The organism is Haloarcula rubra (assembly GCF_019599465.1).
In the GTDB taxonomy this organism is placed as follows: domain Archaea; phylum Halobacteriota; class Halobacteria; order Halobacteriales; family Haloarculaceae; genus Haloarcula; species Haloarcula rubra.
The window spans coordinates 271,184-324,826 of the sequence record NZ_RKLR01000001.1 but is presented as its reverse complement, the minus strand read 5'-3'; the positions used below and the strand labels follow the sequence as shown (position 1 = coordinate 324,826).

Here is a 53,643-nt window from a genome sequence, read left to right as displayed (position 1 = left end):
TGCTGTCGGCGCGACGCGACGCGGCCGACTTCCCCCTCGTAGACGTCCGTCAAACTGGTCATAGGACCGTCTAGGACGGCGTTCCTCAAAACTACCCGTCAGACGAGCGCATGACGTGCGCGCGAGCGACGCGCGGAGAGCGCGCCAGCGGACCGCTCACATTCCGAAAACACTAATCGGGCCGGCGGGAACAGTTCGGGTATGAGCGACGACGACAGCGAGGAAGAGGCGCCGGCCGTCGAACTCGGTTCGGGGCCCGACGTCGAGGGGGCACCGCTGGCCCGCGTCACGGCACGGCTCACGTGGGGTATCGAACACAGTACGGTCGTCGACCGAGAGGGCGACACCACCATCAGGACCCCCGACGGGCCGCAGGAACTGGCCGAGGTCATGGACGACGTCGACGAACCGTACTTCGCCGACCGCCACGAGTTCGAGGCCGCGGTGCGAGAGGTCGTCGGCACCGGTCCGGTCCCGACCGAGTGACTACGCCGACTCGTCGTCGGCGCGCTGGTCTTCTGGCGGCGTCTCGTCCGCGTCTACCGTCGGGTCCGCCGGCGTCCCGACCACGTCCTTCCGGTCGTCCCACTGGTCGCGGGTGAGATACAGGGCGATACCGAGGACGACGAGGACGGGCACCACCATCGCCAGTAGCAAGAGGAAGACGACGACCAGCCCACCCACCCCCGGTCCTTGCAGTAGCGGATACATGGCTGGAGGTAACACGGGTGGGCTCAAACCGCTTTTGCGACGCTATCGCATGTTCTCCAGCGACCGAACGGTGTCGGAGATGAGCCACGCCGTCTCGACGTCGGGCGACTCTATGCTGAGCGCGCAGAACGAGTCACGGCCGTCGTCGACGGTGATGTGGTAGGCCTGACTCGTCAACTCCTGTGACGGGGCGGTGTCTGCGGGCTGAGGGGACACATCCCCATTCACGGATTCGGACGGTTAAACCAGTCGATTCTGGCCGTAGCGGGCGTGAGACGCCGACTCACTGTCTCCTACTCGACACGCTCTGTCCCGTCGCCGTCGGTCACCTCGGCGCGACCGCGTCGCTTTCCGAACAGGTACGCGCCGACGACGAGGGCCAGGGGGAGTCCCAGAAACGGGACCATCATCAGGAGGAGGACGACCAATTCGACTCCGCCGGGGAGGCCCGGAAACAGTAGGAGTGGAGGGCTCATACCGGGCTGTAACACCAGCGCGAATGTAATGGTTGTCGCTTCTACGGACCTTAGAAGTCCGAGAGCTGTGACTGGAGACCGGCGACGAGTTCGGACTTCCGCCGGAGCGCTCCGACGCTGACCGGCAGTTGGTCGCTCACGGCCGAGAGCGTCTCGCTGAACGACTGGCCGACGCCGGGTTCGCCGTCGAAGGCGTTCCGGACCCCCTCCCGGACCTGCCAGACGCCGACGGGTGCCCAGTAGTCGTCGGTAATCTCTCGCAGGACGAGACACTTCGCCTGTCGGCCGCGTTCCTGCAGGTGTTCGAGGGCGCCGAGGCGGGCGGCGTAGTACGCGCCGGCCGTCTCCTCTACGTACCCAGTCCGGCCCTCGTACCCCTCGTACGCGCTGGACATGTAGTAGCCCGTGTCGGGTCGGGGGTTCCAGACGCTCTCGGGCGCTTTCATCTCCACGAGTTCGAACTCCCAGCGACCCGGTGCCAGCAGGACCCAGTAGCGGTTGCCCATGTACTCGTTGTACCACACCTCGGGCTTGTCGATGGTGTCGCTGTTGCGCGTCGTCCCACGGAGGTACTGGCCGACGGTGTCGTCGACGGCGGTGATAGACCACCTGGTCGGGACGAGCGACCGCTCGCTGGCCTGTCCCAGCGCCCCGGCCGAGAGGATGGTGTTGATGTCGTAGACGTCGAAGCCGCGCCGGTAGAGGTACGTCATCGCTCCTTCGGCCTGCCAGTCGTCGTCCGAGAGGGTCTTCTCGACCGGCTTGGGGACGTGGGGGTTCTCCGCGAGGTCGGCGCCGGTCGCGTGGGCCCGCGGGCCGGTCGGCGTCCCCACGTCGTCGAACTGCACGTCCAGTTCCGGCGTCCCGTTGAGTCCCACCTCGACGTCCACCGGGTGGTCCGCGATGGCCACCTCGCGCTGGACGCCGACGAACCCGTTCCACACGTCGTAGGCACCGCCGGCGTCGCTCCCGCGGCGACCACCCGTACTCACGGCGTCGACGGCGGTCGGTCGGGTCGAGTTGAGCATCCCCGTCCGCCGCTGGAGGACGTCCTCGATGCCGAGGCCGGCGTCGTACCACTCGCTGCTCGTGGCGAAGCCCTCGGCGGCGGCGTCCCGGTCGACGGGTGAGAGGAGGCCCGTCGAGACGTTCGGGTAGCCCGACCGACCGACGAATATCTCGGGGGCAGTCGAGCCGAACAGGGCGTCGCCCTGCACCGTCTCCTCGAACTGCCGCTCGACGTCTTCGAGATGGTCGGTGATGGCGTAGGACTTCTCCTCGGCGAGGCGGCGCTTCTCCGCGGCCTCGTCGCGTTCGAACCCCTCGATGAAATCGTCGAGCTGCATCTACCTCCGGTTCGCCCCTGTCAGGCATGAACCTGTCCCCGACGAACGTACGTGAACAAGTATTACGTACCTGGACTGAGTAACAACAGGTGATATAAATCATGGTGAACGCAACGAAGTGGGTCGGGCTGGCCGGAACCGTCGTGAGTATCGTCGTCATATTCCTGCCGTCGGTGTTCTCGGTGCCGCACACGCAGGCACTGACGAACCTGCTCGTCGGCGAGATAGCGGCGCTGGCCGTGGGCCACTCCGCCTACCGGGCGGCCTCCGGTAAACAGGCCGCGCCGCTGGCAGCGGTGGCGGGCGTCGTCTGTGGGCTGGTTCTGACGGTGTCTCCGATACTCTTCTACGCCGTCGACCCGTTCCTGACCGTGATGCTCGTCCTCGGCCTCGTCGTCACTGCCGGCGGCGCGGCGGCCATCGTCGACCGCTACCTCGGCGGCGAAGAGGGCCGGCAGACCGGTGCCCAGCGCATCGCGAAGCGCGCTGGCAACTGACTCGGTCGCGCTCGACCGGGCAGACCACAACGGTTTTTGCGGTTCCCGGGTCCTTCTCGAACGATGCCGGTCATAGAGTGTGACGAGAGTGTCGCCCGAGCGCAGTTAGCCGACGCTGGCGTCAGTGTCGAGGCGGGAAACACCGACCACGAGCGGTGGCGGGCGGAGTACGGCGGCGCGACGGCCGTCGCCTACGAGGGCAAGGTCGTCGTGCAGGGCGACGACACCGCGAAACTGGAGGCGCTCCTGCGCGGCGAGGACGGCGGGCGCGTCCACGCCTACTTCGACGGCGCGTGCCGCGGCAACCCCGGTCCGGCGTCGGTCGGGTACGTACTGGTCGACGACAGCGGTATCGTCGCCGAGGGCGGCGAGACCATCGGCCGCGCGACCAACAATCAGGCCGAGTACGCCGCGCTCGTCAAGGTCCTCGAGGTCGCCGCCGACTTCGGGTTCGACGAGGTGCACGTCCGCGGGGACTCGGAACTCATCGTCAAGCAGGTCCGCGGCGAGTGGAACACGAACGACCCGGACCTCCGGGAGAAACGCGTCCGGGTCCGCGAACTGCTCACGCAGTTCGACGAGTGGGACATCGAGCACGTTCCGCGAGAGATAAACGACCGCGCGGACCAACTAGCCAACGACGCACTCGATGACTGACCTGCCAAGCGAGACGGTCGACGAGGTGGAACGACTCACCAAACTCGCCCGCGACGCGGTCGACGAGGAGGAAGCGGCGGCCTACCGGGTCGAGCGCGCGTCGCTCCTCGACGAACACGGGTACACCTCGCGGATTCGGGAGGAAGACACCGGCGAGGTACTCGTCTGTCACCCCGCCGACTGGGTCGAGGACGGCGTCATCCGTCCGGACCGGGTCGAGGAGACCGACCGCGGCGTCGAAGTCAGGCTCTCGGGGCCCGAGACCCCCGACGAGTGGGACACGGTCGACGAGGCCAACCGGGCAGTCGCCGAGGCGGTTCGCGCCGACCACGGGGATGCCCATGGCGCCACCGCCGACGCGCTCGCCGACTTCATGGGGAACCACTACGCGAAGCCGATAGCGGACGCGACGCCCGACGAACTGCGGGAGTTCCGCGAGGAGTACTTCCCGCGGAACGTCTGGCCGACCGACGAACAGCGGGCGCTCCTCGAGGAGTCTGTCCGTCTGGCCGTCGAAAAAGCGGGTGGTCGGCTACCGGAGCGCTAAGCCGTCTATTCCTGCGCGTCGACGAGGTCGCGGAGTTCGTCGGCGCGGCCCTCTCCGGTGACGAACTTCGAGAACTCCCAGCCGAGCTGGTCGAGGACGGCGTCCTTGCCGTCGTCGGTCAGCGAGTACTGGTTGGTCCGCTTGTCGAGTTCGCTCTTCTCGACCAGCCCCATCTCGACGAGGTCGTCGAGGTTGGGGTACAGACGGCCGTGGTTGACTTCGTCGCTGTAGTACTCCTCGAGTTCGCGCTTGATAGCGAGACCGTACCGTGGTTCCTCTGCGAGGATGACGAGGATGTTCTGTTGGAACGCGGTCAAGTCCTTTGCGACGCCGGGGCTGCCCTTGATGGATTGTGCCTCTGACATGGTTAGCTAAATGTCATCAAGCTATTTAACACTTGTTAACTCCGACGTACGAACGATTACGACCGGACGACGGGACCCCATATTTCACGTAGCAACAACTATCGAAAACGCGGTATGTGTAGCGGCTTTCCGGTCGAGACGTGTTCGTCCGTTGGTGCGTAGGGTGTGTCTGAACCGGATACTGTCGTCCGTTGGATAATCCTGCAAGAGTACTGGATAAATACTTTGCGTCTTCTGACGTGGACCGCCTGCGCCGCTGCGATGGAGGCCCGACCGCTCCACTGGCCTCCGGAGCTCGCACTCCGGGCGGATTACGAAAGTAACTTTTGCCGCCGTCGCGCAGTCGCGGGTGATGACGAACCTCTGGGAAGACCTCGAAACCGGACCGAACCCGCCCGAAGAGATCTACGCCGTCGTCGAGTGCCTCAAAGGCGAGCGTAACAAGTACGAGTACGACAAGGACGTCCCCGGCGTCGTCCTCGACCGTGTGCTCCACTCGAACGTCCACTACCCCTCTGACTACGGTTTCATCCCGCAGTCGTACTACGACGACGAGGACCCCTTCGACGTCCTCGTCCTCGTCGAGGACCAGACGTTCCCCGGCTGCATCATCGAGGCCCGTCCCGTCGCCCTGATGAAGATGGACGACGACGGCGAACAGGACGACAAGGTCATCGCCGTCCCCACCGAGGACCCGCGCTACGACCACATCGAAGACTTAGAGGACATCCCCCAGCAGCAACTCGACGAGATAGACGAGTTCTTCGCGACCTACAAGAACTTAGAGGAGGGCAAGGAAGTCGAGACGCTGGGTTGGGAGGACAAACAGGCCGCGATGGACGCTATCGAGCACGCTCAGGACCTCTACGACGAGCACTTCAACTGAACCACGCTCGACGGCTGCTTCTCGCCGTTCGTGTTCCCGCCCACACCAGTGGCTGTCCTCTCGAATGCCCGCGAGACACGCGACGTATGCCCGCAGATAATATCGGCAGTCGTTGCCGATTATGTATGAGCATGGGTAATCTTTTCAGGGTGGCGACCGGTGTTACAGACACGATGGCAACCGACCAATCCGAGACGACGCCCGCCGACCCCACAGGCGGAACGGCGCGAGAAGACCCGACGCCCCCGGGAATCGCCCACCTGACAGTCGTCCCGGAGAACGCGGAGCGGTAGCCGGTTCCACGGCGGCCACGAACGTTTTGCCGGTGTCCGTGACACAGACACGAAAAGAAGCTTCTTGTCCCCGACCGGTCTAACGACGGGCATGGGTCTATTCGACCGTCTGAAAGGTGACGACGCCCCCCGCGTCGCCTTCTTCGGCATCGACGGCGTGCCGTACAGTCTCATCGACGAGCATCCGGACGTGTTTCCGAACCTCACCGAACTCAAGACGGAGGGCAGCGGCGGCCCCATCGACAGCATCGTGCCGCCCGAGTCGAGCGCTTGCTGGCCGGCCCTGACGACGGGTGTCAACCCCGGCGAGACTGGCGTCTACGGCTTTCAGGACCGCGAAGTCGGCTCTTACGACACGTACGTCCCCATGGGTCGGGACGTACAGGCGACGCGCCTGTGGGACCGGGTCACCGACGAGGGGCGCGACGCCACCGTACTGAACGTCCCGGTGACGTTCCCGCCCCAGCGTAACGTCCAGCGGATGGTCTCGGGCTTCCTCTCGCCCGGCGTCGACAAGGCCGCCTACCCCGACGAACTCCGTGACCGACTCGAAGAGACGAACTACCGCATCGACGTCAACGCCAAACTGGGCCACGACGAGGACAAGACCGAGTTCGTCGAGGACGCCCACGAGACGCTAGAGAAGCGCTACGAGACGTTCTCCCACTACGTCCAGCAGGACGACTGGGACCTCTTCTTCGGCGTGTTCATGACCACGGACCGGGTGAACCACTTCCTGTTCAAACACTACGAACAGGACGGGGAGTACCAGCAGGAGTTCTTCGACTTCTACAAGCAGGTCGACGAGTACCTCGGAAAGCTTCGCGACCAACTCGCCGACGACGTGACGATGGTCGTCGCCTCCGACCACGGATTCACCACGCTGGAGTACGAGGTCCACTTCAACGAGTGGCTCGAACAGGAGGGCTGGCTGGAGTACGAGGACGAGGACCACTCCGAACTCGGCGACATCAGCGAGGACGCCGAAGCCTACTCGCTCATCCCCGGCCGGTTCTACATCAACTTAGACGGCCGCGAACCGAACGGCGGCGTCCCCGAAGAGGAGTACGAGTCGGTCCGGGCCGACCTCAAGGAGAGACTCGAAGCCCTCGAAGGGCCGAACGGCAAGAAGGTCGCCGACCGCGTGGTCACTCGCGAGGACGCGTTCCGCGGCGACCACGACGACATCGCACCGGACCTCGTCGTCGTCCCGAACCACGGCTTCGACCTGAAAGCCGGGTTCAAAGGGAGCGAGGAAGTGTTCGACGTCGGCCCGCGCAACGGGATGCACTCGTTCGACAACGCGACGCTCCTCGTGGACGACGCCGACGCGCGCATCGACGACGCCGACCTCTACGACATCGCGCCGACGATTCTGGACCTGCTCGAACACGACTACGACCGGACCGAGTTCGACGGCAGCAGTCTGGTCTGAGCCGCTCTCAGTTCGCGGGCTGGACACGCCTCTAATCGGGACTGGCCCACTGGAGAAACCGCACCTAGAGGAGGCTGTCTAGGTCCTCGTTGTCGAACTCGTCGGGGTCGACGCTCCCGCCCTGTGACTTCGCGGCCTCGTTGGCCTTCTGCATGAACTCGTCGACGCGCCCAGAGCGCTCGACGCCCGAGAGGAGGACCAGTGCGGCTATCTTGTCGGATCCGAGCGGGAAGTCCCCGCCGCGGACTTCCATACTGCCGGTCTGGTCTTCGACCCAGCGGCGGGCGCGTTCGACGCCCTTCCGGGAGAGCCGTTCCGGGTCGCCGGCGACGACCAGCAGGGCAGACTCGGCTTCGACGGCGTTCGGGAGGCTCATGCTCGTCAGGAGGGCGTTGCGGGTGACGCTCGTGATGGTGTTGACGTTCTCGCTGGGGTCCTCGCTGGCCTGTGCGCTGGCGTAGCCGATGGAGGAGATGCCGCCGCCCCGGAGCGTGTTGATTATCTCGGAGGAGTCGACGACGCTCTCGCCGACGCCCTCGACGGCCTCACCGGAGGCGAGCAAGAGGCCGACGCGCTGGGAGATGGCGTCGTTGATGCGCTCGTAGCCCTCGGCGACGCTGTCGCCGCTCCCGCGCCACGCGTCGTTGTCGACGAGGAGCAGCGAGTCGGCCTCGCGGGCGGCCGTCTTCAGGGAGCGACCGGCGTTGGCCTGATAGAGGCCGCCTTCGTCCTTGCCGGGGAGGATGCCGAGGACGTAGACCGGTATCTCGTAGATGCGTTTGAGTTCGCGAGCCAGCATCGGCGCGCCCCCGGAGCCAGTCCCGCCGCCGAGGCCGGCGACGACGACGACGGCCTCCGCCTCGGTGGTGATGCGGCCGTCGAGGTTGTCGAGCACCTCCGTCGCGTTCTCCTGCATTATCTGGGCGCCCAGTTCGTTGTCGCCACCGACCCCGTGGCCCTTCACCCGGTCCTGGCCGATGAGGGCCGTGTCGATGTCGAGGTTCTGGAGGTCCGGTCGCGCCGTGTTCACCGCGAGTGCGCCGCGGACGGCGTCGAACCCCATCTCGTAGTCGAACTCTGCGAGGGACTGTGTGACCTTCCCACCGGCCTGTCCCACACCAATCAGGACGACTTTCATGTGCAACGTCTCTGTCGGGTAACTAATCAACGTTGCCCCGGGAGCGCACGCGTCCCGGCCACACCGGTGGCTCGGGGACGCCCGGTGACGGGCCGCCGGCGTGCTCACTCGATACTGAGCGTGTAGATTCGCTTTCGCGCGTCCGCGAAGGAGAACCGGGAGTCGACGACGCCGACTTCTTCGAGACGGTTCAGCGCGTACCGGACGGTTCGGGGCGGCAGCAACGTCTCCTCGGCGAGTTGGCTCTGCGTGAGCGTCTCGTTGTACTCCAGTACCTTCGCGACGAGTTTCGCGCTCGGTGGGAGGTCTCTGACGGCCTCCCATCCGTCTGCTTCGCCGTCCTCGTCCTCGACGTGTTGGACGTCGGATGCACTCATGTGCTCTCCCCTATCGCATACAGGGTAATAATATTTCTCCTTCTGTCTCATGCGTACGAGAAATCTTCCGGCAACATTGTCGACCGCGTTCGGCGCTCACGCCCGAAAGTTTACCTCCGGACCCCTCCGCATTGCGCGTGTGGACGAAGTCGAGGTCAGTACGGTCGTGTACGCACCCCCCGAGGAGATGTACGAGTTCCTGCTGGACTTCCCGGGGTACGCGCGCTACTCGGAGTACATCGACCGGGTCACGCAGGACGGTGACGGGACGCCCGGGACCAACTACGACCTCGTGTTCTCGTGGTGGAAACTCACCTACACCGCGCGGTCGGAGGTGACCGGCGTCGACGAACCCGAACGCATCGACTGGCGCATCGTCAAGGACATCGACGCCGACGGGTACTGGCAGGTGGAGGAAGTGCCGGCGCCCGACGGCGTCGACGTCGCCTCGCGGGTCGTCCTCCACATCGAGTTCGACCCCGACTCGGCGTCGTCGAACGCCGTCGACCTGCCGCGACTCGTCTCGCTGGACTGGGTCGTCGAGAAAGTCAAGCCCCTGATTCGCAAGGAAGCGACGCGTATCGTCGAGCGAGTCGTGGCGGACATCGAGGGACAGCACCGCGACGTCGACCTGGAGATTCACACCGGACCGGACTCGGTCTGAGTCGGTCCGATACGCGGTCGCTCACTCCACGTCGGGCGTCTCGTAGTCGCCGCCGTACCGCATGAAGAAGTACGCGAGGCCGAGCGTCGCGACCATCACGAACGACGTGGCGACGCCGAGCGTCTTCGCGCTTCCCGGGACTTCGGGAGAGCCACCGTCCCCGCCGCCCCCGCCGCCCCCGCCGCCCGACGTCGGGTAGTCGGTGCCGACGACGACGGCGCCTTTCATGCCCAGCCCCTCGTGGGGGACACAGACGTATTTGAAGATGCCGTCGTTCTCGAAGGTGTGTTCGTAGTTGACCCCGGAGGAAGCGACCGCTGACCCCGAGTCGAGGGGACCGTCACCGTCGGACTTGACGTTGTGGCCGCCGCCGTTGCCGGTCCACTCGAACTTGACCGTCGCGCCGTTGTCGACGTGGACCGCGGGCGGGTCGAAGGCGAAGGCGCCGCCGTTGCCCTCGGCACCGACGGTGACGGTCACCTCGTCCTGTCCGGTGGCGTCGACCGTCTCCCCGTCGAAGTTGCCGACGTTGCTGAACCAACTACCGTAGTCCGGCGGGCCGGCACTGCCGCCGCCACCGCCGCCACCGCCGTCGCTCGTGTTGTTTCCGCCGCTCTCCTGTGCAGCAGCGGTCCCCGCGGCAGCGGAGGCCGCGGTGGCCCCTGCGGCGGTCCGCATGAACGCCCGGCGAGACACGTCCGCACTACCGTCTGTCATACTCGGGCTTTGGGTGGTCCCCGTCGTGAATATGTCGGTTTCCAATCGGTCCCCGTGGCCGCTTTCCCAACCCCTTTCGGGCGCAGGCACTTGGGACCGGTACATGACTCCACAGAACTCGACACTCGATAGCGTCCCGCGAGCGAGCGGTATGCCGATGCTCGGCCTCGGAACGTGGCAGAACGACGACCCGGAGGAGTGTGCGACGAGCGTCCAGACGGCGCTGGAGGCGGGCTATCGCCACGTCGACACCGCACAGGCGTACGGCAACGAGGACGCCGTAGGCGACGGCATCGCCGCGGCGGACGTCGCCCGCGAAGACGTGTTCCTCGCGACGAAGGTCTGGACGTCGAACCTCGCGTACGACGACGTCCTCGACAGCGTCGCCGACAGCCTCGACGACCTCGGCGTCGACGCCGTGGACCTGCTGTACGTTCACTGGCCGAGCGGCGAGTACGACGCCGAGGAGACGCTGGCGGCGTTCGACGAACTGTACGAGCAGGGTGCGATTCGAAACGTCGGCGTCTCGAACTTCGAACCCCACCACGTCGAGGAAGCGATGGAGGTTCTCGACGCGCCGGTGTTCGCCAATCAGGTCGAGATGCACCCGTTCCTCCCGCAGGAGGAACTCCGCGCCCACGCGGCCGAGCACGACTACGAACTCGTCGCCTACTCGCCGCTGGCCCGCGGCGAAGTGTTCGAGAGCGACGTGCTCACGGGCATCGCCGACGACCACGGCGTCAGCGCGGCGCAGGTCAGCCTCGCGTGGCTCCGCGAGAAGGGTGTCACGGCCATCCCGAAGGCGACCGGCCGCGACCACATCGTCGACAACCTGTCGAGCACCACCCTCGACCTCTCGGACGAGGAGGTGGCCCGCATCGACGACGTCGAGCGGACCGACCGCCGCATCGACCCGGACTTCGGTCCGGACGCCTGGGACTGACGCGAATTCGCCCGTCACCCTGTCGCTGCGCTGTCAGGACGGCCGTCTCGGCCTGAAACCTTTAACGGTGGGAGGGGTAAACTGGCGCGTATGGCTACCGGGAGCGACGGGGTCGTCAGTGGGATACGCGTCGACCTCAGGCGGTTACACGAGACGTGGATGGAGATAGTCTACCCGCGCCAGCGCAACGCGGGCGACACCGTACTGGGCACGTGGACGCCGGACTCGCAGTTCGGCATGCTGTTGTACCGACTCTGGTCGGCCGTCGGCGTCCCGGTCATCGGCCTCGTCTACCCCCTCGTGTTGCTCGGCGCGTTCGTCCGGTTCCAGACCCGTCGTATCGACGGGACGGCGACGCGACTGGGCCTCCTCGGGGTCGTCCTCCTCTCGGTTCTGGTGTGGGGTGGCCTCACCGCACTCGCGCGCTTCGAACTGGACCTCGTCGCCGGCGGCGTCCTCGCAATCGGTCTCGCGGGCGCCGTCGCCACCGTCTCGGCGGCGCTGGCCGTCGGTACCCGCGCCCTCGGCGGTCGCGGGACGACCGTCACACTGGCCTACCCGTTCGCGATGACCGCCATCTTCCTCCCACCGGTCGTGGCGGCGCTGTTCTCGAAGACGCTCGCCGCCGTCGTCCTCCCCAACAGCACCGCGCTCGCACAGTGGCTGTTGGACAACCTGCTGGCCCCCGTCGGACTCGCCGACCTGTTCTCCCGGACGTTCGACCTCGAAGGCGCGGCCTACGTGGTGATGTGGGTCGCCATCTCGTTCCCCGTCGGATGGGTGCTGGGACTGCTGGTGACGCTCGCGGACTTCGCTCGCCCGACCGAGTAGCCACGAGATCAGCCACAGGCGCCGCTCTGGCCTACGGACCAGCCAGCCTTTCCACGAGTCTGCCGCCGGAGACAGGTATCGGCCACCGTGTCGAGTCACGGGACAGGCCAGTTACCGACGGTCGTCAGAATCGCCTGGCGTCCGAGCCGACGGACCCCTCGCTTCAGGGGCTGTCGGTGAGCGGGCCGGCGTTTTACGCACCGGCGCGGAACTCGCCGTGCTTCATCCCGAAGAGGAACGCGACGACCGAGAAGACGATCATCGAGGGGAGGACCATCATGAACACTGTCGAGGGAGTCATCACGGTCGTGAGCATGACCGCCGCGACGGCGACAATAACGACCAGGGGGCCCACGGAGCGCGCGAAGTCGAATTCCATACCTGTCGTTACAGGCGAACGGACAAAACCGTTAAGAAATCGGAGTCACCGGGTACCAGACTGACAGGGAGTGGCCTGGAACCGAACGGACCGGGGCCTCACGGAGAGCCACGTGGTTCGGCCTTTCGCCACGGTTTCGGCGGCGAATACCGTTTCTCACAACGAGATATCGCTCGGTAGAATCGCTCGTCCTTCCGGCACGTCGACGCCCTCCGGAGCGACGGCCACGTCGCCCTCGCCGCCCAGCAACACCGTCGCGCCCGCTCGCATCGGCGCGAGCAGGCCGGCGACGATTGCGCCCGCGGTGGTGACCGGCGCCCGCAGCGCCACCTCGGTGTCGCCATCGAGGTCGTAGTCCGCGACGACTCGCTCGCTCGCCGCCAGTAGGTCGCCGTGCGTGTAGGTCTCGGTGCCGGCCAGCGCGGGGTCGTCGGGCGCGACGTCGCCCGGCGGTTGGAGGGGGTTCTCGCTCCACAGTTCGCGCTCGAACTGGGCGACGGTGGGGTCGTCGCTCGGCCCGCCGTAGGCCAGCGCTTTCGTCCCCGGACCGAGTTCGTAGCGGTCCAGCCACGCCGCCGGGGCGACGAGTGCCGTCGCGTCCACGGCGCTCGGGGGGTCCACGTCGACGATAGCGCCGTCGAGCGTCGCCGCGAGGACGGCCAGCAGCGGGTCCGGGGCGTCGCCGAGATAGCCCGGTTCGTCGCCGTCGACGGGGTCCTTCGGGCCGGCGACGACGGCCACGCGGGTCCCGTGCCGGACGCCGTAGTGGCGCATCAGGTTCCCACCCTTCCAGACGTTCGTACAGAAGTCCCGATAGCTGTACGGCGCCGTTCGCTCCGGTGCGGTAAACAGGGGGCCCTCACGGCCGCGCCCGTCTGCGACGAGGTCACCGAGTACCTGCATGCCCGACCGTTGGGCGTCACCGGACAAAAGCCAGACGGAACGCGCGCTCCGGCCCGGTTCGTCGAGCCGTCGGTTACAGCGAGTTCTTCAGTTTCTCGAAGAAGCCTTCCTCGACGTCGACCTCCTCGCCGCCGGCCTCGGCGAACTGTTCGAGGGCCTCGCGTTGCTCGTCGTTGAGGCTGTCGGGCGTGACGACCTGCACCTGCACGTAGAGGTCGCCGTTCCCCCGGCGCCGGAGGCGAGGCATCCCTTTGCCCTCCAACCGGAACACCTCGCCGCTCTGGGTACCGGAGGGGATGTCCATCTCGACGTCGCCGTCCAGCGTCGGCACGCTGACCGTGTCGCCGAAGACGGCCTGCGGGAAGGAGATGGGGTGCTGGTGCGAGAGATCGTCGCCCTCGCGCTCGAAGTCCGGGTGGTCCCGGACCGACAACTGGATGAGCAGGTCGCCGTTGGGGCCGCCGCGTTCGCCCGGCGCGCCCTCGCGTTCCATCCGGAGGCTCTGGCCGTCTTCGACGCCCGGCGGAATCTCCACTTCCAGCGACGCCTCGTTCTGGACGGTGCCGTTCCCGCCGCAGGTCGAACAGGTCTCGTCGTACAGCGTCCCCTCGCCCTCACAGCGGCGACAGGTGGCGGTCTGCTGGACCCGTCCCATCGGGGTCTGCTGGACCCGCGTGGTCTGGCCCTGCCCGTTGCACTCGGGACATGTCTGTGAGTCGGCCCCCGGTGGGTGCCCCTCGCCGTCGCAGTCGTCACAGGTCTCCGGGCGCGTGACGGTCAACTGCTTGGTCGCTCCGGTGTAGGCCTCTTCGAGGTCTATCTCCAGCCGCGTCTGGAGGTCCTGGCCCTGTCGCGGGCGGTTGCCCCCACCCCGGCGACCGCCGCCGCCGAAGAACTGGTCGAAGATGTCCTGCATGTCGAACCCACCGGCGCCACCGCCGAACGGGTCGCCACCCATCCCACCACGGCCGCCGGCACCGCCGCGCTTCTCGGCCTGTTCGAAGCGCTCGTGCCCCATCTGGTCGTACATCTGGCGCTTCTCCTCGTCGGTGAGCACCTCTTTGGCCTTCTTCGCCTTCTTGAACTTCTCCTCTGCGTTCGGGTCGTCGCTCACGTCCGGGTGGAACTCTCGGGCTTTCTCGCGATACGCCTCCTGTATCTCGTCTTCGGAGGCGTCCCGCGAGACGCCCAGTATCTCGTAGAAATCCTGACTCATTCGTTGTGCGTGGATACTGGATTCAGCCACTTCAACGGAACGGGTCTGGTACCGGTCGGTGCCCTGACGAACGTGGCCGCTACCGACGCGTGACCGGGGCGCTTATCTCCGTGCCGCTGGACGGATGCACCAATGAGGGGGACTCCCCGGTCGGACTCGCGCGGAGTCGTGACCGTCGAACGCGTCGCAGTCTGGCTACTGGCGGCGCTGGCCGTCGCGGGGCTGGCGGCGCTCGTCGTCGGCCCCGGTGCCGACCTGCAGACGGCGACGCCCGCCGTCGACGTGCAGGGCACCTACGACGCCGAGGCCGGGTCGGTCACGGTGTCACACGAGGGCGGCGACCGACTGACGACTACCAGCACGACCAGACTCGCCGTCGTCGTCACGGACGCCGACCGCAACGCGACGACGGCGCTCACGTGGGCGGACGAGGGGAGCGAGTTCCCCGTCACCTCGGGTGACGCCTTCACCGTCGACGACCCGCGCGTCGACAGCGACGGCGACGGCGACTACCTCGACGGCGACGGGTCGGTCGGCTTCTACCTCGACTCGGGCGACACCGTCGCCGTCGTCTGGACGGGACGACTCGTCGGCGCCCCGAACGAACGGACGGCGACGCTGGGGACGGTCACGGTCGGTGACGAGTCTACGTAACTGTCGAGAACCCAACTCGAAATCGTTTCAGCGAATCTTTACACTCGTCTGTGCCGACCGTTCACACATGGCTACCGAGGACGCCTACCGCGAACTGTTCCCCCTCGACCACCTCGCCGAGACCTCGCCACAGTTGGCGCAGGTCGGCGGCCGCTCCATCGCCCTCTTCCACCACGAGGACACCGTCTACGCCGTCGACAACCGCTGCCCCCACATGGGGTTCCCACTCTCGAAGGGGACCGTCGACGACGGCCTGTTGACCTGCCACTGGCACCACGCGCGCTTCGAGTTGGCCCGCGGCGACACGCTGGACCCGTGGGCCGACGACGTCCAGACGTTCCCCGTCGAGATACGCGACGGCGTCGTCTACGTCAACCCCGACCCCGAACCGGACGTGCCGCCCGAGACCCACTGGCGGAACCGACTGGCCGACGCGATGCAGGAGAACATCGACCTCGTCGCGGCCAAGGCCGTCGTCAACCTCGACGACCTCGGCGAGGGGTTCGCGACGCCGCTCGAGACCGCCGTCGACTTCGGGACGACCTACCGCTCGATGGGGTGGGGCCGCGGCCTCACCACGCTCGGTGCGATGGCGAACCTCTACGACGACGTGGCCCACGCCGAGAAACTGCGGGCGATGTACGTCGGCGTCACCGAAGTCGCCGACGACTGCTCGGGCGAACCGCCGCGCTTCGACCAGTACGAACTCAGCAACGACGCCCTCTCGAAGACCCGCCTGAAGTCGTGGTTCCGCGAGACCTGCGAGGTCCGTGACAGCGACGGTGCCGAGCGCTGTCTCCGAACCGCGGCCGCCGTCCTCCCACCCGACGAGGTGGTCGAGATTCTGCTGGCCGCGGCGACGGACCACCTCTACATGAACGCCAGCCACACGCTCGACTTCGTGAACAAGGCCGTCGAGACGCTCGACCACGTCGGGTGGGGGAACGCCGAGGACGTCCTCGCCTCGCTCGTCGACCAGTTCACCGACGCCACCCGGAGCGAGGAACTCTCCCAGTGGCGCCAGCCGGTCGACGTGGCGGCCCTGTGTTTCGACGCCCACGACGCCCTCCCGGACCTCGTAGCCGCGGGCAAGGGCCGCGAGTGGGACCGACCCGACGACTTCGTCGAGACGTTGCTCGCCGACGACCCCGAGACCGTCCTCGACGCGCTTCGGAACGCCATCCGCGAGGGCGCGACGGCCGAACAGGTGACCCGCGCCGTCGCGCTGGCGGCCACCCGCCGCGTCGCGCAGTTCGCCACCAGCAACGAGTTCAGCGACTGGAACACGGTCCACCACACCTTCAGCTACGCCAACGCCGCCCACGCGCTGGCCGCTCGCACCGACGCCGTCGAGGCCTACAAGCCCTGCTTCGACGGCGCGATGGCCGTCTATCTGGACCGGTTCCTGAACACGCCCGCCGCGCCGATACCGGACCCCGGCGAGTCGGCCCGCGACCCCGAGACGATTCGCGAGGCGTTGCTGGCGACGTTCGACGAACAGGGGCGCGTGAACGACGCGGGCGAACTGGTCGCCGAACACTTCGACGCGGGTGGCGACGTCGACGCCCTGAAACAGACGCTCGGCGAGGGACTGCTCCGCGAGGACGCCGGCTTCCACGAACTCCAGAACGTCGAGGCCGCGTTCCGGCAGACCGCGTTCGCCGAGACGGACGCGGAGCGACGGCTCCCGCTCGTCGCCACCGCCCGGTATCTCGCGGCTCACTTCCCGACGCGACGCGAACGAGAACAGACGTTCACCATCGCCCACCGTCTGTTCCGCGGCGAGTCGATTCACGGGGAGGCGTAGCAGACCACGAGCGGTGTGGCGTCGGCAAAGCGGGCGTCGCGTTACTCGTCGTCTCCACGACCGCTCCGCGGTCGCTTCCCGGGGAAAAACCTCGCTCCGGTCGCTTTTCGAACTCCGTCGCGAAAACTCAGACGAACCGAAGCGAACGACTCGCGTTACTCGTCTTCGTCGTCTTCGTCCACGTCCTCGAAGTCGGCGTCGACGTACTCCTCGCCCTGTCCGGCCGCACCGCCAGCACCGGCGCCCGCCGCACCACCGGGTCCGGCACCGCCCATGCCGCCCGGACCGGCGCCCGCGGCGCCACCGGCACCGCCGGCGGCCTGCTGGGCCTGTCCTTCGTACATCTGCTTGCCGATCTCCTGCAGGGCCTCGGAGAGTTCTTCGGTCACCTGCTCGTAGTCCTCTTTGGTGGCGTCCTCGTCGTCGAGGACCTCCTCGACGTCCTCGATTTTGTCCTCGATGTCCGAGGTGATGTCCTCGTCGAGGTCCTCCTCGTTCTCCTCGAGGAGGGTCTCGGCACGGCGGATGGACGCCTCGGCCTCGTTGCGGGCCTCGATGCGCTCGCGGCGCTCCTGGTCCTCTTCGGCGTGCTGTTCGGCCTCCTCCTGCATCTCCTCTATCTGCTCGTCGGAGAGGCCAGCGCCGCCTTCGATGGTGATGTCTTCCTTGTTACCGGAGCCCTTGTCCTCGGCTTCGACGTTGACGATACCGTTCTCGTCGATGTTGAACGACACCTCGATCTGGGGCGTCCCGGCGGGGGCCGGCGGGATGCCCGAGAGCGCGAACGCGCCGAGCAGTTCGTTCTCCTCGGCTATCTCACGCTCGCCCTGGAAGACGCGAATCTGGACTTGCGTCTGATTGGCCTGGGCCGTGGTGAATATCTTCGATTCTTCCGTGGGAATCGTGGTGTTCTTGTCGATGAGGCGCTCGAACAGGCCGCCCTTGACCTCGACACCCAGCGAGAGCGGCGTCACGTCGAGCAGGACGATGTCGTCGACGTCGCCCGAGAGGACGCCGCCCTGAATCGCCGCGCCCAGCGCGACGGCCTCGTCGGGGTTGACGTTCTTCTTCGGTTCCTGGCCGGTCATCTCCGCGACCTGCTCTTGGACCTGCGGCATCCGGGTCGAGCCACCGACGAGGATGACCTCGTCGATGTCGGACTTGTCGTAGCCGGCGTCCGAGAGCGCCTGCTCCGTCGGGCCGACGGTGCGCTCGATGAGGTCTTCGGTCAGGGACTCGAACTTCGCGCGGGTGAGCTTCTGTTCGAGGTCGAGGGGACCGTCGTCGGTGGTCGCGATGAAGGGGAGGTTGATGCGGGTCTCCTTGCGCGAGGAGAGTTCGACCTTGGCTTCCTCGGCGGCCTCGGTGAGGCGCTGGAGGGCCTGTCGGTCGTCGCGCAGGTCGATGCCGTGTTCGGCCTCGAACTCGTCGGCCAGATAGTCGATGATGGCGTGGTCCCAGTCGTCGCCACCGAGGTCGTTGTCCCCGTTGGTCGCGACGACTTCGTAGACGCCGCCGCCGAGGTCGAGGATGGAGACGTCGAAGGTGCCCCCGCCGAGGTCGTAGACGAGGACGGTCTGGTCGGACTCGTCGTCCAGCCCGTAGGCCATCGCGGCGGCCGTCGGTTCGTTGACGATGCGCTCGACCTCGAAGCCGGCGATTTCGCCGGCGTCTTTCGTCGCCTGTCGCTGGCGGTCGTTGAAGTACGCCGGGACGGTGATGACGGCCTTCTCCACCTCGTCGCCGAGGTACTCCTCGGCGTCGTGCTTTATCTTCTGGAGGATCATCGCCGAGACCTGCTCGGGCGTGTACTCCTCGCCGTCGAGGGTCACCGAGTAGTCGTCCTCGCCCATGTGCCGCTTGATGGACTGGACCGTCTCGTCGGGGTTCTTTATCGCCTGATTCTTCGCCGGCTTGCCGACGAGGCGCTCCCCGTCGTCGAACGCGACGACGGAGGGTGTCGTCCGCTCGCCTTCGCCGTTGACGATGATTTCGGGGTCGCCACCTTCCATGACCGCGAACGCGCTGTTCGTGGTCCCGAGGTCGATACCCAGAATCTTGTTGCTCGCCATCTTACCCGCTGATAGCGGACTCGGCCGGTTAAAAGTTGCTAGATGGGCTGACTCGCGAACCGCGACGAGTGGCCGCCTCCCGGCGGTTTTCGACGCTCGTGACGGCGACGACCGGAGAATATATCAAGTACCGCAATCCGACCGTTCGCCGTCGTCGGGAGCGCCCACTCTCGACCGGGCCGCTCGCTCTTCGAGGGGTGCTCACTGCCCTCGCGCCCCTCGCTACTGCTCTGCGGGTCGTCTCACTCACCACGTCGCTTCAGGGTCGACTCCCGCACTATCGTTCGGTCGTCGCGCCTCGTTACTCCTCGCTGACGGTGACCTGGGCCTCTCGGAGCACCTTCTCGGCCATCTCGTAGCCGGGGCGGTGCACGTCGGCGATGGAGCCACCCGCCTCCTCGCTCTCGACGCGGGCCAGCACCTGATGCTGCGTCGGGTCGACGTCCTCACCGGGTTCGGGGTCGATGACCTCGACGTTCTCCGCCGCGAGGACGTCGTCCAGTTGGCGCAGCGTCGATTCGACGCCGCTCCGAATCTCGGCGTCCTCGTCCTGTTGCAGGGCGCGTTCGAGGTTGTCCCGGACGTCGAGGAGTCGGGTCACGAGGTCCTCGGTCGCGCGCTGTTTCTCCTCCTCGCGGCGCTTGTCCATCCGTTTCTTGTAGTTCTGGAACTCCGCCTGCTTGCGCTTGAGTTTGTCCGCCAGTTCCTCGGCCTCCGCTTCGAGGTCTTCGACCTGCCCTTCCAGACTCTCGGCGCGGGTCCGGAGCGCCGCGAGTTCGCGGGCGACGTCCTCGGGGTCCGACTCGGCGACGCGGTCGACCAGTTCCTCGTCGACCGGTTCGTCCGCCCCGGTCACGTCGTCGAGGTCGATGTCGTCGGCGTCGACGTCGTCGGGGGCCGCTTCCACCTCGACGTCCTCCGGAGCCTCCTCGCTCGACGGCGTCTCCTCCTCGGCGGCGTCCTGCTCGGTCATACGCGATAGGAGTCGTCACACGAATAAAAGGATTCAGAAACGTCACGGACCCATCGCGAACGCGTCGTCGTCGTACCGGAACTGCGTCCGGTAGTCGTCCCACTCGTCCAGTTCCTGCAACCGGTACCTCGCGAACGGCGGGTTCCGGACGAGTTCGAGTTCGACGAGTCGCTGCCGCACCGGTTCGTAGAGGTCGGCCCACGCGAGGGTCTCGAGGCGTTCTTCCGGTGCACGCTCGCCCGACGTGAAGGTCAGGCCGTCGTCCGTGCGCTCGATGTGGCCGTACTGGTACCGGGTCCAGACCGTGTACTCCTCGAACGGAATGCTGTCGGTCGGCGGCGGTGAGCGGCGGTACTGGGCCTTGAACCGCTGGTGGTCCTCCCCGCCACCCCAGAACAGCCCTCTGGTGAGCATCTTGATGCGGCGCTCGGTGTCGACGCCGCAGTTGTAGACGACGCGGGCGTTCGTGAACTGACGGCTCCGGAACGTCTCGGCGACGTCCTCGGCGTAGTATCGGTCCTCCTCGTACTGATACGGGAGCGGGGTCCGTGCCGCCCGCTGGAGCACGGTCCCTATCTCCTCGCCCCGGCGGAGGTCGTCGTGCGGTCCGCTGCCGCGCCACGTCCTCGGGTCGGTCTCGTCGGGGTCGACCCACCGGTCCATAGTGAGGGTTGGCCTCGCAGGTGTATAGGTGTTGGTTCGGTTAGGGGTCGCTCACAGGATGAGCGAGACCACCATGAGCACGAGGAAGATGACGACCAGTAGCTTCGCGATGCTCATGCTCAGACCGGCGATGCCGCGGAACCCGGCCAGTCCAGCCACGACCGCGAGGACCAGAAAGACGAGCGCGTACTCTAGGAACTCGCCACTGAACTGGAGCGGTATCGTGGCGACAGAACGAGCCATACCGAGCGTACGGACCCGGCCGAACATTGTTACTGGGCTGATAATGGTCGGTAATCGCGCCGTTAATCGGGACGCCGGCGGTATGCTGGCAATAGCTAACCCCCGACGGCCACCGAACGGCGTATGGACGCCACCGACCGACCGGAGACGCTTCGTGAGACGGGGCGCCGGGTCGTCGCCGTCGGTCGGGCGATGGACTTCGGTCTGACGGCGGCCGCGCTCGCGTACTACGGCTTGGTCGCGTTGGTCCCCGCCACCGTCCTCGCGACGACCGTCGTGACCGCCGTCTGGGGCGAGACGGTCGCGGACGCACTCGTCACCGCGGCGGGCGAGACGCTCTCTCCGTCGGGCACGCGGGTACTCAGAGAGGCCGTCACGGGTGCGGCGGGTCGGTGGCAAGCCTCGCTCGGGAGCGCCGTCGTCCTCGTCTGGGGCGTCCTCCGGCTGTTCCGGGGACTCGACGCCGCACTCGCCCGGGTGTACCAGACGGAGTCCTCGGTCGGCGGCCGGTTCTCCAGCGGCGTCCTCGCGATGCTGGGCGTCGGCGGCGCCGTCGCCGCTATCCTCGGCGCTCGCCTCCTCGCCGACGTCACGGGCGCGACGGTGACCGGCCCGGCAGTAACGCTGGTCCGGGTCGTCGTCGTCGCCGTCCTCCTCTGGCCGCTGTACTACACGCTCCCCGACGCTGACCTCGCCGTGACAGAGGTGCTCCCCGGGACCGTCCTCGCCGCTGGCGGATGGGAACTGCTCCGCATCGCCTTCGACCTCTACCTCGCCGTGGGGTCGCGCACGGTCTCGGGCCTGCTCGGTGCCGTCGTGCTGTTCGTGACGTGGCTGTTCTTCGGGAGCGCCGTCGTCCTCGCCGGCGGGGTGCTCAACGCCGTCCTCGCTGGGCGTCGGTGACGCCGCGAAACCGTTATCGGCGGGCCCGTCGAACCGCCGTCCGTGCTGGAGTTGACCTTCGAGTCGGGCACCGTCCGACTCGACGGGGACCCGCCGCCGGACCTCCCGGCCGTCGAGCGAGACGACCGCTCGAAGAGCGCCCGCGCCCCGGCCCACCGCTACGCCGAGGTCCGGGCCGCGCTGGACGCCCGCGGGGTCGACTACGCCGACCACGTCCTCGACACCGCCCCGCTCTCGCTCTCGACGACGTACGACCTGCGCGAGTACCAGCGAGCGGCGCTGTCGGCGTGGCGCGAGGCCGGGGACCGTGGCTGTCTCGAACTCCCGACCGGGAGCGGGAAGACGGTCGTCGGCATCGCCGCGATGGTGGCGCTCGACACCCCGACGCTCGTCGTCGTCCCGACCATCGACCTCCTCGAGCAGTGGCAACGCGAACTCGAACGGGAGTTCGACCGGCCTATCGGCCGTCTGGGCGGCGGCGAACAGCGGGTCGAGTCGGTCACCGTCGCCACGTACGACTCGGCGTACCTCCGGGCCGACGAACTGGGCGACCGGTTCGGTCTCGTCGTCTTCGACGAGGTCCACCACCTCGGCGGAGAGGGGTACCGCGACATCGCCCGACTGCTGGCCGCGCCCGCCCGGATGGGCCTCACGGCGACGTTCGAGCGCCCCGACGGTGCCCACGAGGTCGTCGAGACGCTCGTCGGCCCCCTCGTCTACGACCTCTCGGTCGACGACCTCGCCGGCGACCACCTCGCCGACTACGACATCAAGCGCGTCGAGGTCGAACTCACCGACGACGAACGGGAGCGCTACGAGGCCGAACAGGGGACGTTCACGGACTACCTGAACCGGTCGAACATCCAACTGCGCTCGGGGAGCGACTATCAGGAACTGGTCAAGCGGTCGGGCACCGACCCCGCCGCCCGCGAGGCCTTGCTGGCGAAGCAGCGCGCCCGCGAGGTGATGATGAACGCCCAGCGGAAGGTCGACCGACTGGCCGACATCCTCGACCGGCACCGGGGTGACCGTGTCATCGTCTTCACCGCCTACACGGACCTCGTCTACCGTCTCTCCGAACGGTTCCTCCTGCCGGCCATCACCCACGAGACGGGGGCGAGCGAGCGCCGCGAGATTCTGGAACGGTTCCGCGACGGCACCTACTCCCGCGTCGTGACCGCGAACGTCTTGGACGAGGGCGTCGACGTCCCCGACGCCAACGTCGCCGTCGTCCTCTCGGGGAGCGGGAGCGAACGGGAGTTCACCCAACGACTCGGCCGGATTCTCCGCCCGAAAGACGACGGCGGACGGGCGCTCCTCTACGAACTCGTCACCGAGGCGACGGCCGAGGAGCGCGTGGCCCGCCGGCGCCGGTAGGGCGCGCGCTCGGGGTCGGTTCGTCGGTAAGTCGACCCACGGCCACATAGGTGGCGCATAAATAACGGGGGACGGTGAGTTGGGTGAGACGGATGCAGTCGCTGTTCTCTCTCGGTTCGACGGTCGCGCGGGGGCGCGAGCGGTGCGGTTGATACAGATACGGGTCGAAGACGAGGACCTCGCGACGGTACAGGAGGTCCTCGACGACCGCGAGATAAGCTACGTCCAGACGGACGAGGAGAGCGCCGGCGGTGGGGCGTCGCTCGTCCAGTTCCCGCTCCCACCGGAGGCCGTCGACGAGGTGTTCGAGGAACTGGAAGCGGCGGGGTTGGACCCCGACCGGTACGCCGTCGTCGCCACCGCGGAGACGGCCAGACCGGACCAGTCCGTCGCCGCGGAGGACCACGAGGACCGCATCTCCCACGACGAACTCCGGGGCCGAGCGGTCGGGATGAACCCCGGCGTCGTGACCTACTACGGGATGACCGTCCTGAGCGCAGTGGTCGCGACGGCGGGCCTCCTGCTGGACTCGCCGGCCATCGTCGTCGGGTCGATGGTCATCGCGCCGCAGGTCGGGTCGGCGCTCATCGCCGCCGTCGGGACGACCTTAGACGACCGACCGCTGGTGAGAGAGGGGTTCCGCGACCAGATACTCGGCCTGCTGCTGGCCGTCGTGAGCGCGGCCGCGTTCGGGTTCCTCGTGCGGAACGTCGGGTTCGTCCCCGGCCAGTTGCGCGTGACGACGGTCCAGCAGATATCCCAGCGCATCTCTCCGGGCTTTCTCTCGCTGGCCGTCGGGTTGTGTGCCGGCGCGGCCGGCGCGGTCGGTCTGGCGACGGCGCTCCCGGTCTCGCTCGTCGGCGTGATGATCGCGGCCGCTCTCATCCCGGCCGCGGCCGCCGTCGGCGTCGGCATCGCGTGGGGCCTGCCGGCTGTGGCGCTCGGCGCGGGAATCCTCCTGCTGGTGAACGCCGCGTCCATCAACCTCACCGGCTTTCTCGTCCTCTGGGGCCTCGGTTTCCGCCCCCGTGACTGGCCCGACGGCCGCCCGTCGCTGGGCACGGCGCGCAGGTACGCCCCGACGGCGATGGCGCTCCTCGTGTTGCTGGCGACGTTCGCCGGCGCGAGCACGGTGACGGTGCGACAGATGCAGGTCGAGACGTCGGTCAACGACGCCGTCGAGGAGGTACTGGCCGAGGAAGCGTACGGGGACCTCCGCTTGCTGTCGGTCCGCACCCGATTCGGAGGGGTCTCCATCTACCGACTCGACCGAGAAGTGTCCGTTGAGGTGAGTCGGCCCGACGACGAGGCGTACCCGTCGCTAGCCGACAGACTGGAGTCGGCGGTCACGGCCGCTATCGACGACGAGACGACAGTCGAGGTGACGTTCGTCGACCGACAGACCACCGAGTCGTAGCGGGACCGCGGTCTGTGCCGGCCCGGTAAACGGCGGTTCGCCGGCGGTCGACGGACGCTCGGCCGGCACGCTCTCGCCGCGACGGACGCCGCCACGGTGGTGTCCCCGTCGCCGTAGCCACACCGACACGGGGCGTTTTTGTCCGTCGCCGCCGGAGTGGCGGACGTGCTGACGAAGGACCTCCTGCGCGTCTCGCGGGCCGGCGGCGGCTACCACCCGCAGTTCGTCGACGACGCCCGGGAGCGACTCGCGGCCCGCGTCCTCGGGGTGTATCAGGGCCACGTCGGCGAGACGCGGGCCGACCTGCAGGCGGCGCTCACCGACCTCGAAGGGGGGGCCGAGGACTTCAAACTCGTCCGCGGGTTCGCGAAACTCGTCGAACGGGAGGCCGACTTCGAGACGCGGGCGGCGGTCCCACCGGAGCGAGCGCGAAAGCGGGTGTTCGAGGCCGCGGAAGCAGTCGGCGTCGTCACGGAGACGGAGCGACGCGAAGCCATCGACCGGGCCGCCGACCGACTCGGTGTGGACGCCGACGCGGTCGAAGCCTCGCTGTACGCCGACTTGGAGGACCGACAGGTGCTCGCCGCGGTGGACTCGCGCTGGACGCCTGCCGAACTCGTCACGCAGTACAACCTCTCGCTGGCCCAGACGGCGCTGTTCGACGCCACGGAGGTCCGCGTGCGCTCCTCGGACCCGACCACGCTCGTCTCGGCGGTCAAGCGCCTCCGCCTCATGTACGAGATACGAACGACGCCAGACGGCCGAGAGGTGGTCGTCACCGGCCCGGACGCCCTGTTCTCGAACACGCGCCGGTACGGCACCCGCTTCGCCCGCCTCCTGCGAACCGTCGCACAGGCCAGCGAGTGGGAGTTGACGGCGACTGTCGACGATCGGGGGACCGACCGCGAACTCCAACTGTCGGACGGCGACGTGGCCGTCCCCGGTGTCGACCCAGTCACCGACGTCACGTACGACAGCGGCGTCGAGGCGGACTTCGCCGCTCGCTTCTCGGCGCTGGGGCTGGACTGGCGACTGGTCCGCGAACCCGAACCCCTCGAAGCGGGCGAACACGTCGTCGTCCCCGACTTCGCGTTCGAGTGGGCACCGGGCGGCGACGCGACCGTCGGGAACACGAGCGACCCGGACGCACCGTTCCGGGTCTTCTTCGAGGTGATGGGGTTCTGGACGCCCGAGTACGTCGAGAAGAAACTCGACCGACTCGCGGCGATGGAGGACGTGGAGATGCTGGTCGCCGTCGACGAGTCGCTAGGTGTCGGCGACGCCGTCGAGGCGCGGGACCACCGCGCGATTCCGTACTCGGGGTCGGTCCGCGTCAAGGACGTCCGGGACGCCCTCCGGCCCTACGAGGACGAACTGGTCGCCGAGAGCGCGGCGGACATCCCGGCCGAACTGCGGCCCGAGGCCGACGTGGTGTCGCTCGCCGCTCTCGCCGCCGACTACGGCGTCAGCGAGGACGCTATCGAGGACAAGGCGTTCCCGGACCACGAGCGAGTGGGCCGCACGCTCGTTCGGCCGTCGGTGCTCGACGCACTCGCCGACGACGTCGAAGCGGGCATGTCGCTCTCGGACGCCGAAGCGATACTGGAGGGATACGGTATCGACGACGACAGCGCCGTCCTCGCACGCATCGGTTACCGCGTCGAGTGGACGGGGCTGAGCGGTGGGACCGTCCGTGAACGCGACTCTGAGTAGTTTCGCGGGGCGGAGAGCGATAATCCGGTCCTACTCGACAGCCGTACGGATAGCTGAAGCATAGCTATGTCCTCGGTCTGCGCTACAGAGACTGCCATGACGGCAGTCAAGATAGTCAAGGTGCTGGGCACGTCGACAGAATCCTGGGAGGACGCGGCCCACGAGGCGGTCGCACAGGCCAGCGAGACGATAGAGGACATCCACGGCGTCGAAGTCGAGGACTGGACCGCCAACGTCGAGGACGGACAGATAACCGAGTACAAGACGACGGTGGAAGTCGCGTTCCCGGTCCACCACCAGCAGTAACGCGCTACGTCTCGAGGTCCCGCCGCCGTCCTTTCGGGACCTGCGAGCGCAGTTCGCCGTAGACGTACAGGCCGACACCGACGGGTTCGGCCTCGCCGGCGAGGTCGTGGGTGACGACGAGGTACCCCCAGTCACCGTCCCACTCGAGTTCCTGGTCGTGGCCGGCGGTGAACGCCGTCGCCTCGCCCTCCGAGAGGTGGACGACGTTCTCCGTCGCGTGGTCGCCGAAGCGCTGGACCGCCTCCAGCGTCGGCTTCCAGTGTTCCTGTCGGGTCCGGAGGAACGTCATCCCCAGACCCTCGACGTCGACGGGCGACGGCGGGTCGCCGCGGTAGAGCCATATCTTCCCGGCCCCGCGCTCCCAGAAGGTGTGGTCGGTGAACGTCTCCCGTGGGACGCCGAAGCGGTCCGACCAGAAGTCAAGGACCTCCTCGCGGGTCGCCCGGCCCTCGTCCTCGCGTTCGTCCGCCGTCGCCGGCAGGCGCGTGAACTGCGTGCTGTCGTTGCTCATCCCGTCACCTCCAGTTTCGCACAGAAGAACCCGCCCGTGTCGTTGTGGTGCGGGTAGATGCGTTTGGCCTTCGCCACGCTCGGGTCGAACTCCTCGTCTTCCCACTCGGTGACGCCGGCGCGGTGGGTCAGGTCGAGGTCGTAGTCGACGAGTCGGCAGTCCTCCTCGGCCAGCGCGTAGTCCAGCACCGCCTCGTTCTCTTCCGGCGCGAACGTACACGTCGAGTAGACGACGGTGCCGCCCTCTTTCGTCGCCTGTACGGCCCGCGTGAGGATACCCTTCTGGACGCCGGAGATGCCCTTCACGTGCGAGAGCGACCAGTCGTCGAAGGCGTCGCGGTTCTTTCGGATGGTCCCCTCACAGGAACAGGGCACGTCGACGAGTGCACGGTCGTACTCTTCGCCACCGAAGGGCTTCAGCGAGTGGTTGCGGCCGTCCTCGTGGGTGACGGCCACGTTCGTCGCGCCCAGTCGCTCGGTGTTCGTCCGCAGCGCCGAGATACGCCCGAGGTTGTTGTCCGTCGCCACCACCTCGCCGGTGTCGTCCATCTGGGCCGACAACTGGGTGGTCTTGGTTCCGGGCGCGGCGCAGGCGTCCCACACTCGCTCGCCGGGTTGGGCGTCGAGGACGGTGGCCGGCACCGCCGACACCTCCTCCTGCCCGTGTATCCAGCCGTGGAAGTACGGCCAGTTCCGCCCCGGCGAGTCCTCCGGGAGGACGAACAGCAGGTCGTGCCAGTCCACCGGGTCGTAGGCGACGCCGGCCTCGTCGAGCGTCGTCCGCACATCCGCGACGGTGGCCTTGATGGTGTTGACCCGAATCGCCGACGGGAGCGGCCGGTCGCAGGCCGCCCGGAACGCCGCCCAGTCGTCGACGATGGGGCGATACCGTTCGATGGGTTCCATTGCGACGGGGTTCGGCGGGGGTCTGTTTGTGGGTTTCGAAGCTAGAGACAGCGGATTCTCTCTCTCACCGCTACGGTTGCGACCGACGACGGGCGGCCGCCGTCCCTCGCCGAACACCTACCAGTCACCTCCGAGTAGCCATGCCTTTCAAGCGTACGGCGGCCGTCTCTTCGGGTATGGCACACGTACAGGTCCATCGGGACGACGTCGAACTCGACGACCCGACACTCGTCGAGGGGCTCCCAGGGGTGGGACTGGTCGGCAAGATAGCGGCCGACCATCTGGTCGACGCCTACGACATGGTTCACTACGGGACGGCCCACTGTGATGGCCTCCCGGAGATAGCGGTGTACAGCGAGGGCGACCCGACCGTCAGGGCGCCGGTACGCATCTACGCCGACGAGGAGCGGGACCTGCTGGTCCTCCAGAGCGACGCGCCCGTCTCGCCGTCGGCGGCCGAGGAGTTCGCCACCTGCATCGTCGGCTGGTTCGTCAGCCACGACGTGACGCCGATATTCCTCAGCGGGATGCCCGCGGAGAAAGACGGCGACGTCCCCGGCGTCTACGGCATCGCCACCGGCGACGGGGCGGGCCTGCTCGAGGAGGCCGGCGTGAGCGCACCAACGGAGTCCGGGGCGGTCACCGGCCCGACGGGGTCGCTGGTCCACGAGGCCCAGCGCGTCGGGTTGACCGGCGTCGGCCTCGTCGTCGAAGCCGACCCGCAGTTCCCCGACCCCGAGGCCGCTCGCGCCCTCCTGACGACGGCTATCGGCCCGCTCGGCTCGTTCGAGGTGGACACGGAGGCCCTCGTCGAACAGGCCGAGGAGATAGGGAAGGCCAAAGAGCGGTTGGCAGAGCAGATGCAGGAGGCCGACGAGGAGAGCACGAGCGCTCGACCGCTGGGGATGTATCAGTAATGGTGGACGCGGACGCACTCGAACGGCTCGCCGTCGTCCTCGGCGTCGTCGCCGTCGCGGTACTGCTCGGCTGGGTCGTCTTCGTCGCCATCCCGGACGACTTCGCCGAACTGCTCGGCGTGTTGCTGGTGGTGGCGACGGTGGCCGTCGCCGCCCGCATCGGGAGCAACCTCGCCGGCTCTGTCGTCCCGGCCCACAACGTGGCGGAGGTCGCCGTCGAAGGACCCATCACGCGGGACGGCGGTGGCGGCATCGCGAGTCCGCCGACAGGGGCCAGCGCCGACGACGTGGTCGAGCAGATAGAACAGGCCGACGAGGACAAGGGTGCGGAGGCACTCCTGTTGAAACTCAACACGCCCGGCGGCCAAATCGTCCCGAGCGAGGACATCCGCCTCGCCGCGGAGCGGTTCGACGGCCCGACCGTGGCCTACGCCACCGACGTCTGTGCCAGCGGCGGGTACGACATCGCCGCTGGCTGTGACGAACTGTGGGCGCGAGAGGGCTCTATCGTCGGCTCTATCGGCGTCATCGGCTCTCGAGTCAACGCCAAGGACCTCGCCGACCGCGCCGGTCTCTCCTACGAGCAGTTCACCGCCGGCGAGTACAAGGACGCCGGGACGCCGCTGAAGGAGATGACCGACGACGAACGCGAGTACCTGCAGGGCATCGTCGACGACTACTACGACCAGTTCGTCGAGACCGTCGCGGAGGGCCGCGACATGGACGACGAGACCCTCAGAGAGACCGAGGCCCGCATCTTCCTCGGGAGCGAAGCCCACGAGCGCGGCCTCGTCGACGACATCGGCACGCGAGACGACGTCGAGGACCGCCTCGAAACACACCTCGGCGAGGCCGTGACGGTCGCCGAGTTCGAACCCCAGCGAGGGCTGATGGGGAGACTCCGTGGCGGCGCCCAGCGCGTCGCCTTCGCGCTCGGCGCGGGTCTCGCCAGCACCGTCGACGGCGACGTCGACGGCCTCTCGTTCCGTCGTTGAGGGTCGCGAGGGTTTTTTATTTCGGGACCCTCTCTCGGGTACTGTGACCACGCTGGTGGTGTGTATCGACCGGGACAGCCCGGTAGCGGACGAGTGCCCGGTGGTGGGGAGCGACGCCGTCGAGTCGATGATTACCGAGACCGGTATCGTCGACCCGGAGGACAGTCGCATCAACTGTCTGCTCGAAGGGCTTCGCGTGGCGAGCGACCTCGAAGCCGACGGCGACGACACCGTCGTCGCGGTGGTCGGCGGCGGCGGGGACTCGGTGGGGACCGACCGGAAGATAGCCGACCAGACCGACGACCTCGTCGCCGAGTACGACCCCGACTCGGCGGTCGTCGTCGTCGACAGCGCCGACGACGAGCGACTCGTGCCCATCATCGAGAGCCGCGTCCGGGTCGACGCCGTCGACCGCGTCGTCGTCCGGCAGGCCCGCGACATCGAGTCCACCTACTACCTGCTGAAGCAGTTCCTCGCCGACGAGGAACTCCGGAAGACGGTGCTGGTCCCGCTGGGACTCGCGATGCTCGCCTTCCCCCTCTTGCTCATCGTCGCCGACAGCACCACCATCGCCGTCGGTGCCATCGCGGCCGCCTTCGGCGTGTTCCTCATCTACAAGGGGCTGGGTATCGACACCTACCTCTCGCGCTTGCCCGGCCAGATTCGCGAGGCGCTGTACTCCGGACAGGTGTCGCTCGTCACCTACGTCGTCGCCGCCGGCCTCTCCGTCGTCGGCGTGTTCGCCGGCGCGCTGGAGATATCGTCGGTCGCGTCGACCAGCCCCTTCATCCTCGGTAACCGGTTCCTCTTCGAGAGCGTCCCGTGGCTGACCGCGGCGGCGCTCGCGGCGTCGCTCGGCCGCCTGCTTGACGAACTTCTCCAGCGCGAGGGCGTCCGCAGCGCGTACGTGAACCTCCCGTTCGGTGCGGTCGCCGTCGGCCTCGTCGTCCGCGGGTTCTCGGCGTACTTCCTCGAACGGGCCGGCGTCTTCGACGCCTTCCGCGTGCCCGCGATGGACTTCGGTATCGTCGAGGTCAACAGTTTCCCGATGGAGGCCGGGACCCGCCTCGCCATCTTCATCCTCGCCGGCATCCTCATCAGCCTCGTCGGCGTCCGCGTCGCCGCCTACGTCAGCCAATCGGACATCGAGCAGGAACTGGCCGAATAGACAGCGATTTAGGCCGCCGCAGGCTACGGACGGCCATGACAGACGGCGCGTGGGTCTCGCTGTTCTCCGGCGGCAAGGACTCCTCGTGGGCGCTGTACCGTGCGCTCGAACGCGGCTACTCCGTCGAGCGACTGGTGACGGTCCACCCCGAGGGCGACTCCTACATGTACCACGTCCCGGCGACGCGACTGGCCTCGCTGGCCGCCGAGAGCATCGGCATCCCGCTACTGGAGGTCGAACCCGACGACTTCGGGGCCGACGACGTCGCGGACTCGGGCCAGCAAGGCGACGAGGAACTCGAACCGCTGGAGGCCGCCCTACGCGAACTCGACGCGGACCTGCCGGACGGCGTCGGCGGCCTCACCGCTGGTGCCGTCGAGAGTGAGTACCAGACCACTCGCATCGAGGCGATGGCCGAACGCCTCGAGGCGAACGTCTTCGCCCCGCTCTGGCAGGAGAACCCCCGTGACCTCGCCGACGCGATGTTAGACGCCGGCTTCGAGATTCGCATCATCCGCGTCGCGGCCTACGGCTTGGACGAGTCGTGGCTGGGTCGCCGACTCGACGCCGACGCACTCGACGAACTCGAAGCGCTCAACGACGAGTACGGCGTCCACATCCTCGGGGAAGGCGGGGAGTTCGAGACGCTGGTGACCGACGGCCCACACATGGACCGGCGCATCGAACTGGAGTACGAGACTGAGTGGGACGGGACGCGCGGCAGCATCGTCGTCGAGGACGCGTGGCTGGCCGAATAACCGCTAACTCTCTGCCGTCGCTCGTTTCTGCGCCCACTCTAACACCGGTTCTAGCCGCTCGGCCAGCTCAGCGCCGTCGTCGGTCAGTTCGTACTCGACGCGCGGCGGAATCTCGTCGTACTGCTCCCGCGTGAGCAGACCGGCCGCTTCCAGCGCGTCGAGACGGGCCGACAGCGTCGACGTGCTCGCCTCCGGGATGTGGTCCTCCAGCGTCCCGAACCGGACTGTTCCGTGGACAGCGACGACGCAGACGACGTCCATCACGTACTTCCGACCGAGCAGGTCCAGCACGTCCGAGAGCAGGCAGTAACACCGCGGGTCGTCGGTGGCACAGTCGAATCCTTCCATAGCTTCGTCTCCGTGGACTTACTCCGTTACTTTGGACTTCACAGCTTAATAACTTCGCATAGCAAAGTCGAGGCGCAATGTCCGACGACACTATCGACGCGGCCGAACTCGGTCACGAATTAGACCTCGACGACTTCGCCCTCCCGCCGGACGTGGCGGCGAATCTGGGGACGCTGTTCGGGACGGACCCACTCGAGACGGCCGGTGAGTGGGTCGGAGAGATGCGGGCGGTCAAACAGGCGCGAGACGGGCGACTCCCGACGGCCGAGGACCTGTGTACGACCGACGACGGCCGCCACGCCTTCGTCGGGAGCGACCACCGGCAGGAGTACGTCTGCGTGCTCGACCCACTCGTCGTCCCGTTCCTGCGCGACGAACCCGGGACGGTCCGGTCGACGACGCCGGTGTGGGAAGAGACGGTCGAAATCGGCGTCGCGCCGGACGGTGTCGCTCGCTCGCACGCGGACGCCGTCGTCTCTATCGGCGTCTCCGACCACGTCGACCCCGAGGCGGACCCGACTCTAGAGCGCATCTACCGACAGGTGTGTGGCTACGTCCACGTGTTCGCGGACGACGGCGAGTACGAGGTGTGGGCCGACGACGTCGACGCGGCGACGACGAGCGTTCCCGTCTCGACCGGTATCGCGCTGGCGGGCGCACTGGCGACGACGCTGTTCGAGGAGAGGGCCTAAAAGCGAGCGGCGGCGCTATCCGCCGTTGGTCAACTGGGTGTGCGCGCCGATGAGCGCGCCGGCGAGGTCCAGACTCTCGATGTGGGTGTCCTTGTCGATGATGGAGTTGCGGATGTCGGCGTCGACGATGGTCGCGTTCGGGAACACGACCGTGTTGTCGAGACTGGAGTTGACGACTTCCGCGCCGGAGAGGACGTGGACGTTGTCCCCCAGCGTCGTGTTCTCGATAGCGGCGTCCTCGGCGACGACGTTCTCGCCTCCGAGTTCCCAGCCGACGGCTTCGAGGTAGCTCTCGGGCGTGCCGATGTCGTACCACGCCTCGTCGAAGGTAAAGGACCGGACGGTGCCGTTCTCGACGAGCCACTGGATGAACCAGCCGGGTTCGTCCGGGTTGTTGCCTTCCGAGAGGTACTCGTCGAATCGGATGGCGTCCGCGGGGAAGGCGTAGCAGGCGATGGAGACGAGCGTGCTCTTCGGGTCGTCGGGCTTCTCCTGGAAGTCGACGACTTCGTCGCCCTCCGTCTCGATGAGGCCGTAGGACTTGGCCTTCTCCAAGGACCCCACGTCGTAGGCCGCCAGTGTCGGGTCACCGTACGCCTCGAAGTGGTCGACGAACTCCGAGATGTCGAAGCTGATGAGGTTGTCGCCCGCGACGACCAGCAGGTCGTCGTCGCCCAGTCCCTCCCGGTCGACGAGTTGGGCCAGTGCCCCGACGACGCCGAACTTCTCGTCTTCCTCTGTGGTGTCCTCTACGGTCAGGGAGACGTTCTCGTAGCCGTTCTCGGCGAAGTGGTCTTCGAAGTCCTCGGCGAAGCGTTCGTTCGTGCTGACGAAGATGTCCGTGATGCGGTCGTCGGATTCAAGGTCGGAGAGAATCCGGTCGATGACGGTCGAGTCGCCCACCGGGAGGAGCATCTTGGGCCGGTGTTTCGTGACCGGCCACAGTCGCGTCGCGTACCCACCGGCGAGGACTATCGCTTTCATACCGGGGGCGACACCACCGACGGACAAGTTCCTTTTCATCTGACGGCACCGGTCCATTTATCGGCGTCCACGGGAACGTCCCACGTATGACTGGGGACGACGGCTCGCAGGACGTGGGTGACGAGGCATCGACGGCCGACGCCGACGGTTCGTTCGACTCGGAACTGGCCGAGACGGCCGCCGAGCAGGGGGAGAACGTCATCGACAAGATAAACCACGTCAACGTCGAGCAGAAACTCGACGACCTGCGGGCGATGTACGAGGTGCCGGTGACCGAGGAGACGTACGAACTCTCGGCCGGCGAGTACGCGGAGGTGTTCGCCGCGACGAACAGCACGGGGTACGACGGCAACAGTGTCGCCTTCCTCGTCCGCGACGGCGAGACGTTCCCGGAGTTGAGCGAGAACATCCCGGAACAGGCCAGCCACGACACGCGCGACCGCGTGCTGATGGTGCTGGGGCGCGGGGCCGACCTGTGGGCGCTCCCGGGCGGCGGACAGGGCCAGCAGTACGAGTCGATGCAGGGGACCACGCTCCGTCGCACGGCCGAACAGACGGGCGTCCGCGGGACCATCGAGGGCGTCGAGGACGTGTTCCACCGCAAGTACTACCCGGACACCGACGCGGAGGGGTCGGTCCACACGCTCGACGTCTACTTCCGCGCCGAGTACGCCAACGGGGCGATAGACGTCGACGAGTCCGAACTCGTCGGCGCGGCGTGGTTCGCCGAACCACCCCAACACATGACCGAGGGCGCAGAGCGCCTCTGGGAGCAGTTCCTCGAAGCGCGCGACCGGGGCGACGAACTCGATACAGAGACCGAGGAGTAGCGGGTCGGCCGACCCGACACCGTCAGTGTTCGACGAACTCCACGAGGACGCCGCCGGTCGACTCCGGATGACAGAACGCGACGTCGTGGCCCCACGCGCCGTCTCGTGGCGTCTCGTCGACGAGGTCGACGCCAGCGCCGCGGGCGGTCTCTAGTGCCGCCGCGATGTCGTCGGTGGCGAGGGCGACGTGGTGGAGGCCGGGGCCGTTGCGTTCTAGGTAGCGCGGTATCGCGCCCTCGGCGTCGGGCAGGGGTTCCAGAAGTTCGAAGTAGCCGTTGCCGAGGTCCAGAAACGTCACTCGTAGCCCGTCGAACACCTCTTCGTGGGCGACCGGTGCGTCGAAGACGGTCTCGTACAGCGCTGCCAGCGTGTCGGTGTCGTCGGTGGCGACGCCCGCGTGGTCGAACTGCATGTACGGGCTCTCGTCCGGCCGACGTATAAGTCTCTGTCCCGCCGTCACTCCTCGCGCAACCGTTCGAGCCGTCGCTCGTACTCCTCGTCGGTCAGGTCGCCGCGAGCGTACGCCTCGCGCAGTTCCGCGACGGCCGCGTCACGGCCGCCGTCGCCGCCGGTGACCGCTCGGTAGACGAGGTAGCCGAGGCCGACGACGGCCGCGAGGAACAGCAGTTGGAACAGGAGGCCGACGAGCCACATCCACCCCGTGCCGGTCCCGCCCCACATGCCGCCACCGCCCCACATGCCGCTTCCCATCATCCCGTAGCCCATCATCCCGAACCCCATGGCGAGAGCGGGGAGGACGAGCAAAGCGCCGAGGACGAGCAAGACCAACACCACGAGACGGCTGTCGCGCTCGGTCGCGCTCATCGTCGCACACCTCCAGCGTGTCGAGTCCAGTACATACCTAGAGGTACACGACCCTCGTTCAATGCCGTTCCTGTTACGATACCGAACGAACGACCGGCGGAAACCTTCGATTCGAAAGTCGCTACATCGAGGACCCGGGCTGGTACTCGCCGAACACGTCCCGGAGCACGTCACAGATTTCGCCGGTCGTGGCGTAGACTTTCACCGCGTCGACGATGTAGGGCATGAGGTTCTCGTCGCCCGCCGCGGCGTCGGCGAGATCGTTCAGCGCGGCTTCGACGGCCGCGTCGTCTCGCTCCTCGCGGACGGCGGCGACGTTCTCCTGTTGGGCGGCCTCGACGGCCTCGTCGACCTCCTCGATGTCCTGTTCGCCCTCCTCCTCGACCTCGTACTCGTTGACGCCGACGATGATGCGCTCGCCGGCCTCCTGTTCGCGCTGGCGCTCGAAGGCAACGTCCTGAATCTGGCGCTGGACCCACTGGTCCTCGATGGCCCGGCGCATCCCCCCGCGCTCGTCCACCTCCTCGATGAGCGCGCGGGCGTCCGCTTCGAGTTCGTCGGTCAGCGACTCGACGTAGTAGCTCCCGGCGAGGGGGTCGATGGTGTCGGCCGCGCCGGACTCGTGGGCGAGAATCTGCTGGGTGCGAAGGGCGGTCCGGACCGACTCCTCGGTCGGCAGGCCGATGGCCTCGTCTTTCCCGTTGGTGTGGAGGCTCTGCGTGCCGCCCAGCACCGCGGCGAGCGCCTGATAGGCGACCCGGACGACGTTGTTCTCTATCTGCTGGGCCGTCAGCGTCGACCCGGCGGTCTGGGTGTGGAACTTCAACTGCTTGGACTTGGGGTTCTCGGCGTCGAACCGTTCGTCCATTATCTTCGCCCAGAGGCGACGGGCGGCGCGGAACTTCGCCACCTCCTCTAAGATGTTGTTGTAGGAGGCGAAGAAGAAGGACAGTTGCGGCGCGAAGTCGTCGACGTCCAGCCCCGCCTCGATGGCGGCCTCGACGTACTCGATGCCGTCGCCGAGCGTGAACGCTATCTCCTGGGCGGCCGTCGACCCCGCCTCGCGGATGTGGTAGCCCGAGATGGAGATGGTGTTGAAGTTCGGCACCTCCGCCGCGCAGAACTCGAAGATGTCGGTGATGAGTCGCATCGACGGCTCCGGCGGGTAGATGAACGTGTTCCGGGCGATGTACTCCTTGAGCACGTCGTTCTGGATGGTGCCGCGTAGCTCCTCCCGGTCGACGCCCTGCTTGTCGCCGACGGCGATGTACATCGCCAGCAACACCGCGGCGGGCGCGTTGATAGTCATCGACGTGGACACCTCGTCCAGCGGGATGCCCTCGAACACCGTCTCCATGTCGTCCAGCGAGTCGATGGCGACGCCGGTCTTGCCCACCTCGCCGGCCGCCATCGCGTGGTCCGAGGAGTACCCCATCTGGGTCGGCAGGTCGAACGCCATCGAGAGCCCGGTCTGACCCTCGTCCAGCAGGTAGTTGAACCGCTCGTTGGTCTCCTCGGCCGTGCCCATGCCGGCGTACTGGCGCATCGTCCAGAGGCGGCCGCGGTAGCCCGTCGAGTAGACGCCGCGGGTGTAGGGGTCTCTGCCGGGGAAACCGAGGTCCTCCTCGTAGTCGAGGTCAGCGACGTCCGCGGGCGTGTACAGGCGGTTTACCTCGTGCCCCTCGGTGTCCGTCGTGAACGTCTCTTCGCGCTCGCCGAACCGGTCGACGGTCGGCTGGACGTCTTCCTGTTCCCACTCGGCTTTCGCCTCGCGGATTTCGTCCAGCTCGTCGGGGTCGAACATGCGGATATCGTGGACCGGACCGGGCTTAAGCGTTCGCGAATCCTGCACGGTCCTACACGAGTATCAGACGTGTCCCGGGATTTATCCCCCTCCTCTACTCAGTCTCGGCCATGGCAATCGAGCGCGGAGACGGAGTCTCCATCGAGTACGTCGGTCGCTTCGAGGACGGGAGCGTCTTCGACACCTCACGGCTGGACGTCGCACAGGAGGAGGGCCTGCTGGACGCACAGGACACCGACCCCGAGGACTACGCACCGCTGGCTTTCACCGTCGGTGCTGGCGACATCATCGAGGGCCTCGACGAGGCACTCGTCGGGATGGCAGACGGCGAAGAGGCGACGGTGACGGTGCCACCCGAGAAGGCCTACGGCGAGGCCGACGACGAGAAGGTCCGGGAGTACGACCCGGAGACGTTCGAGGCGATGGTCGGCAAAGCGCCGGAGGTGGGCCTCCACGTCGAGGCCGAGAACGGACTTCACGGCGACGTGACGGCGGTGCGAGACGACGCCGTCTCGGTGGACTTCAACCACGAACTCGCCGGCCGGACGCTGGTGTTCGACGTCGAAGTCGTCGACGTGCGGTGACCTAGCTCCCCGTATCGTACTTGTAGGTCGCCTCGTCGGGGTCGATACCGAAGTCCTCGGCGGTGTCTTCGGGTTCGGACTCGGTCGGTTCGTGGACCGAGGCGTTCTTGAACTGCTCGCGCAACCGCTCTGGCATCCGGAACCGGTCTATCTGGAGGCGCAGGGGGACGGCGTCTGGCTGGATGTTCTCCCGTTTGACCTCCAGTCGTTCCCCCAGACGCTCGGGCAACTGCTCGGGTTCGATGCGCTCGAAACCGAACTGGGCGAGATACTCGCTGGCGCTGGTCAGGGAGTACACCACGTCGAACCCTTCGTCGCTGGCGTACTCGACCAGTCGTTCGATGATGTGGGCACCCACGCCCTGATTGCGCCACTCCGGCAGGACGCCGATGCTCGTCAACTCACATATCGGGTCGGTGTCTTCGGGTTTGTGGATGCGGATGCGGCCGAACCCGGCCTTCTGGTGGTCGTGTTCGTCGATGGCGACCACGTAGTCGCGGGAGCGGAAGGCGGTGTCGTCCAGTCCCATCTCCTCGATTCGGTCCAGCAACCAGACCTCTTCGCGGTTTTTCGCGTCCCGGACGTACATGGGTGTAGGTTCGCCGTCCCCGGTAAAAAGGGTTTGCCGAGTACCAGTCGGAGAGTCCGTGTCCGTCCGGGACACCGCCACGCAACTACTTAGTGTGTTGTCAGCGAACCACACGGTATGGCTCCGGAGTCACTCGAAGAACTGGACCACGTCGTCCACGAGCCCTCGCGCGAGTTCGTCGAATCCACCAACGTCTGGCAGTTCATGGAGACGTACGACATGGAGGACTACGACGACCTGATAACCCGGACGACGACCGACGTCGACGGCGTCCCGGAGAGCGGCGTCGACTGGTTCTGGGACGAACTGGTCGACTATCTGGGCATCGAGTTCTTCGAGGACTACGACGCGGTCCGGGACGACAGCGAGGGGCCACAGTTCACCGACTGGTACCCCGGCGGCGAACTGAACGCCGCGCACAACGCCGTCGACCGGCACGCCGCCCGCGACGACGGCGCCCGGAACCACGTCGCCCTCATCTGGGAGGGCGAACCCGGCGACGTCCGACAGTTCACGTACCACGATTTGCACCAGCAGAGCAACCGGGTCGCGAACTACCTCGAATCGGTCGGCGTGGAGACTGGCGACACCGTGGGCCTCTACATGCCGATGGTCCCCGAGGTGGCGAGCATCCTCTATGGCTGCCTGCAGGTCGGTGCCATCGCGGTGCCCATCTTCTCCGGGTTCGGCGTCGACGCGACGGCGACGCGCATCGCCGACGCCGAGTGTTCGGTGCTGTTCACCGGCGACGGCTTCTACCGCCGCGGGTCGAAAGTGCATCTGAAGGACACCGCCGACGAAGCCATCGGGGAGGCCGCGGACCTGACCGAGAGCGGCGACACGCCCGTCGAACACGTCGTCGTCTACGACCGTATCGGCACCGCCGAGGACCCCGTCGACCGGGTGACGTGGACGCGCCGCGACGAGTGGTGGGACGAGGCTATCCAGCCCCGGTCGGACAGCTACGAGACGAAGTCGCTCCCGAGCGACGCGGAGTCGATGTTGCTGTACTCCTCCGGGACGACGGGCGAACCGAAGGGCATCGTCCACACGCACGCGGGAGCGCTCCTGCAGGCGACGAAGGAGATCTACTTCGGGTTCGACCACAAACCCGGCGACCGCTTCTTCTGGGTGAGCGACATCGGGTGGATGATGGGACCGTGGACGTTGCTCGGCAACCACGCGCTGGGCGGCACCGTCTTCATGTACGAGGGCGCGCCGGACCACCCCGACCCCGACCGTTTCTGGGCGATGATCGACCGCCACGACCTCTCCGTCTTCGGCGTGTCGCCGACGGCTATCCGGGCGCTCCGCAAGAAAGGTGACGAGTGGCTGGACGGCCACGACCTCTCCTCGCTCCGACTGCTCGGGTCGACGGGCGAACCGTGGGACCCGGAGAGTTGGCAGTGGTTCTACGACGAGGTGGGCGGCGGCGAGTGTCCCATCATCAACATCTCCGGCGGCACGGAGATAATGGGCTGTTTCCTGATGCCGATGCCCATCCAGTCGTTGAAACCCTGTACGCTCGGCGGCCCCGGCCTCGGGATGGACGTCGACATCGTCGACGAGAGCGGCGAGTCAATCGCTGACACGAACGAACGCGGGTTCCTCGTCGCGCGCGACTCCTGTCCCTCGATGACGAAGTCGCTGTGGAGCGGTGACGAGCGCTATCTGGCGGAGTACTGGTCGACGTGGGACGACCTCTGGGACCACGGCGACTGGGCCCAGAAGGACGAGGACGGCCTCTGGTTCCTCCACGGCCGGGCCGACGACGCGCTGAACGTCGCCGGTCGGAAGGTCGGGCCCGCCGAAGTCGAAGGGGCGGCGATGGACCACCCGGCGGTGAATCAGGCCGCCGCCGTCGGCGCGCCCGACGACACCACCGGGACGGCCGTCGTCCTCTACGTCGTGCTCGAACCGGGCCACGACCCCACCGACTCGCTCCGCGAGGCCGTCCAGTCGACGGTCGGCGACGAACTCGGCAAGCCCTTCCGCCCGCGCGAGGTGCTGTTCGTCGACGCCTTCCCGAAGACCCAGAGCGGGAAGATCATCCGCCGGGCTATCGGGGCCGTCTATCGCGACGAGGAGTTGGGGGACATGTCCAGCATCGAGAATCCGGAGGCGCTGGACGCGGTGGCCGACGCCCGCTGACCCGTCTCAGTCCGCCGGCCGGTCCGCCGTCGGCACGTCGAGTGCGAGCAGTCGCGGCAACGACACCATCGCCAGCGCCAGTTCCGCGCCGCCGGCGACGATGAAGGCGGCGAGGTAGCCGAACTCGCCGGCGACGAACCCGCCGACGAGGATGCCCGCGAGGAACCCGACGCTCCCGAAGGCGTTGAAGCCGGCCATCGCCGTCCCGCGACCGCTCTCCCCGGCGAGGTCCGTCACGAGCGCCATCGTCGCCGGGGCCATCAGCGCCCCGATGACGCCGACGACCACCATGGCGACGCCGGCCGTCGTGACGGTCGGTGCGAGGCCGACGCCGACGACGGCGAGGCCGTACAGCGACGACCCGGCGACGATGGGGACTGTCCGGCCGATGCTGTCCGAGAGGACGCCGAAGGGGTACTGGAGCAGCGCGAACGGCGCGAAGAAGAGCGCGAGCATCAGCCCCGTCTCGCCGGGGGTCAGTGCGAACACCTCCCGGAAGTACAGCGTCCCGACGAGGGCGAAGAAGCCGGCAGTGAAGCGGTCGATGAAGCCGAAGGCGTAGGGGATACCCAGCGCCGGCGTCTCGCGAAGGCGGGCAGTCACGGCGGCCAGTCGACCGTCGGTGTTCGAGGGCGCGCGGTCCGTCACCAGCGTCGCGAGAGCGGCGACGGCGAACAGGAGGGCGCTGGCGGCGTACAGCGGGAGCGTCGGAGAGACGCCGTACAGTTGGCCGCCCAGCGGCGCCCCGAGTGCCGTCCCCGCGCCGATGGCGATGCCCGCCGCGCCCATGTTCTTGCCGTGCCCGCCCGTGAGGTCCATCAGCATCGTCATCGCCAGCGAGAACGCGGCGATGGTCATCGCGCCCTGCAGCGCCCGAAGCACGAGGATGCCGTCGAAGGATATCGGCACCTGCGTCGGGAGCCACGCCAACGTGACGTAGAACACGGCGCCGCCCAGTGCGCCGGTCACGATGAACGGCACCCGCCGTCCGGTCGCGTCGCTCACCACGCCCCAGACGCCGGCGAAGGCGACGAAGGCGCCGAACTCGACGGCCAGAAACCACATGCTGGCGTCCAACTCCGTCGTGGCCCCCAGCGCCCGGACGAGGGTGTCGACCCCGGGGTACAGCAGCACCTGCGCGAGCAGGACGGCGAAGACGACGCCGGCGAGGACCACGCGCTCTCGGCGTGCGCTCACAGGCGTCGGTTGGACTGACGGACGAAAATACGTGTCGAACACCTCACTCCGACTCGCCTGCGGGCAGCAGCCCTCGCACCGCCGCGCCGAGCGACCCGGCGACCAGCGGCGTCACGACGGCGATAGCGATGAGCGGTCCCATCCCGAGGGCCCCGTCCAGCGTCCCGACGAGTGCGAACCGGGCGAGGAAGACGGCGACGGCGACCACGCCGAACCCGAACCCCGCGGCGATAGCCGACCGGAGCGACGGCCAGCAGACGCCGACCAGTGCACCGCCCACGACGAACCCCAGCCAGTGGACCGACCCGAGGCCCAGACCCACGAGGACGGCACCGACCGTCGCGGCCCGACGCTGCCGGGCGGAGCGCTGGACCGCCCACAGCGTGGCCAGCGGACTACGCATCGCCGCCCTCCTCGGGGACGAACTCGACGTCGGGGTCGCCGTCTGTCGTCGGCGTCTGTGGCCGGTACTCGCCGTCGGCCCAGTCGCGCAACTGGTCGTCGTAGTGGTCGGAGAACGGACTGCCCGCGTTGCCACCGGGAATGACGGACTCCGACGTCTCGCCGTCGAACCGGGCGAGCAGCCGGTAGCTACTGCCGACGGCCGACGCCTTGCGGACGTTTCGGACCGTCGCCGGCGACCCGTCGGTCGGGTAGCGCGGATAGTTGAGGAACGACTGGTCGAACGGGTGGTCGATGGCGGTCCGATTGTAGTCGCCGTACACCTCGTGGCCGGCCTCGTCGACGGCGTCGAGCGCGTCGGTCATCGCTGCGGCGATGGTCGCCGCTCGACTTCGGGCGTCGCCACTCGGCGGGTCCTCGAACCACCTGCTGTCGGGCGGCAGGTGGAGCAAGACCCAGTCGTTCGGGTAGAAGCGGTCGTCCAGTCCGGCCGCCTCGAAGGCCGCGTCGAACACCTGCGAGCGGTAGGCGTCTACGAAGAACGCGAAGACGAGCGCCGCCCGCGAGTCCCGGTCCATCCGGTAGTCCCAGTCGGCGAGTTCGTCGGCCGCCGCGCGTGCGCGACCGTCCATCTCCCCCCGGACGTCCAGAATCACGGGCACGAACAGCGCCGCTCGCTCGTCCCGGACGTCGCGCTGGACCCGGCGCACGAACGCGAAGTCCATCGGGTCGTCGCTCGCCGCGCGTTCGTCCAGCAGGTCGTAGATGCGTTTGCCGCGCCACGGTGCGCTGTAGGCCTCCGCGAGGTAGTAGTCGAGTTCCTCGTCGGCGACGATGCGCTGGTTCGCCGTGGCGAGGTAGTCGGGGTCGCGGGACTGGGGTTTGGCCTCGCTCGGGACGAACTCGCTCCGGTCCGGGACGCCGTAGGGTTCGTAGCCGGGCCACTCCCCCTCCGTCTCGCTGCCGTCGAAAATCTGATTGACGGGCACCGACTCGCTGTCGGTCACTCGCCGGGGCACCAGTCCAGTCATGTAGTACTGGGTGTTGCCCTCGCGGTCGGCGTAGACGGCGTTCTGCGTCGGGTGGTCGAACGCCCGGAGCGCGGCCATCGCCTCGTCGCGCCCATCGCTGTAGTTCAACTCCCGGATGGCCGCGGCGGTTCGGTTGGCCTGCAGGCCGACCCACGCGACGCCGACTCGCTGGCCGAACCGTTCGAGGACGGGGCCGTGGACGGACTTCCGGACGGTCACCTCGCGGTCCTCCCCGCCGCTGACCGCGATGGTCTGTGTCTCGACGTCGAACTCGCGTGTCTCGTCGCCGTAGCGGTACGTCTCGCCGTCGGTGTCGTACCGGTAGAAGTCGATTGAGTCCCCACCGGCGTTGGTAAAGCCCCACGCGCCCGCGTCGTTCTCGCCGATGACGACGAACGGGACGCCGGGGAAGGCGACGCCGCCGACCTGCAGGTCCGGGGCGCGCAAGTGCTGGCGGTACCACAGCGGCGGGGCCAGCAGCGAGAGGTGCGGGTCGTTCGCCAGCAGGGGTTTCCCGCTCTCGGTGTGGGTTCCCGAGACGACCCACGAGTTCGACCCGACGCCGTCCGGGGACTCGAACGTCGAGGCCCATCGAGCGAACTCGGCGTCGACCGTGCGCTCGGGCGTCGCGGTCACGTCGCTCGCTAGACTGTCGAACGAGACGGATGGCCGGAGAATCGGGCTGTCGTGGTCGAGTCGGTCCGGGTACAGTTCCGCGGCCGCGTCCGCTCCCAGCGCGTCTGCCGCCGCCGCGTTCCGGAGCGTGCGGAAACTCCCGGTCAATCCCCAGCCGATCTGTTTCTGTATCAGGAGCGTGTCGACCGGCGACCACTCGCGGGGTTCGTAGTCGAGCAACTGGAACTCCGGGGCCACCGACCCGTCGGCGGTGGCGTCTCCGACGCCGTCGGCGAACGCCGATAGCGACGCGCCCGTCTCGGTATCTTCCAACGCGTCCCAGTTGGCTTCTGCGGCGGCGGTGAAGTCCATCTGCCGGTGGAACCGGTCCGACTCGACGCCCTGTTCGCCGACGGCGGCGGCGAGTTCGCCGCGCATCCGCCGGACGAACAGGTCCATCTGGAAGCGCCGGTCCGTCCCGTGGACGTAGCCGACGGCGTAGGCGAGTGCGGCCTCCGAGTCCCCCTCGATAGTCGGGACGTGGGCGTCGTCGTAGCGCACCGACGCCGACCCGTAGGCACTGCTGACCGTCTCCGGGGTGGTCGTCGTCGCGGCGTCCCAGTAGTCGCCCGACAGCGGGGCGAATCGGTCGAGATACCCCTTCGCCGGCGAGAGCAACGCCGCCCCGACCCCACCCGAGAGAACGGCCGCGAGAACGGCCCTGCGACTGCGGTCCATACGCCACGGGTGGCCCGGGCAACTGTAAACGTTTGGTCGGTTCTCTCGACGGGTTCAAGTGTCGCTGGCCCGCCCTCCCGACCGATGCCGACAGACATCACCACGCGCGTCGTCGAGACGATACGGGACGTGACGGGCGAGGACGGATGGTGTTCCCGCGCGCAGGTGGATTCGCTGATGGGAGCGACCACGATAGACAAGCGAGAGGTCGACCGGGCGCTGAAACGCGCCGTCGCCGAGGACCGTCTGGAGAAAGACGGGGACCAGTACCGGCCCACCGGAGACCGGTAGCCTATCGCTCGCCCAGCGCCGCCCGAATCGCGCGCACCTCGGAGCGCACCGCTCGCCACTGCTCGACCGACCCGGGCACGGCGTCGGCGTCGTCACCGCGGACCCGCGCAGTCTGCTCCGCGATGCGCTGCTGGACGGCGCCGGGGTCGTCCATGGCGCGAAGCGTCAGTTCGGCGCCCTCGCTGCCGGCGGTGTCGACGGTTATCGTTCCGTGGCCGAAGACGGCGCCGAGGACGCCCTGCCCGTAGGCCGTGTTCTGGACCTTCCGGAGCGGTAGTTCCGTCACCGTCACCGAGAGGACGCCGGTGCGGTGGTACAGCGTACGCTCGGTCAGCAGGTAGTGGGTGGTCCGACGCCAGAGCCAGACGGCGACTGTCGGGACGGCCAGCGCGACGGCCGCCAGCGGAACCGTCACGGCGACCCGGAGCAGCACCGAGACGGCGGCGGCAGAGAGCGCCGTCCAGACGACGGCGGCGACGACGAGCGCCCCGACCAGTCCCGTCGCGACGCCCTGCAGGACGACGCGGCGTCGCGGCCGACCCTGCCAGAGCACGGTCTCCTCGTCGTCCAGCACCACCCGGTCGACGGCGCTCATCGGCCCCGGTCGTCCGCGCCCGCGTCGCCGCGCCGTGCCGTCTCGGCGTCTAGCGACTGGCGTATCGCGCGCAGTTCGGCCAGAATCTCGTCGAGGACGTCGGCCTTCGACTCGTCGTCGGCCGCCTCCCCCGTCTCGCCCTGTGCCCGCTTGACTCGGCGGGAGAGCTGTTTCTGCACCGCTTGAGGGTCCTCGACGCCCTGCAGCGTCATCTCGACCCCGGACCCACCGGCGGTGCTGATCATCACGTCACCGTAGCCGAAGTACCGGCCGATGGCGCCGACAGAGAAGGAGGTGTTCTGGACCTTGTCGAACTCTATCTCGGTGACGGCGCGACTGAAGACGCCCGTCTTCTTGTAGACGCCCTTGCTCGTGATGACGTAGTCGGTGTTCTGCTGGCGCAGGTACGCCGAGGCGATGACGACGACTCCCAGACCCAGCAGGAGTATCATCGGCACGCCGACGAGGTACGCGCCGTAGAGCGATTCGGTGGAGGGCCGACCGGCCCAGACGATCTCTTCGTCGTCGTCCAGTGTGAGCCAGTCGTAGTCCGTACTCATACGTTCGGCTCCGTATAGCTGAATGAAAAGTCTGTCCGATGGGCTCGGCCTCGCCGAGAGCGACGCTCGCGGACTCTCTGTCCGGTCCGGATACTCACTCGGCGCTGTGGGGTGGGACGAACCCACACTCGGTACAGCCCGTGTGTTTGGTCGTCACGTAGCTCAGTTCCGTTCCGCACTCGGGACACTTGTACTGACTGGCAGTCATCACGACAGTGTACTATTCGACAATATCTAAAGCTTTATACGACAATTGTCGTTCTCCGGACTCGGGCCGGCGTCGGGTCGATTCAGGCGTGACTGCCCATCTGGCGGACGGAGGACAGTGTCGGCGACGTCTGCGGGCGCGAGGTATCCGCGTGCGTTCGTCGACTCGTCGGTGGAACGCGAGCCGCCGGTCGGTGTCGAATCGGGTGAAAACGCCGGCATCGAGTGCAGACACGCATCGAGGACTTCATCGACTGTCGTCGAACTGTCGCTGTGGCGACCAGTTTCGGACTGCACGAGTCTGCAACCTATCTACCTATTCTTCACTCTGTAGCCGAAATTGAGGGGTGAACGTCCTGTCTACAGCGTACTTATAATATAATATAAGGTATTAGAGCACATTTTGACGAAGATTTCTTATCGTATGCGTGTGTCACGAGACACCATGGCGATGCGACCGACAGACGCACACTGACCGACTGGCGACAGACCGACTACTCCCGTGACTGGTTACAGCCGTTCACTGCGACGTCGAGCGACGCCGTGGCCGCTGACGGGACGAGAGACACGCTTCCCGGTAGAACGGGTGTCCGCAGCGAACCGAACATACAGACTGTGTCATCGAGAGAGCCGATTCGACGGAGTATCGAGGTCGAGTACTGGGTAATCGACGAGGAGGGCCGACTCGTCGACCCCGACGGACTCGTCGACGCGACGCCCGGTGCGGAACGGGAGTTCGTCCGTCCGATGCTCGAAGTGAAGACGACACCCTGCGAGACGACGGGTGAGCTACGGACGGAACTGTTCAGGCGCGTGCGGCGCGTTCTGCGACGCGCCGACGAACTCGACAAGCACCTCGTCCCACTGGCGACACCACTCCACGCGTCGGCGGTTCGAGAACTGCCGAGCGACCGGACCCGTATCCAGAACGCCGTCGTCGGAGACGACTTCGAGTACGTCCGCCACTGTGCCGGGACACACGTCCACGTCGAACAGATACCGGGCCGGACGGTCGACCAGTTGAACACCCTCATCGCGCTGGATCCGGCGCTGGCGCTGGTCAACTCGGCGCGGCACTTCCGTGGTAGCCCCGTGGCCAACGGCGCTCGCTCGGAGCTCTACCGCCGGATGGCGTACGACAGCCTCCCCAACCAGGGGACACTCTGGCCGTACGTCGAGAACACCGCCGAATATCGGGTGCGACTCAGACGCTGTTACGACGCGTTCCTGCACTCGAGTCTCGACACCGACTTCGACCGGGACACGGTCGAGTCCGCGTTCGACCCCGAGAGCGCCGTGTGGACCCCTGTTCAACTCCGGAACGAGTTCAGTACGGTCGAGTGGCGGTCGCCCGACACGGCGGTGCCGAGTCAGGTCGTCCGACTCGCCGACGACGTCGTGTCGGTCGTCGAACGGCTTCGGGATGTCGACCTCCAGATACGGGACGAACCCACGGACGACGCCGTCGGTCTCGGCGACGACGTCGTCACACTGCCGGCCTTCGAGACGGTGACCGAACACGTCGACGCCGCGATTAGTCACGGCCTCGACTCGGCATCGCTCCGGTCGTACCTCGATACGTTCGGGTTCGACCTGTCGGGATACGACCCGGTCTCGGCGACGCTCGACGCGGAGACCATCTCGGTAGCGGCGGCGCGCGACCTGCGTCTGGAACACGCGGAGCGACTCGAACGAGACATCCAGCGGTCCAGTCCGGCGCACAGGCTCTCCGACGGGTTCTAGCGCCCCACCCAGCCACACGGCGTGGCAAATTGTGACACGAGGGCACGACCTTTGCGAGTCGCGCTCCTAGCGGGAGCCAATGACCCGGCCACGGCTCGCGCTCTTGAACGCCGCGCACGCTGCCGAGGACACCCGCCGGAACTTCCGGCGGGAGATAGACGCCGACCTCGTCGAGTACCACTGTCCGTCGGGCGAACTCCCGGAGGACCTGACGTTCGACGGCTGCGTCGTCACTGGGTCGAGAGCCTCTGTCTACTGGGACGAACCGTGGATCGGCCGCCTGAAGGAGTGGGTCGGCGACGCCGTCGCGGCCGGGATGCCGTTTCTGGGCGTCTGTTACGGGCACCAACTCCTCGCGAACGTCCTCGGCGGCCGCGTCGAGCCGATGGACGAGTACGAAATCGGGTACCGGACGGTCGAACAGGACGGGGAGAACCGTCTGCTGGACGGCCTCGACGACGACTTCACCGTGTTCACGACACACTCTGACCGTGTCTCCGAGGCCCCACCCGGAGCGACAGTGTTCGCCCGGAACGACTACGGCATCCACGGGTTCCGGAAGGGCCGCGTCTTCGCCGTCCAGTTCCACCCCGAGTACGACATGTCGACCGCACGGACGGTGACAGAGGGGAAAGACGAACTCTCCGACGAGCGGATAGCGACGGTACTCGACGGCGTCACCGAGGAGAACTACCGGGCCGCCTGTGAAGCGAAACGGCTGTTCGAGAACTTCCTGCAGTTCGTCGAGGAGGTCCGGCCGCCGGTCGACGAGCGGTCGTCGCCGGACGCCACGAACTGAGTGACCGGACGACTCCGGCAGCGGTCGCGTCCCGAGCTTACATGTAGCCGAGGTCGCGCAGGCGCTCCATCAGGTCCTCTTTGTCCTGGGCGCGGCCGGCGCGCTCGGTCGTGTTCTCCATGTCCTGCAGCCAAGCGGGCTCCTCGGCGGACTTGTCCGTCGAGACCTCGCTACCCAGCGAGCGGAACCCGGCGAAGTACTTCGGCGAGACGGGCACGTCCTCTTTCTCGATGCCCTCGGGCAGGTCGTCCTGCCCCTGCGGGACGTAGCCGTCTTCGGGGTAGCCCTCGACCGTGTCCGGCACGACGAAGTTCCAGAAGGCCTCCCAGACGTCGGCTTCGGCGAACTGGAGGATAGTCTGGATACGGTCGTGGGGCGGGTAGATGTCGGGGTCGTGACGCGGCGAGAAGAACGTCTCGTCGGCGCGGGACTCCTGTTCGTCCCAGCGGATACCCGAGATGATGCCGTCGACGTCGTACTCCTCGATGGCGTCGTTGAGCGCCACCGTCTTCAGGAGGTGGTTGCCGACGTAGGTGTCCAGCAGGAAGGGGAAGGTGTCCTCCTCGTACTCGAGGATGTTGCGGACGTGGTGCTGGTTGTGCTCCGAGAGTTCGCTGATGGGGATGTCGTCGCCCGGTTCGAGGCCGTTCTCGTCGACGTAGTTACCGACGTCCTCGTTGCGGGCCCAGATGACGTCGAGGTCCCACTCGTCGGCCCAGTGCTCGACGAAGTCGATGAGTTCGTCGAAGTGCTGGTAGTGGTCGATGAAGACGACCGGCGGGACTTCGAGGTCGAAGCGGTCCGCCACCTCCTTCACGAAGTACAGCGTGAGCGTCGAGTCCTTCCCACCGGTCCACATCACGACGGGGTTCTCGTACTGTTCGAGGCCCGTCTTCGTGACCTCGATAGCCTTCTCTATCTTGTGGTTGATGGTCGGGTACTCCTCGGGCGATTCGCCCTCGCCGTCGGTGTAGTCGACGTCGAGGTAGTCGGGGAACTCGGCTGTCTCGGACATCGTGTAATGACATATAATTAGCCGCTGTAAGTACTTTTTGGGATGCCCGGTCGGGTGCAGACGGTTGCCACACCGTCCACGTCGGCACTGTCGCCTGCACCTTTTTTCACGGCTCAGTGCGTGCACACGCCCGTCCATGTCGTCTCGCTACGCGAGGGCGCGGGCCGTCTGCCGACGGTGGCTCGTACTCTACGTGCCTATCGCCGCGCTGTTGCTCGGGGTGAGTACTGCCGTCGGGTTCCTCCTCGGGAGCGCGGTGCCGATAGAGTCGCTCCCGACCGCGGCCGAGAGCGGGTCGAACCCGTTCTTCCCGGACGAACTGACCACCTACGCCATCGCCGTCAACAACCTCGTCGCGATGTTCGTGCTGCTGCTCGGTGCGGTGTCGCTGGGCATCGTCACGGTGGCCGGCCTCGTCCTCAACGGCCTCCTCATCGGGGCAGTCGTCGGCATCGCCGTCCAGCAGGTCGACCCAATCGTGGTCGTCGCACTCATCCTGCCCCACGGTGTCGTCGAGATTCCGGCGCTCCTCGTCGTCGCGGCCGTCGGCCTCCGCTTCGCTCGGCTCACGGTCCGCTACCTCCGGGGACTCGAAGACGAACTGGTGACGGAGCGGGACCTCCGCGAGGCGGGCTGGCTGGTCGCCGTCGCCGTCGTCATGATTCTGGTCGCGGCGTACGTCGAGGCGACGCTCACGCTCGAAATCGCCGAGCGAGTGGCTGGTCGGGAACTCGGAAGCGTCTGAGAACGGCCCGCAGAGTTAGCTGATGAACTCGTTGTCGCGCCAGTTGACCCCGTCTTCCTCGTCCTCGTCGGTGGGGTCTTCCACGACGTTGATCGAGGCGGGGTGTTCCTCGCCGTCGACGATGCGGATAGCCTCCAGTTCCTCGTCCACGGCGGCGATGGCGGTCAACGTGCCCTTCTCGGCGACCTTCGCGACCTCACAGAGGACCTCGAACATCGCGTACTGCAGGGCGGTGTTCTGGAGCACGGTCTCGCGGTCACCCTTGAAGCAGGCGTACTCGACGAGTTCCGATTCGATTTCTTCCTCTTCCTCTTCGAGGGCCCCCCACTGCGGGCCCCCACCCGTCGAACCAGTGCTGGCGGCCCCGGGCGGCCCCATCTCGTCGGGGTCCTCCTCGTAGACCCGGTTCTCTGTCACGCTGGCCTTGAGCTGGGCCGTCGGTGTGTACTTGCTCATCGTGTCGTCTTTGGCGACGGCGCTCACGATGAGCGTGTTGTTCCGACGGGTAATCTCTACGTCAGCGATTTCGGGTGGAAGGTCGGGGTCCTCGAAGAAGTCGTAGGCGTCTTCCAGTGGCAGTTCGAGCGTCGAATGGAGTCTGTATACGCGGCTGGTCATGGTTGGGAGCGTGTGTCAATCGTCGACGGCCGTCCGCTGACGCTGGTGTCACTACCATGTAGGACCCACGTGCTTATATGACCTGCCCTTCATTCTGCCCGTGGCAGACGTTTGTGTGCGTGAGAATACCGCACGCGGGAGGTGGTAACACGCATCGCGCGAGAGCGGCGACGGGCAGTTGTCAGTCGTCGGCGGCCGCGGCGTCGCCGGCCGCGTCGGCCGCGTCGGCTTCGATGCTCGGGGGGTATTTCCCGCGGTCCAGGCGGAGGTCCGAGGCCGGTCGGGCCATGCAGGTCAACGCGTAGTTCTCTCGCTCCTGTTCGGTGAGGCCGCGGGCGGCCGGTTGGGTCACCTCACCCGCGACGATTTCGGCCGAACAGGCGAGACACATCCCCACGCGACAGGAGTACTCCTGTGCGATGCCTTCCTCGATACAGCGCGAGAGGATGGTCTCCTTGTCGGAGACGGTAATCTCCTCGCCCGTCCCCACGAACTCGACGGTGTACTCGGTCATATTCCGGCTTTCGCGGCCCCGGTCAAAACTCTTTATCCCCGTCACGGCGACAGTCGGAACGATTTTCTCTCTCCGGTTAGGACGAGGGTGCATGACCACTCACCAGTACGACGTAGCCGTCGTCGGGGCGGGGACGTCGGGCTGTTACGCCGCCGCGACAGTCGCCGACGCGGGCTACGACGTCGTCGTCGTCGAACGGAAGGACGCAGAGGAAGCGGGGCACATCGCCTGTGGGGACGCCCTGAAGGGGGCGAGCGACTTCCCCGAAGCCATCCCGAAGTCACAACTCGAACCCGCGTTCACGAACACGGACGTCGACCACGGCCGGTTCGAGATTCCACAGGAGGACACGGTGCTGGAGATTCCGGTGCCCGGCGAACTCGCCGTCATCGACCGCTGGGAGTACGGCCGCTGTCTCATCGAGGGGGCCGACGAGTCGGGCGCGGAGTTCCACTACGACACCGTGGTACAGGACGTCCTGCAGGACGAGTCCGGCGAGGTCACCGGCTTCGACGCCATCCGGAAGGGCGACCCGGTCACCTACGAGGCGGACATCGTCGTCGACGCCGCCGGCGCGCTCTCGCTGTTGCAGGACAAGACGGACTTCGAGGACGCCACCTTCGACACGAACGTCCGCTACTCGCAGTTCTGTTCGGCTTACCGGGAGATCGTCGAAGTCGAGGAACCGGTCGAGTGGGACGACGCACTGGTGTTCAAACCGACGGAGCGGTCGGCTGGCTACCTCTGGTACTTCCCGCGCACGGACACCGAGATCAACGTCGGCCTCGGCTTCCAGATGAACGAGGAACCGATGGAACTGGTCGAGGACCTGAAACGCGACCTGCGCGGGCGCGAGGAGTTCCGGGGCGCCGAGGTACAGGACAAACTGGGCGCGGCCCTGCCGACCCGTCGCCCCTACGACTCGGCCGTCGCGCCGGGCTACATGGCCGTCGGCGACGCGGCCGGCCACGTCAACCCGACCACCGGCGGCGGCATCGCCGGGGCGGCCTACGCCGGGAAGTACGCCGCCGAGCAAGCTATCGAGGCCATCGAGGACGGCCGCACCGACGAGGAGGCGGCCCTCTGGGAGTACAACGTCAACGTGATGGACCACTTCGGCGCCCGCTACGCGGCGCTGGACGTGTACAACATCTTCACGACGGCCTACGACGTGGACGACCTGATGGGCCTGCTGGCCGCCCTCCCCGGTGAGAAACTGGCCGAGGCGCTGTACGGTGGGTCGACGAGCGTGGGACTTGGGCTGAAACTAAAGATGGCCGTCAAGAGCTTCGGCCACTGGGGCACGATCCGGGACCTCTACCAGACGAAGAAGGCCGCCGACCGACTCCTCGCCCACTACGAGGACTACCCGGACGACCCCAGCGGGTTCGCGGCGTGGCAGGCCGAACGCGACGCCATCATGGACGACATCTACGAGGTCACCGGCGCGGACCCGAAGTACTGAGCAGGTTTCTTCTCTCGTCTTCACTCCGCCCAGCAGCGCTCGATAGCGCCCGCCAGCACGTCGACGCCGATGGCGAGCGACCGCTCCTCGACGTCGAACGTCGGCGTGTGGTGGCCGCCGGGGTGGTCGGTGCCGATACCGACGTAGCAGGCGAGGCCGCCGTGCTCCTGGACCCGTCGCATCAGGTAGGTGGCGTCCTCGCTCCCGCCGAGGTCGTCGCTGTGGAGAATCGACTCGACGCCCTCGACGCCGTCGGCCACGTCGGCCACCACGTCCGCCAGTTCGTCGTCGCTCACGGCGCTGGGGGCCTCTGCCGTCGTCCGGATGGTGGACTCACAGTCGTGCATCGCGGCGGCGTTCTCGACGACGGTGTCGGCCCGGTCGCTCATGTACTCCTTCAGGTGGGTCGTCTCCCCGCGGACTTCCCCCTCGATGCTGGCGCTCTCGGGGACGATGTTCGTCGCGGTGCCGCCCTCGACGACGCCGGTGTTGACCCGCGTCGCGCCGTCCTCGTGTCGGCGGATGGCGTGGAGGTTCT

General features: G+C 67.3%; 62 protein-coding genes (2 of these 62 only partly in view). 29 read left to right on the top strand and 33 right to left on the bottom strand.

The features are described from left to right. A protein-coding gene (locus tag EGH21_RS01805) for a cell division protein CdpA domain-containing protein (RefSeq protein WP_220616762.1) crosses the window boundary here: on the bottom strand, positions 1-62 show its beginning. It extends 973 nt beyond the left edge of the window; the window shows 62 of its 1,035 coding nt (coding positions 1-62); its start codon is at positions 60-62; its stop codon lies off the left edge, out of view. Positions 63-201: 139 nt separating this feature from the next. On the opposite strand from EGH21_RS01805, the gene EGH21_RS01800 reads away from it, so the two are divergent. Beyond that, positions 202-486, top strand: a complete 285-nt coding sequence (locus EGH21_RS01800; protein WP_220616761.1) for a DUF5789 family protein — start codon at positions 202-204, stop codon at positions 484-486. Here EGH21_RS01800 and EGH21_RS01795 read toward each other — a convergent pair whose 3' ends face one another. The 4 genes from EGH21_RS01795 to nreA form a co-directional block, all read right to left on the bottom strand. Next, a complete protein-coding gene (locus EGH21_RS01795; protein WP_220616760.1) occupies positions 487-711 on the bottom strand; it encodes a hypothetical protein in 225 nt (74 codons plus the stop codon). 42 nt (positions 712-753) lie between these two features. Continuing rightward, positions 754-927 (bottom strand): hypothetical protein, encoded by a 174-nt coding sequence (locus tag EGH21_RS01790; protein WP_220616759.1) that lies wholly within the window; start codon positions 925-927, stop codon positions 754-756. Between the two features lie 77 nt (positions 928-1,004). Beyond that, a complete protein-coding gene (locus EGH21_RS01785; protein ID WP_220616758.1) occupies positions 1,005-1,187 on the bottom strand; it encodes a hypothetical protein in 183 nt (60 codons plus the stop codon). Positions 1,188-1,237: 50 nt separating this feature from the next. Next, positions 1,238-2,533 (bottom strand): DNA repair protein NreA, encoded by a 1,296-nt coding sequence (nreA, locus tag EGH21_RS01780; protein WP_220616757.1) that lies wholly within the window; start codon positions 2,531-2,533, stop codon positions 1,238-1,240. 101 nt (positions 2,534-2,634) lie between these two features. On the opposite strand from nreA, the gene EGH21_RS01775 reads away from it, so the two are divergent. From EGH21_RS01775 to EGH21_RS01765, 3 genes are all read left to right on the top strand, one after another. Then, positions 2,635-3,030 (top strand): hypothetical protein, encoded by a 396-nt coding sequence (locus tag EGH21_RS01775; protein ID WP_220616756.1) that lies wholly within the window; start codon positions 2,635-2,637, stop codon positions 3,028-3,030. Between the two features lie 63 nt (positions 3,031-3,093). Then, positions 3,094-3,687, top strand: a complete 594-nt coding sequence (gene rnhA, locus EGH21_RS01770) for a ribonuclease HI (RefSeq protein WP_220616755.1) — start codon at positions 3,094-3,096, stop codon at positions 3,685-3,687. Continuing rightward, the gene (locus EGH21_RS01765) at positions 3,680-4,234 is read left to right on the top strand and encodes a DUF7108 family protein (RefSeq protein WP_220616754.1); all 555 of its coding nucleotides are present in this window, start codon (positions 3,680-3,682) and stop codon (positions 4,232-4,234) included. Before rnhA ends, EGH21_RS01765 begins: the two co-directional genes overlap by 8 nt. Positions 4,235-4,239: 5 nt before the next feature. On the opposite strand, the gene EGH21_RS01760 is transcribed toward EGH21_RS01765, so the two are convergent. Next, positions 4,240-4,599 (bottom strand): PadR family transcriptional regulator, encoded by a 360-nt coding sequence (locus EGH21_RS01760; RefSeq protein ID WP_220616753.1) that lies wholly within the window; start codon positions 4,597-4,599, stop codon positions 4,240-4,242. A gap of 352 nt (positions 4,600-4,951) precedes the next feature. On the opposite strand from EGH21_RS01760, the gene EGH21_RS01755 reads away from it, so the two are divergent. Beyond that, entirely contained in the window at positions 4,952-5,485 is a 534-nt protein-coding gene (locus EGH21_RS01755; protein ID WP_049995268.1) for an inorganic diphosphatase, read from the top strand. A gap of 384 nt (positions 5,486-5,869) precedes the next feature. Further along, on the top strand, positions 5,870-7,213 hold the full coding sequence (locus EGH21_RS01750) for an alkaline phosphatase family protein (protein WP_220616752.1): 1,344 nt from the start codon (positions 5,870-5,872) through the stop codon (positions 7,211-7,213). 64 nt (positions 7,214-7,277) lie between these two features. Here the strand turns inward: EGH21_RS01750 and EGH21_RS01745 are convergent, their stop codons facing one another. Next, a complete protein-coding gene (locus tag EGH21_RS01745; RefSeq protein ID WP_220616751.1) occupies positions 7,278-8,351 on the bottom strand; it encodes a tubulin/FtsZ family protein in 1,074 nt (357 codons plus the stop codon). A 104-nt stretch (positions 8,352-8,455) separates the two neighbouring features. Then, positions 8,456-8,728 carry a MarR family transcriptional regulator gene (locus EGH21_RS01740; RefSeq protein ID WP_220616750.1) on the bottom strand — a complete coding sequence of 91 codons (273 nt, stop codon included), beginning with the start codon at positions 8,726-8,728 and terminating at the stop codon, positions 8,456-8,458. Between the two features lie 139 nt (positions 8,729-8,867). Here EGH21_RS01740 and EGH21_RS01735 point away from each other — a divergent pair, with 139 nt between their 5' ends. Beyond that, a complete protein-coding gene (locus tag EGH21_RS01735) occupies positions 8,868-9,392 on the top strand; it encodes a type II toxin-antitoxin system RatA family toxin (protein ID WP_220616749.1) in 525 nt (174 codons plus the stop codon). A 21-nt stretch (positions 9,393-9,413) separates the two neighbouring features. On the opposite strand, the gene EGH21_RS01730 is transcribed toward EGH21_RS01735, so the two are convergent. Then, positions 9,414-10,109 carry a halocyanin domain-containing protein gene (locus tag EGH21_RS01730; RefSeq protein ID WP_220616748.1) on the bottom strand — a complete coding sequence of 232 codons (696 nt, stop codon included), beginning with the start codon at positions 10,107-10,109 and terminating at the stop codon, positions 9,414-9,416. Between the two features lie 151 nt (positions 10,110-10,260). On the opposite strand from EGH21_RS01730, the gene EGH21_RS01725 reads away from it, so the two are divergent. Together EGH21_RS01725 and EGH21_RS01720 are read left to right on the top strand one after the other, a co-directional pair. Then, positions 10,261-11,052: an aldo/keto reductase gene (locus EGH21_RS01725; protein WP_220617285.1), complete on the top strand. Its 792-nt coding sequence runs from the start codon at positions 10,261-10,263 to the stop codon at positions 11,050-11,052. 90 nt (positions 11,053-11,142) lie between these two features. Continuing rightward, on the top strand, positions 11,143-11,883 hold the full coding sequence (locus EGH21_RS01720) for a hypothetical protein (RefSeq protein WP_220616747.1): 741 nt from the start codon (positions 11,143-11,145) through the stop codon (positions 11,881-11,883). A gap of 193 nt (positions 11,884-12,076) precedes the next feature. On the opposite strand, the gene EGH21_RS01715 is transcribed toward EGH21_RS01720, so the two are convergent. From EGH21_RS01715 to dnaJ, 3 genes are all read right to left on the bottom strand, one after another. After that, on the bottom strand, positions 12,077-12,262 hold the full coding sequence (locus EGH21_RS01715; RefSeq protein ID WP_220616746.1) for a DUF7333 family protein: 186 nt from the start codon (positions 12,260-12,262) through the stop codon (positions 12,077-12,079). Positions 12,263-12,418: 156 nt separating this feature from the next. Continuing rightward, positions 12,419-13,165 (bottom strand): acyl-CoA synthetase family protein, encoded by a 747-nt coding sequence (locus EGH21_RS01710; RefSeq protein ID WP_220616745.1) that lies wholly within the window; start codon positions 13,163-13,165, stop codon positions 12,419-12,421. A 73-nt stretch (positions 13,166-13,238) separates the two neighbouring features. Beyond that, a complete protein-coding gene (dnaJ, locus tag EGH21_RS01705) occupies positions 13,239-14,381 on the bottom strand; it encodes a molecular chaperone DnaJ (RefSeq protein WP_220616744.1) in 1,143 nt (380 codons plus the stop codon). Between the two features lie 132 nt (positions 14,382-14,513). Here dnaJ and EGH21_RS01700 point away from each other — a divergent pair, with 132 nt between their 5' ends. After that, entirely contained in the window at positions 14,514-15,035 is a 522-nt protein-coding gene (locus tag EGH21_RS01700) for a type IV pilin domain-containing protein (RefSeq protein ID WP_220616743.1), read from the top strand. 67 nt (positions 15,036-15,102) lie between these two features. Further along, positions 15,103-16,842, top strand: a complete 1,740-nt coding sequence (locus tag EGH21_RS01695; RefSeq protein WP_220616742.1) for a Rieske (2Fe-2S) protein — start codon at positions 15,103-15,105, stop codon at positions 16,840-16,842. 155 nt (positions 16,843-16,997) lie between these two features. Here EGH21_RS01695 and dnaK read toward each other — a convergent pair whose 3' ends face one another. The 4 genes from dnaK to EGH21_RS01675 all read right to left on the bottom strand — a co-directional run bounded on the left by dnaK (position 16,998) and on the right by EGH21_RS01675 (position 20,793). After that, positions 16,998-18,914: a molecular chaperone DnaK gene (gene dnaK, locus EGH21_RS01690; protein ID WP_220616741.1), complete on the bottom strand. Its 1,917-nt coding sequence runs from the start codon at positions 18,912-18,914 to the stop codon at positions 16,998-17,000. Positions 18,915-19,215: 301 nt separating this feature from the next. Next, entirely contained in the window at positions 19,216-19,887 is a 672-nt protein-coding gene (locus EGH21_RS01685) for a nucleotide exchange factor GrpE (protein ID WP_220616740.1), read from the bottom strand. Positions 19,888-19,929: 42 nt separating this feature from the next. Further along, positions 19,930-20,550, bottom strand: a complete 621-nt coding sequence (locus EGH21_RS01680; protein ID WP_220616739.1) for a hypothetical protein — start codon at positions 20,548-20,550, stop codon at positions 19,930-19,932. A 51-nt stretch (positions 20,551-20,601) separates the two neighbouring features. Further along, complete coding sequence (locus tag EGH21_RS01675) at positions 20,602-20,793, bottom strand: DUF1328 domain-containing protein (protein ID WP_220616738.1); 192 nt, start codon at positions 20,791-20,793, stop codon at positions 20,602-20,604. Positions 20,794-20,916: 123 nt separating this feature from the next. Here EGH21_RS01675 and EGH21_RS01670 point away from each other — a divergent pair, with 123 nt between their 5' ends. From EGH21_RS01670 to EGH21_RS01650, 5 genes are all read left to right on the top strand, one after another. Further along, positions 20,917-21,696: a YihY/virulence factor BrkB family protein gene (locus EGH21_RS01670; protein WP_220616737.1), complete on the top strand. Its 780-nt coding sequence runs from the start codon at positions 20,917-20,919 to the stop codon at positions 21,694-21,696. A gap of 42 nt (positions 21,697-21,738) precedes the next feature. Beyond that, complete coding sequence (locus EGH21_RS01665) at positions 21,739-23,073, top strand: DEAD/DEAH box helicase (protein WP_220616736.1); 1,335 nt, start codon at positions 21,739-21,741, stop codon at positions 23,071-23,073. Between the two features lie 79 nt (positions 23,074-23,152). Further along, entirely contained in the window at positions 23,153-24,490 is a 1,338-nt protein-coding gene (locus EGH21_RS01660; RefSeq protein ID WP_236035356.1) for a TIGR00341 family protein, read from the top strand. Between the two features lie 165 nt (positions 24,491-24,655). Then, positions 24,656-26,203, top strand: a complete 1,548-nt coding sequence (locus tag EGH21_RS01655) for a DUF790 family protein (protein WP_220616735.1) — start codon at positions 24,656-24,658, stop codon at positions 26,201-26,203. A 96-nt stretch (positions 26,204-26,299) separates the two neighbouring features. Then, positions 26,300-26,509 carry a dodecin family protein gene (locus EGH21_RS01650; protein ID WP_236035355.1) on the top strand — a complete coding sequence of 70 codons (210 nt, stop codon included), beginning with the start codon at positions 26,300-26,302 and terminating at the stop codon, positions 26,507-26,509. Between the two features lie 4 nt (positions 26,510-26,513). On the opposite strand, the gene EGH21_RS01645 is transcribed toward EGH21_RS01650, so the two are convergent. Together EGH21_RS01645 and EGH21_RS01640 are read right to left on the bottom strand one after the other, a co-directional pair. Further along, entirely contained in the window at positions 26,514-27,020 is a 507-nt protein-coding gene (locus tag EGH21_RS01645) for a DUF7122 family protein (RefSeq protein ID WP_220616733.1), read from the bottom strand. Beyond that, positions 27,017-27,925 carry an RsmB/NOP family class I SAM-dependent RNA methyltransferase gene (locus tag EGH21_RS01640; protein ID WP_220616732.1) on the bottom strand — a complete coding sequence of 303 codons (909 nt, stop codon included), beginning with the start codon at positions 27,923-27,925 and terminating at the stop codon, positions 27,017-27,019. Before EGH21_RS01640 ends, EGH21_RS01645 begins: the two co-directional genes overlap by 4 nt. A gap of 176 nt (positions 27,926-28,101) precedes the next feature. Between EGH21_RS01640 and EGH21_RS01635 the strand changes: the two genes are divergently transcribed. The 4 genes from EGH21_RS01635 to EGH21_RS01620 are packed head-to-tail and all read left to right on the top strand — an operon-like array spanning position 28,102 to position 31,763. Then, the gene (locus EGH21_RS01635; protein WP_220616731.1) at positions 28,102-28,842 is read left to right on the top strand and encodes a proteasome assembly chaperone family protein; all 741 of its coding nucleotides are present in this window, start codon (positions 28,102-28,104) and stop codon (positions 28,840-28,842) included. Continuing rightward, entirely contained in the window at positions 28,842-29,837 is a 996-nt protein-coding gene (sppA, locus tag EGH21_RS01630; RefSeq protein ID WP_220616730.1) for a signal peptide peptidase SppA, read from the top strand. Before EGH21_RS01635 ends, sppA begins: the two co-directional genes overlap by 1 nt. Before the next feature lie 43 nt (positions 29,838-29,880). After that, on the top strand, positions 29,881-31,005 hold the full coding sequence (locus EGH21_RS01625; protein WP_220616729.1) for a DUF373 family protein: 1,125 nt from the start codon (positions 29,881-29,883) through the stop codon (positions 31,003-31,005). Positions 31,006-31,040: 35 nt separating this feature from the next. After that, the gene (locus EGH21_RS01620) at positions 31,041-31,763 is read left to right on the top strand and encodes a diphthine--ammonia ligase (protein ID WP_220616728.1); all 723 of its coding nucleotides are present in this window, start codon (positions 31,041-31,043) and stop codon (positions 31,761-31,763) included. 3 nt (positions 31,764-31,766) lie between these two features. Here the strand turns inward: EGH21_RS01620 and EGH21_RS01615 are convergent, their stop codons facing one another. After that, complete coding sequence (locus tag EGH21_RS01615) at positions 31,767-32,111, bottom strand: winged helix-turn-helix transcriptional regulator (protein WP_220616727.1); 345 nt, start codon at positions 32,109-32,111, stop codon at positions 31,767-31,769. A 77-nt stretch (positions 32,112-32,188) separates the two neighbouring features. Between EGH21_RS01615 and merB the strand changes: the two genes are divergently transcribed. Then, the gene (gene merB / locus EGH21_RS01610) at positions 32,189-32,803 is read left to right on the top strand and encodes an organomercurial lyase (protein ID WP_220616726.1); all 615 of its coding nucleotides are present in this window, start codon (positions 32,189-32,191) and stop codon (positions 32,801-32,803) included. Positions 32,804-32,818: 15 nt separating this feature from the next. Here merB and EGH21_RS01605 read toward each other — a convergent pair whose 3' ends face one another. Further along, positions 32,819-33,787, bottom strand: coding sequence for a nucleotidyltransferase family protein (locus EGH21_RS01605; protein ID WP_220616725.1), 969 nt, complete (start codon positions 33,785-33,787; stop codon positions 32,819-32,821). Between the two features lie 86 nt (positions 33,788-33,873). On the opposite strand from EGH21_RS01605, the gene EGH21_RS01600 reads away from it, so the two are divergent. Then, on the top strand, positions 33,874-34,617 hold the full coding sequence (locus tag EGH21_RS01600) for an NUDIX hydrolase (protein ID WP_220616724.1): 744 nt from the start codon (positions 33,874-33,876) through the stop codon (positions 34,615-34,617). A gap of 22 nt (positions 34,618-34,639) precedes the next feature. Here the strand turns inward: EGH21_RS01600 and mce are convergent, their stop codons facing one another. From mce to EGH21_RS01585, 3 genes are all read right to left on the bottom strand, one after another. Beyond that, on the bottom strand, positions 34,640-35,029 hold the full coding sequence (mce, locus tag EGH21_RS01595; RefSeq protein WP_220616723.1) for a methylmalonyl-CoA epimerase: 390 nt from the start codon (positions 35,027-35,029) through the stop codon (positions 34,640-34,642). A 44-nt stretch (positions 35,030-35,073) separates the two neighbouring features. After that, complete coding sequence (locus EGH21_RS01590) at positions 35,074-35,442, bottom strand: SHOCT domain-containing protein (RefSeq protein WP_220616722.1); 369 nt, start codon at positions 35,440-35,442, stop codon at positions 35,074-35,076. 121 nt (positions 35,443-35,563) lie between these two features. Continuing rightward, positions 35,564-37,246: an acyl-CoA mutase large subunit family protein gene (locus EGH21_RS01585; RefSeq protein WP_220616721.1), complete on the bottom strand. Its 1,683-nt coding sequence runs from the start codon at positions 37,244-37,246 to the stop codon at positions 35,564-35,566. 110 nt (positions 37,247-37,356) lie between these two features. Between EGH21_RS01585 and EGH21_RS01580 the strand changes: the two genes are divergently transcribed. After that, on the top strand, positions 37,357-37,830 hold the full coding sequence (locus EGH21_RS01580; protein WP_220616720.1) for an FKBP-type peptidyl-prolyl cis-trans isomerase: 474 nt from the start codon (positions 37,357-37,359) through the stop codon (positions 37,828-37,830). 1 nt (position 37,831) lies between these two features. Here EGH21_RS01580 and EGH21_RS01575 read toward each other — a convergent pair whose 3' ends face one another. Beyond that, a complete protein-coding gene (locus tag EGH21_RS01575) occupies positions 37,832-38,419 on the bottom strand; it encodes a GNAT family N-acetyltransferase (RefSeq protein ID WP_220616719.1) in 588 nt (195 codons plus the stop codon). 117 nt (positions 38,420-38,536) lie between these two features. Here EGH21_RS01575 and EGH21_RS01570 point away from each other — a divergent pair, with 117 nt between their 5' ends. Then, on the top strand, positions 38,537-40,570 hold the full coding sequence (locus EGH21_RS01570; RefSeq protein WP_220616718.1) for an AMP-binding protein: 2,034 nt from the start codon (positions 38,537-38,539) through the stop codon (positions 40,568-40,570). A gap of 6 nt (positions 40,571-40,576) precedes the next feature. On the opposite strand, the gene EGH21_RS01565 is transcribed toward EGH21_RS01570, so the two are convergent. From EGH21_RS01565 to EGH21_RS01555, 3 genes are read right to left on the bottom strand one after another with little or no spacing between them, the layout of a single operon-like run. Continuing rightward, positions 40,577-41,767, bottom strand: coding sequence for an MFS transporter (locus EGH21_RS01565; protein WP_220616717.1), 1,191 nt, complete (start codon positions 41,765-41,767; stop codon positions 40,577-40,579). Positions 41,768-41,810: 43 nt separating this feature from the next. Beyond that, a complete protein-coding gene (locus EGH21_RS01560; RefSeq protein WP_220616716.1) occupies positions 41,811-42,170 on the bottom strand; it encodes a hypothetical protein in 360 nt (119 codons plus the stop codon). Next, the gene (locus tag EGH21_RS01555; protein ID WP_220616715.1) at positions 42,163-44,553 is read right to left on the bottom strand and encodes a penicillin acylase family protein; all 2,391 of its coding nucleotides are present in this window, start codon (positions 44,551-44,553) and stop codon (positions 42,163-42,165) included. Before EGH21_RS01555 ends, EGH21_RS01560 begins: the two co-directional genes overlap by 8 nt. An 84-nt stretch (positions 44,554-44,637) precedes the next feature. On the opposite strand from EGH21_RS01555, the gene EGH21_RS01550 reads away from it, so the two are divergent. Then, a complete protein-coding gene (locus EGH21_RS01550; protein ID WP_220616714.1) occupies positions 44,638-44,844 on the top strand; it encodes a hypothetical protein in 207 nt (68 codons plus the stop codon). 1 nt (position 44,845) lies between these two features. Here EGH21_RS01550 and EGH21_RS01545 read toward each other — a convergent pair whose 3' ends face one another. Both EGH21_RS01545 and EGH21_RS01540 read right to left on the bottom strand, forming a co-directional pair. Continuing rightward, on the bottom strand, positions 44,846-45,439 hold the full coding sequence (locus EGH21_RS01545) for a PH domain-containing protein (RefSeq protein ID WP_220616713.1): 594 nt from the start codon (positions 45,437-45,439) through the stop codon (positions 44,846-44,848). Next, positions 45,436-45,999 carry a PH domain-containing protein gene (locus EGH21_RS01540; protein WP_220616712.1) on the bottom strand — a complete coding sequence of 188 codons (564 nt, stop codon included), beginning with the start codon at positions 45,997-45,999 and terminating at the stop codon, positions 45,436-45,438. Before EGH21_RS01540 ends, EGH21_RS01545 begins: the two co-directional genes overlap by 4 nt. An 822-nt stretch (positions 46,000-46,821) precedes the next feature. On the opposite strand from EGH21_RS01540, the gene EGH21_RS01535 reads away from it, so the two are divergent. Next, entirely contained in the window at positions 46,822-47,949 is a 1,128-nt protein-coding gene (locus EGH21_RS01535; protein ID WP_220616711.1) for a glutamate-cysteine ligase family protein, read from the top strand. Between the two features lie 79 nt (positions 47,950-48,028). After that, positions 48,029-48,748: a type 1 glutamine amidotransferase gene (locus tag EGH21_RS01530; RefSeq protein ID WP_220616710.1), complete on the top strand. Its 720-nt coding sequence runs from the start codon at positions 48,029-48,031 to the stop codon at positions 48,746-48,748. A gap of 37 nt (positions 48,749-48,785) precedes the next feature. Here the strand turns inward: EGH21_RS01530 and EGH21_RS01525 are convergent, their stop codons facing one another. Continuing rightward, positions 48,786-49,763: a phosphoadenosine phosphosulfate reductase family protein gene (locus tag EGH21_RS01525; protein WP_220616709.1), complete on the bottom strand. Its 978-nt coding sequence runs from the start codon at positions 49,761-49,763 to the stop codon at positions 48,786-48,788. A 136-nt stretch (positions 49,764-49,899) separates the two neighbouring features. On the opposite strand from EGH21_RS01525, the gene EGH21_RS01520 reads away from it, so the two are divergent. Further along, positions 49,900-50,508: a stage II sporulation protein M gene (locus EGH21_RS01520; protein WP_220616708.1), complete on the top strand. Its 609-nt coding sequence runs from the start codon at positions 49,900-49,902 to the stop codon at positions 50,506-50,508. A 15-nt stretch (positions 50,509-50,523) separates the two neighbouring features. Here EGH21_RS01520 and EGH21_RS01515 read toward each other — a convergent pair whose 3' ends face one another. Next, complete coding sequence (locus tag EGH21_RS01515) at positions 50,524-51,126, bottom strand: DUF7110 family protein (protein WP_220616707.1); 603 nt, start codon at positions 51,124-51,126, stop codon at positions 50,524-50,526. Positions 51,127-51,307: 181 nt separating this feature from the next. Beyond that, entirely contained in the window at positions 51,308-51,640 is a 333-nt protein-coding gene (locus tag EGH21_RS01510; RefSeq protein ID WP_220616706.1) for a 2Fe-2S iron-sulfur cluster-binding protein, read from the bottom strand. A 91-nt stretch (positions 51,641-51,731) separates the two neighbouring features. Here EGH21_RS01510 and EGH21_RS01505 point away from each other — a divergent pair, with 91 nt between their 5' ends. Continuing rightward, positions 51,732-53,105: a geranylgeranyl reductase family protein gene (locus tag EGH21_RS01505; RefSeq protein ID WP_220616705.1), complete on the top strand. Its 1,374-nt coding sequence runs from the start codon at positions 51,732-51,734 to the stop codon at positions 53,103-53,105. Positions 53,106-53,125: 20 nt separating this feature from the next. Here EGH21_RS01505 and EGH21_RS01500 read toward each other — a convergent pair whose 3' ends face one another. Then, on the bottom strand, positions 53,126-53,643 hold the final stretch of the coding sequence (locus EGH21_RS01500; RefSeq protein ID WP_220616704.1) for an amidohydrolase. It continues 757 nt past the right edge of the window; the window shows 518 of its 1,275 coding nt (coding positions 758-1,275); its start codon lies off the right edge, out of view — the gene reads right to left on this strand; it ends in the stop codon at positions 53,126-53,128.

Bases quoted from the DNA above. Each gene is read 5' to 3' on its own strand.
- EGH21_RS01800 (WP_220616761.1), top strand. From the start codon at position 202: ATGAGCGACGACGACAGCGAGGAAGAGGCGCCGGCCGTCGAACTCGGT.
- EGH21_RS01795 (WP_220616760.1), bottom strand. From the start codon at position 711: ATGTATCCGCTACTGCAAGGACCGGGGGTGGGTGGGCTGGTCGTCGTC.
- EGH21_RS01785 (WP_220616758.1), bottom strand. From the start codon at position 1,187: ATGAGCCCTCCACTCCTACTGTTTCCGGGCCTCCCCGGCGGAGTCGAA.
- nreA (WP_220616757.1), bottom strand. From the start codon at position 2,533: ATGCAGCTCGACGATTTCATCGAGGGGTTCGAACGCGACGAGGCCGCG.
- EGH21_RS01775 (WP_220616756.1), top strand. From the start codon at position 2,635: ATGGTGAACGCAACGAAGTGGGTCGGGCTGGCCGGAACCGTCGTGAGT.
- rnhA (WP_220616755.1), top strand. From the start codon at position 3,094: ATGCCGGTCATAGAGTGTGACGAGAGTGTCGCCCGAGCGCAGTTAGCC.
- EGH21_RS01765 (WP_220616754.1), top strand. From the start codon at position 3,680: ATGACTGACCTGCCAAGCGAGACGGTCGACGAGGTGGAACGACTCACC.
- EGH21_RS01760 (WP_220616753.1), bottom strand. From the start codon at position 4,599: ATGTCAGAGGCACAATCCATCAAGGGCAGCCCCGGCGTCGCAAAGGAC.
- EGH21_RS01755 (WP_049995268.1), top strand. From the start codon at position 4,952: ATGACGAACCTCTGGGAAGACCTCGAAACCGGACCGAACCCGCCCGAA.
- EGH21_RS01750 (WP_220616752.1), top strand. From the start codon at position 5,870: ATGGGTCTATTCGACCGTCTGAAAGGTGACGACGCCCCCCGCGTCGCC.
- EGH21_RS01745 (WP_220616751.1), bottom strand. From the start codon at position 8,351: ATGAAAGTCGTCCTGATTGGTGTGGGACAGGCCGGTGGGAAGGTCACA.
- EGH21_RS01740 (WP_220616750.1), bottom strand. From the start codon at position 8,728: ATGAGTGCATCCGACGTCCAACACGTCGAGGACGAGGACGGCGAAGCA.
- EGH21_RS01730 (WP_220616748.1), bottom strand. From the start codon at position 10,109: ATGACAGACGGTAGTGCGGACGTGTCTCGCCGGGCGTTCATGCGGACC.
- EGH21_RS01725 (WP_220617285.1), top strand. From the start codon at position 10,261: ATGCCGATGCTCGGCCTCGGAACGTGGCAGAACGACGACCCGGAGGAG.
- EGH21_RS01720 (WP_220616747.1), top strand. From the start codon at position 11,143: ATGGCTACCGGGAGCGACGGGGTCGTCAGTGGGATACGCGTCGACCTC.
- EGH21_RS01715 (WP_220616746.1), bottom strand. From the start codon at position 12,262: ATGGAATTCGACTTCGCGCGCTCCGTGGGCCCCCTGGTCGTTATTGTC.
- EGH21_RS01710 (WP_220616745.1), bottom strand. From the start codon at position 13,165: ATGCAGGTACTCGGTGACCTCGTCGCAGACGGGCGCGGCCGTGAGGGC.
- dnaJ (WP_220616744.1), bottom strand. From the start codon at position 14,381: ATGAGTCAGGATTTCTACGAGATACTGGGCGTCTCGCGGGACGCCTCC.
- EGH21_RS01700 (WP_220616743.1), top strand. From the start codon at position 14,514: ATGAGGGGGACTCCCCGGTCGGACTCGCGCGGAGTCGTGACCGTCGAA.
- EGH21_RS01695 (WP_220616742.1), top strand. From the start codon at position 15,103: ATGGCTACCGAGGACGCCTACCGCGAACTGTTCCCCCTCGACCACCTC.
- dnaK (WP_220616741.1), bottom strand. From the start codon at position 18,914: ATGGCGAGCAACAAGATTCTGGGTATCGACCTCGGGACCACGAACAGC.
- EGH21_RS01685 (WP_220616740.1), bottom strand. From the start codon at position 19,887: ATGACCGAGCAGGACGCCGCCGAGGAGGAGACGCCGTCGAGCGAGGAG.
- EGH21_RS01680 (WP_220616739.1), bottom strand. From the start codon at position 20,550: ATGGACCGGTGGGTCGACCCCGACGAGACCGACCCGAGGACGTGGCGC.
- EGH21_RS01675 (WP_220616738.1), bottom strand. From the start codon at position 20,793: ATGGCTCGTTCTGTCGCCACGATACCGCTCCAGTTCAGTGGCGAGTTC.
- EGH21_RS01670 (WP_220616737.1), top strand. From the start codon at position 20,917: ATGGACGCCACCGACCGACCGGAGACGCTTCGTGAGACGGGGCGCCGG.
- EGH21_RS01650 (WP_236035355.1), top strand. From the start codon at position 26,300: ATGACGGCAGTCAAGATAGTCAAGGTGCTGGGCACGTCGACAGAATCC.
- EGH21_RS01645 (WP_220616733.1), bottom strand. From the start codon at position 27,020: ATGAGCAACGACAGCACGCAGTTCACGCGCCTGCCGGCGACGGCGGAC.
- EGH21_RS01640 (WP_220616732.1), bottom strand. From the start codon at position 27,925: ATGGAACCCATCGAACGGTATCGCCCCATCGTCGACGACTGGGCGGCG.
- EGH21_RS01635 (WP_220616731.1), top strand. From the start codon at position 28,102: ATGGCACACGTACAGGTCCATCGGGACGACGTCGAACTCGACGACCCG.
- sppA (WP_220616730.1), top strand. From the start codon at position 28,842: ATGGTGGACGCGGACGCACTCGAACGGCTCGCCGTCGTCCTCGGCGTC.
- EGH21_RS01620 (WP_220616728.1), top strand. From the start codon at position 31,041: ATGACAGACGGCGCGTGGGTCTCGCTGTTCTCCGGCGGCAAGGACTCC.
- EGH21_RS01615 (WP_220616727.1), bottom strand. From the start codon at position 32,111: ATGGAAGGATTCGACTGTGCCACCGACGACCCGCGGTGTTACTGCCTG.
- merB (WP_220616726.1), top strand. From the start codon at position 32,189: ATGTCCGACGACACTATCGACGCGGCCGAACTCGGTCACGAATTAGAC.
- EGH21_RS01605 (WP_220616725.1), bottom strand. From the start codon at position 33,787: ATGAAAGCGATAGTCCTCGCCGGTGGGTACGCGACGCGACTGTGGCCG.
- EGH21_RS01600 (WP_220616724.1), top strand. From the start codon at position 33,874: ATGACTGGGGACGACGGCTCGCAGGACGTGGGTGACGAGGCATCGACG.
- mce (WP_220616723.1), bottom strand. From the start codon at position 35,029: ATGCAGTTCGACCACGCGGGCGTCGCCACCGACGACACCGACACGCTG.
- EGH21_RS01590 (WP_220616722.1), bottom strand. From the start codon at position 35,442: ATGAGCGCGACCGAGCGCGACAGCCGTCTCGTGGTGTTGGTCTTGCTC.
- EGH21_RS01585 (WP_220616721.1), bottom strand. From the start codon at position 37,246: ATGTTCGACCCCGACGAGCTGGACGAAATCCGCGAGGCGAAAGCCGAG.
- EGH21_RS01580 (WP_220616720.1), top strand. From the start codon at position 37,357: ATGGCAATCGAGCGCGGAGACGGAGTCTCCATCGAGTACGTCGGTCGC.
- EGH21_RS01575 (WP_220616719.1), bottom strand. From the start codon at position 38,419: ATGTACGTCCGGGACGCGAAAAACCGCGAAGAGGTCTGGTTGCTGGAC.
- EGH21_RS01570 (WP_220616718.1), top strand. From the start codon at position 38,537: ATGGCTCCGGAGTCACTCGAAGAACTGGACCACGTCGTCCACGAGCCC.
- EGH21_RS01560 (WP_220616716.1), bottom strand. From the start codon at position 42,170: ATGCGTAGTCCGCTGGCCACGCTGTGGGCGGTCCAGCGCTCCGCCCGG.
- EGH21_RS01555 (WP_220616715.1), bottom strand. From the start codon at position 44,553: ATGGACCGCAGTCGCAGGGCCGTTCTCGCGGCCGTTCTCTCGGGTGGG.
- EGH21_RS01550 (WP_220616714.1), top strand. From the start codon at position 44,638: ATGCCGACAGACATCACCACGCGCGTCGTCGAGACGATACGGGACGTG.
- EGH21_RS01545 (WP_220616713.1), bottom strand. From the start codon at position 45,439: ATGAGCGCCGTCGACCGGGTGGTGCTGGACGACGAGGAGACCGTGCTC.
- EGH21_RS01540 (WP_220616712.1), bottom strand. From the start codon at position 45,999: ATGAGTACGGACTACGACTGGCTCACACTGGACGACGACGAAGAGATC.
- EGH21_RS01530 (WP_220616710.1), top strand. From the start codon at position 48,029: ATGACCCGGCCACGGCTCGCGCTCTTGAACGCCGCGCACGCTGCCGAG.
- EGH21_RS01525 (WP_220616709.1), bottom strand. From the start codon at position 49,763: ATGTCCGAGACAGCCGAGTTCCCCGACTACCTCGACGTCGACTACACC.
- EGH21_RS01520 (WP_220616708.1), top strand. From the start codon at position 49,900: ATGTCGTCTCGCTACGCGAGGGCGCGGGCCGTCTGCCGACGGTGGCTC.
- EGH21_RS01515 (WP_220616707.1), bottom strand. From the start codon at position 51,126: ATGACCAGCCGCGTATACAGACTCCATTCGACGCTCGAACTGCCACTG.
- EGH21_RS01510 (WP_220616706.1), bottom strand. From the start codon at position 51,640: ATGACCGAGTACACCGTCGAGTTCGTGGGGACGGGCGAGGAGATTACC.
- EGH21_RS01505 (WP_220616705.1), top strand. From the start codon at position 51,732: ATGACCACTCACCAGTACGACGTAGCCGTCGTCGGGGCGGGGACGTCG.